This window comes from Vibrio sp. 10N.222.51.C5, from assembly GCF_041474575.1.
Lineage (GTDB): Bacteria > Pseudomonadota > Gammaproteobacteria > Enterobacterales > Vibrionaceae > Vibrio > Vibrio crassostreae_C.
The window spans coordinates 1-47,122 of sequence record NZ_JBFRUJ010000057.1 but is presented as its reverse complement, the minus strand read 5'-3'; the positions used below and the strand labels follow the sequence as shown (position 1 = coordinate 47,122).

Below are 47,122 nucleotides of genomic sequence, written 5' to 3'. Positions count from 1 at the left end.
GATTTATATAATAATAAAATTATTTTGACTGATTTGTTGTTTTTGGTGTTGATGAATCTATGGATTAAAAAAAACGATTGCGGGTAATTCTTCACATAGTTATTCACAGAAAAGGTGAATAAATGTGGTCTATGTCTCACTATTGTGTGGGTAACTAGAATTTGAGCAAAACTTATCCATATTCCTAGTTATTATTCATAAATATAGCGCTTATCACGTCACTAAGTTTGCTCCGATTGGGGATATGTGGAAAAATCAGAGTAATTAAAAATTTAGATAGAGGTTGGCCAGTGATAGATGGCGATGGTTACCGATTAAATGTTGGTATTGTAATCTGTAACAACCATGGTCAGGTCTTCTGGGCTAAACGATACGGGCAACATTCATGGCAATTCCCTCAAGGGGGAATAGATGAAGGTGAGACTCCGGAACAGGCAATGTACCGCGAGTTGTATGAAGAGGTTGGCCTTACTAAAAAGGATGTAAAGATCGTCGCGACAAGTCGTCATTGGTTACGCTACAAGCTACCCAAACGACTGGTTCGGTGGGATTCTAAACCTGTCTGTATTGGACAAAAACAGAAGTGGTTCCTTTTGCGCTTAGATTGCGATGAATCGCATATCAATATGCAGCGTGGAAGTACACCTGAGTTTGATGGTTGGCGTTGGGTGAGTTACTGGTACCCAGTTCGACAAGTTGTTTCTTTCAAGCGAGATGTTTACCGTCGAGCGATGAAAGAGTTCGCATCTTTAGCAATGCCGTTTAAAGAGCGAAAAATAAAAGGAAAGCGCAAATTGCGTAGAGGTTAAGCATGCTCAGTCAACTAAGGGAAATAGTTGAACACGTATCAAGAGTTGAAGATGTGTCGACGGCTCTTGATATTTTGGTTAAAGAGACATGCAGTGCGATGCAGACGGAATGTTGCACCGTGTATTTGGCAAATAATGATATGCAGCGCCTTGAGTTGATGGCAACTCAAGGCCTGATCTTCAAAGGCAATAGCATTCACATTGGTTTTGACGAAGGTCTGGTTGGCCTTGTTAAAAGAAGTGCTGAACCTATCAACCTTGCACAAGCGTCTGCTCACCCTGCTTATAAGTTTTTTCCAGAGCTTGGAGAAAACGTCTATCACTCTTTTCTCGGTACTCCGATTATCCACCGCAAGCAAGTGCTCGGTGTATTGGTCATTCAACAGAAGACCCCACGTTTATTTAGTGAGATGGAAGAATCCTTCCTTGTCACGCTCTCTGCACAACTTGCCGTTATTGTGGCGCACGCCCAAACTCAAGGCCATTGGCTGTTAGAGCAACAGAAGCTACCGGCTACTAAAGGTATTGCAGCTTCATCGGGCGTGGCGATTGGTGACTTATGGTGGGACAACACTCAGCCTGAACTCACCGATGTTTATCCTGCTTCGACGCTCAATATAGAGAGAGAGCATGAGTTGTTGGCGGTAGCGGTTGAAAACGCCCTCAATGACTTTAAGCGCATGCGAAAGCGCTTAGATAGCGAAATCAATAAAGATGCGTTGGCGATCTTTGACCTGTTTACTCACTTACTCAACGATCCTATGCTGCGTAAGGATCTAAAAAGCCAAATCCAGAAAGGCGATAAAGCCGATTGGGCACTAAGACAGGTTGTAGAGAGTTATTCTAATCGCTTTGCTCGTATGTCGGACGTGTATCTTCGTGAGAGAGCACAAGACATCCGAGAGCTCGGACAAAGGCTGCTCTATTTCCTCCACAACTCTGAACATGAACTTCGCACGTTAGATAAGCCGATTATCCTAGTGGTTCGTGAGTTAACCGCTTCGGTATTAGCGTCTATTCCCAAAGAAAAGCTCTTAGCGGTGATTTCCTTGGAAGGGGCGGCGAACTCGCACGCAGCGATTTTATCTCGAGCGCTTGGCATACCTTCCGTCATGGGGGTAAACCTCAACCTAGCTCAAGCTAATGGCAAGCGAGCGATTGTTGATGGGTATAGCGGTGAGATCTTTATTGAGCCGACTAAAAGCCTGCTCAAAGAGTATCGAGGGCTGATTCTAGAAGAGAGTGAGCTCTCCTCTATGGTCAATCGCGAGCTGTACCTACCGGCAAAAACGCAAGACAACAAGCAAGTCGAGATTCTGCTTAATGCGGGTTTAAGTGCAGACACTAACATCGCTATCAACCAAGGCGTTGATGGCGTAGGGCTGTATCGAACTGAAATTTCTTTCTTGTTGCAGCAAAGATTCCCGTCAGAGGATGAACAATTCAAGCAGTATCGTTCTGTACTGGCAAGCTACCCAGAGAAACAAGTGGTGATGCGTACACTCGATATCGGTGGTGATAAGGCCTTACCGTATTTTCCTATCGAAGAGGACAATCCATTCCTTGGTTGGCGTGGTATTCGGTTTACGCTCGATCATCCTGACATCTTTATTATTCAGTTACGTGCCATGCTACGTGCGAGCTGTGAAAGCCATAACTTGAGTATTTTGCTGCCGATGATCTCTGGTGCACAGGAGTTGGATGACGCGCTACAGTTGATTGAACAAGCGTATGATGAAGTGCATGAGCTTGATAACCGAGTGCGTATGCCTCGCGTTGGTATCATGATTGAAGTGCCATCCATGCTGTACATACTGCCGCTGATTGCGCATAAGGTCGACTTTGTTTCAGTCGGTACCAACGACTTAACCCAATATTTATTAGCGGTTGATCGGAACAATTCACGAGTATCCGATGTCTATGAATCAATGCACCCTGCGGTGATCATGGCATTAAAACAAATTCATGATACTTGTAAGCAATATCAATTACCTGTTTGTATTTGTGGCGAGTTAGCCGGTGACCCGATGGGCGCGCTGCTATTGATTGGATTGGGGTATGAGACGTTAAGTATGAATACCTCGAATGTCGCAAGAACCAAATATTTGATTCGTCAATCGAACTTGGCTGAATTACAGGATTTGGCAAATAAGGCACTTTCAAAACCGTATGGTAGTGACATCTATAGTATGATGCTGAACTATTTCGAAGAGCGTGAATTTACAGGCTTCATTCGAGCAGGTAAAAAATAGGATTTAACGTGTCATATGAACTGATAGGCTTGTTAGCGGGCCTTGGTGCTATTGTTGGTGTTTTAGCAGGCTTGCTAGGCATTGGTGGTGGTTTGCTGGTTGTTCCTGCCTTACTGTTTTTGCTTCCTAAAGCGGGTATCCCCCAAGAGTTTGCGATGCAAATGGCATTGGCTACTTCGCTATCAACCATCATCGTTACGTCGGGATCGTCTGCGATTAACCATCTAAAGTTGGGTAACGTAGAGATGTTTGTCGTTAAATGGTTGATGCCAGGTGTGGTGATAGGTGGCTTCCTCGGCTCTTTCGTGGCCGATGTAATTCCAGCTCAATACTTACCAAAAGTCTTTGGTGTGATTGTTTTGGTGTTGGCGTTGCAAATGCTATTGTCGATTCGCTCCAAGAGCCAAAAATCGATGCCGGGTTCAGCTAAAACCGTGTTGTGTGGCGGCGGGATTGGTTTGGTATCAAGCTTAGCGGGCATTGGCGGTGGGTCTTTATCGGTACCTTTCCTTAACCATCACGGTGTGGAAATGCGTAAAGCCGTCGGCTCATCTTCGGTATGCGGTTGTGTTATCGCGATTTCGGGAATGCTAGGTTTCATTTGGCATGGATCTTCTGTCGATGATCTTCCTGCGTATAGCTTGGGTTATGTTTATCTACCGGCTTTGATCGCGATATCTTGTACCTCAGTTTTGACCACTCGAGTGGGTGCGAAACTGGCCACTCAATTGCCAACCCCTGTGCTGAAGAAATTCTTTGCGGTATTTTTAATGTTTATAGCAGCCACAATGCTGCTGTAGTGTCTTTTCTGTTAGTCATTGAGCTAACCGTTAATCAATTTAGATAGAGAGCCAAGTATGTCTCAGGGTTTTATCGAATTCCCAAATATCGATCCTGTTCTTATTGAACTAGGACCAATCTCAGTTCGTTGGTACGGCCTAATGTACCTTGTCGGTTTTATGTTTGCTCTTTGGTTAGCAAATCGCCGAGCTGATCAACCGGGTAGTGGTTGGACTCGAGAGCAAGTATCAGACTTACTGTTTGCTGGCTTTCTAGGTGTGGTGTTGGGTGGTCGTATTGGCTACGTACTTTTCTACAACTTTGACCTTTTCCTAGCAGACCCACTGTACCTATTTAAGGTATGGACTGGCGGTATGTCTTTCCACGGTGGCTTGCTGGGTGTTATCACCGCAATGTTCTGGTATGCGAAAAAGAATGGTCGCACCTTCTTTGGCGTGGCAGACATGATTGCACCACTCGTCCCATTTGGTTTAGGTATGGGCCGTCTAGGTAACTTCATGAACAGCGAGCTTTGGGGCCGTGTGACTGATGTGCCATGGGCGATTGTGTTCCCTAACGGTGGTCCACTTCCTCGTCACCCATCTCAACTTTACGAGATGGCGCTTGAAGGTATCGTGCTGTTCTTCATCTTGAACTGGTTTATCAAAAAGCCGCGTCCTCTTGGTTCTGTATCAGGGTTATTCCTAGCTGGATATGGTACATTCCGCTTCTTAGTAGAATACGTACGTGAACCTGATGCTCACCTAGGTTTGTTCGGTGGGTTTATCTCTATGGGACAAATTTTGTCACTGCCAATGGTTATCATCGGTGTGCTGATGATGGTGTGGGCATACAAGCGTGGTCACTACAAAGACGAATTACCACAACAAACGAAGTAAGGAATTGGTGTGAAACAGTATTTAGATCTCTGTCAGCGTATCGTTGATGACGGTACTTGGATTGAAAATGAACGCACGGGCAAGCGTTGCCTAACCGTGATCAATGCTGACCTTGAATATGATGTTGGTAATAACCAATTCCCACTGGTAACAACGCGTAAGAGTTTTTGGAAAGCCGCAGTTGCTGAGCTGCTTGGCTATATCCGTGGTTACGACAATGCTGAAGATTTTCGTAAGCTAGGGACTAAAACTTGGGATGCGAATTCTAACCTGAATGAAGCATGGCTGAATAACCCTTACCGCAAGGGTGAAGATGACATGGGCCGTGTTTATGGCGTTCAAGGACGTGCATGGGCAAAACCTGACGGCGGTCATATCGACCAACTGAAGAAGATTGTTGATGATCTAACTAACGGTATTGATGACCGCGGCGAGATCTTAAACTTCTACAACCCAGGTGAGTTCCACATGGGATGTTTGCGTCCGTGTATGTACAGCCATCACTTCTCACTACTTGGTGATACTCTGTACCTAAACAGCACTCAGCGCTCTTGCGATGTACCCCTAGGCCTGAACTTCAACATGGTTCAAGTGTATGTCTTCCTAGCTATCATAGCGCAAATCACGGGTAAGAAAGCTGGCGTGGCTTACCATAAGCTAGTAAATGCTCATATTTACGAAGATCAACTTGCACCTATGCGTGATATCCAGTTAAAGCGTGAGCCGTTAGCTGGCCCAACATTCCATATCAATCCTCAGATTAAGTCTCTAGAAGATTTGGAAACATGGGTAACGATGGATGACTTCTGGGTTGAAGGTTACGAATGCCACGAAGCGATTAAGTACCCATTCTCGGTTTAATCTCACTCGCTTTGTTTGATTGAAAGGCTGCCTCTGTGCAGCCTTTTTTGTATCTAAGTTACAGTGACGAGTAATCGAGATTCGAAGAGCAGAGAAATCATATGCTGTGTGATGCTTTATGTTACTCGTATACTCTCAACGCGCATTGGCTCTTTCTCTTCGATACTCGCTTACACGAATCCCGTATCTGCTCTTAAAAAGAAAAAGCCCGCAACCTAGGAGGTAGCGGGCTTTGCTATAAGCGATGTTTATTTTGCTATTAAGCGGTAAGAGCTAACACGCTACCAGGCAGTACAAGGAATACCGCAACAAGGTAACCAGCCACTACAGCTTTGTTCTTCACTGCCATGTCTGAAATCATGTCTGCCGCTTTAACTGGAAGTTCACGTAGGAACGGGATACCGAAGATGAATACCGTTGACATGATGTTGAACACCAAGTGTACTAGAGCAATTTGTAGTGCGAATACTGCGAACTCACCAGACACTGCTGTAGCTGCAAGTAGAGCCGTAATACATGTACCGATGTTTGCACCCAGAGTGAATGGGTAAACGTCACGTACTTTAAGAACACCTGAACCTACTAGTGGAACCATCAAGCTTGTTGTCGTAGAAGAAGACTGAACAAGGATAGTCACGATAGAGCCAGAAGCGATACCGTGGATTGGACCACGACCGATTGCGTTCTTTAGAATCTCACGAGCACGACCAACCATTAGGCTCTTCATCAGCTTACCCATTACAGTAATAGCTACGAATATAGTTGCGATACCTAGAGCGATAAGCATGATGCCGCCAACAGTGTCGCCAAACGTTGATAGTGGTTCTTTAATCGCACTTACAACAGGCTTAGTGATTGGCTTGATGAAGTTAAGACCACCCATGCTCATATCACCTGTTGCTAGCATCGGTGATACTAACCAGTGAGAAATTTTCTCTAGAATTCCAAACGCCATCTCTAGTGGTAGGAAGATAGCAACGGCTAATAGGTTAAAGAAGTCGTGGATTGTCGCACTTGCGAATGCACGTTTGAACTCTTCTTTACAACGAACGTGACCAAGGCTAACTAGCGTATTGGTTACCGTAGTACCAATGTTAGCACCCATGATCATAGGAATTGCTAGCTCAACAGGTAAACCACCTGCCACAAGGCCAACGATAATTGAAGTAACTGTACTTGATGATTGAATAAGCGCTGTTGCTACTAAACCAATCATTAAGCCTGCAACTGGGTGTGAAGCAAATTCGAAAAGAACCTTTGCTTGCTCGCCTGTTGCCCATTTGAAGCCTGTACCAACCATTGAAACTGAAAGTAATAGTAGGTAAAGCATGAATGCCAAGTTAGCCCAGCGTAGCCAACGAGTAGTGCTCGAGATAGGCGCTGCTGCAGTAGTAGCTTGGTTCATAATGTTTTCTCCATTGGACCGTTTAAGTCTGTGTTTGGTCTGTTTGTTTAATCTGAGCGTGATGTTAGAGGGGAAATATTTCAGTAATATTACATTTTGGTTTAGGTGCGACTTTTTTGTGATGATTTACTCTTTAAATATTCCAATTGCTAATGTGGTTGTTTTAAGTTGTTGTTTTAAATTGTTTTTTAATGGAAATTCTATAGGTGATATAGATCTTAAAAGTTAGAAAAAAATTGAAAATAATCGATGAAATATTACATTATGAAATCAGACACTTCGAAAAAATAAGTGGTAAATCTATGTTTGGTTAGGTTTTTTCGAGTTTGTTGAGTGGCGGTGTCATATTTGATATAAAAGGGTATCTACTCTTTTATTACGGCACATCTATGTCGCATCTCAACTACAACCATCTGTATTACTTCTGGATGGTTTGCAAGCAAGGCTCTGTTACTAAAGCTGCAGAAGCCCTATTCCTAACACCACAAACGGTAACGGGGCAGATAAAAGCCTTAGAAGAACGCATGGATGGCAAGTTGACCAAGCGTAATGGCCGAAGTGTTGAGCCTACAGAGCTTGGGCAACTGGTCTTTAAATATGCCGATCGTATGTTTGGCCTGAGTTACGAGATGCTGGACATCGTGAATTACAGCCAGCACTCCAATATTCTGTTTGATGTTGGCGTCGCGGATGCGCTCTCTAAAAGACTCGTCAGTAAGATACTGATGTCGACCATCCCTCCAGATAACAGCATTCACTTGCGCTGTTTTGAATCGACCCATGAAATGCTACTTGAGCAACTCTCTCAACATAAGCTCGATATGATTTTGTCTGACTGTCCGGTGGACTCTAGTCAAAGCCCGGGCCTGTTCAGTAAAAAGCTGGGTGAGAGTGGAATGAGCTTTTTTAGTTCAGGTCAGGTTGAAGGGGTTAATTTCCCTGCTGTATTGGAGCAAAGAAAGCTTTTGATCCCTGGCAGCCGAACCTCAATGGGTCGTAAAGTGCTGCAATGGTTTGATAGACAAGGGCTTAAGCCAGATATTTTAGGTGAGTTTGATGATGCCGCATTGATGAAGGCTTTTGCTCGTTACCATCATGACGTAATATTTTTAGCACCGACGATTTATATGTCTGAAGTGGAAGACGACACATCACTGCAACTATTAGGCGGTATTGAAGAGTTAAAAGAGGAGTACTACGTCATATTTGCTGAGAGGATGATCCAACATCCAGCAGTAAAAAACGTATGTGACGCAGATTTTAGCAAATTGTTCGAGTGAGATAGTTTGTTAATGAATTGATATCGATTATCATAACTCCGCAATATGCCGGAAATACTGATAGCCCGTAGTTGGCGTAAAGGTTGTAGGGAGCCAAACTATGAACTTAAAAGAGATGGAGAAGAACTCAGCACAAGCTGTGATTCTACTCAAAGCCATGGCTAACGAGCGTCGCTTACAGATTTTGTGCCTATTACATGGCACTGAACTGTCGGTTGGGGAGTTGTGTGGCAAGTTGGAACTGAGTCAGTCTGCTTTATCTCAACATCTTGCTTGGTTGAGAAGAGATGGTTTGGTCGAAACTCGCAAAGAAGCTCAAACTGTGTATTACACATTGAGTAGTGAAGAAGTAAAAGCGATGATTAACCTACTGCATGGTATTTATTGCAAGTAGCTTATTGCTGGTGGGAGGGGGATTTCTTATCAGCGATAGAATGACACAAGGAAGTGTTAGCATTTCACATTGAACGTTAGTGTTTACCTATCTACCTATCTACCTATCTATCTATCTATCTATCTACGTACCAATTTGCTTCTCTATTTATTTTTCTTATTGTTTGTTTTATCTATCTGCTTAAATTGTTTATCGGTCAGAAAAACGGCTGTTAGCACGTAAAATAAAAGCGTTACTCAAAATTTAGATATAAAAAAACCGGCCTAGGCCGGTTTTTTTCGTTTTGCGTTGTAATCAAATTTCTATTAAAGAGCTTTGATTGCAGCAGCGAAACGAGACTTATGACGTGCAGCTTTATTCTTATGAATAAGGCCTTTAGTCGCCATACGGTCAAGAAGTGGTGTAACTTCTACAAGAGCAGCAGTTGCAGCTTCTTTATCACCAGCTGCGATAGCTGCGATAGTCTTTTTCATGTAAGTGCGCATCATAGAACGACGGCTAGCATTGTGCTGGCGACGTTTCTCAGCTTGGATAGCGCGCTTCTTAGCAGATTTACTGTTTGCCAAGGGTCTAACTCCCAAAAACTTAGTTCGGTGACAATTTAAGGGCGAGGACTATCCCTCATTAGCGCTTAATTGTCAAATGATTTGTGCAAAAACCAATCGTAGCCAAACAAACTTTGGTATGGAAAGGTCATCGCGGTTAAGATGGCGGGGATTCTAACAGCATTTTTAGACCAATGCTAATAAATATGCTTCTTAGGACAGGATAGTATTTATCCTCGCTTGAAAGTAATCAACCAGTGTCAGAGGTTTCTGTGAGTAAACGACTATTAAAGTCAGGCCTGATTGTCAGCGCAATGACTTTTGTTTCCCGTGTATTGGGGCTAGTACGTGATGTAGTAGTAGCAAATTTGATGGGGGCAGGAGCGAGTGCCGACGTATTTTTCTTCGCTAATAAAATTCCTAATTTCTTACGTCGACTTTTTGCAGAAGGTGCGTTTTCTCAAGCGTTTGTTCCTGTATTAACGGAATATCACGCCGCAGGTGATAAAGATAAGACACGAGATTTAATTGCTAAGGTGTCGGGGACGCTCGGGGTTTTAGTTTCTATTGTCACCGTCATCGGGGTATTGGGCTCTGGCGTGATCACCGCGATGTTTGGTGCGGGTTGGTTTATCGACTGGCTAAATGATGGCCCATCAGCACCCAAATTTGAGCTAGCGAGCTTTATGCTCAAGATTACCTTTCCTTATTTATGGTTTATCACCTTCGTCGCTTTATCTGGTGCCATTCTTAATACATTAGGTAAATTTGCGGTCTCTTCTTTTACTCCTGTGTTCTTGAACGTGATGATCATAGGCGCTGCGTGGTTTATCTCACCTAATTTAGATCAACCAGAAATTGGTTTGGCGATTGGTGTGTTTCTTGGTGGCTTAGTCCAATTCCTTTTCCAAATGCCTTTCTTGATCAAAGCGGGTGTATTGGTTAAGCCGAAGTGGGGCTGGAGAGATCCAGGTGTGGTTAAGATCCGCACATTAATGATCCCTGCTTTGTTCGGTGTGTCGGTCAGCCAAATCAACTTATTGTTTGATACCTTTATTGCCAGCTTCCTCGCAACAGGCTCTATCAGTTGGTTGTACTACTCAGACCGACTGCTTGAATTTCCTCTCGGTTTATTCGGTATCGCGATTGCGACTGTGATTCTTCCTGCTTTGTCTCGTAAACACGTAGATGCTCAAGGGGAAGGGTTCGCGCATACCATGGATTGGGGCGTGCGCATGGTGTTGCTGCTTGGTATTCCTGCGATGTTAGGTCTTATCGTTTTAGCTAAACCCATGTTGATGGTGCTATTTATGCGTGGTGAGTTCTCTCCACACGATGTACAGCAAGCATCGATGTCATTGGTAGCTTACGCATCAGGCTTGCTTAATTTCATGCTGATTAAAGTTTTAGCTCCGGGCTATTACTCTCGCCAAGATACCAAAACACCGGTTAAGTACGGCATTATCGCTATGGTGACCAATATGGTGTTTAACGCGATCTTTGCTTATTTTTATGGCTATGTGGGTTTGGCGATTGCGACGGCACTGTCTGCCTTTGTGAATATGGCCTTGTTATATCGAGGATTGCACCTTGCGGGTGTGTATCAATTAACTAAGACAACCTTGTTGTTCAGTGCCAAATTAATTATCTCAGGTGTGGTGATGGTAGCGGCTATTTTATGGCAGCTGGATAATATGCAACATTGGCTTGAATGGAGCTTTAGCCAGAGAGCGCTGACATTAACTGGCTTGATTGGACTTGGTGGCTTTGTTTATATTGTTTCGGTACTGATTTTAGGTATCCGAGTAAAACATTTAAAAGCAGCGACAGATTAATACTGATTAGTATATAATCCGTCGGTTTCACACAATAAATGATGCAAATAACAGGTTTTAGCTGATCATAATGGAACTGATCCGAGGTATACACAATATTAAAGCGCAGCATCATGGCTGTGTATTAACCATAGGTAACTTCGATGGTGTTCATTTAGGACATCAAGAGGTTTTGAGTCAGGTTTCTAAACAAGCTGCAGCATTAGGGCTACCTTCTGTTGTTATGACGTTTGAACCGCAGCCTATGGAGCTGTTTGCCCGAGATAGAGCGCCAGCACGTTTAACTCGTTTACGAGACAAATACGTGCAACTGAGTAAGCTAGATATCAGTCGCTTATTGTGTGTTAATTTTAATCAGTATTTTGCAAGTTTATCCGCGGAAGCATTCATTAAGGATCTTTTGGTTGATAAGCTTGGTGTGAAGTTCTTGGTGGTTGGTGACGATTTTTGCTTTGGTAAAGGTCGTACCGGTAATTTCGCTATGCTCAAAGAGGCGGGCGAGAAGTACGGTTTTGAGGTGGTCAGCACCCAAAGCTATTGCTTAAACCAATTACGAGTAAGCAGTACTGAGATACGAAATGCATTAGCGGTCGATGACTTGGCTGCAAGTGCTACCATGTTAGGACGTGATTACAGTATTAGTGGTCGAGTGTCCCATGGTCGAAAACTAGGGAGAACTATCGGTTTCCCTACCGCTAACATTCCATTAAAGCGTTGTGTTTCTCCTGTATCGGGAGTGTATGTTGTTGAAGCATTGGATATCGACGGTGTTCCTGTCGGTGGCGTTGCTAATATTGGACAACGACCAACGGTTAATGGTGTAAGGCAGCAATTGGAAGTGCATTTTTTTGACTTTAAAGCCAATTTATATGGTAAACAGTTAGAAGTACGACTTTTGCACAAACTGCGCGACGAGATAAAATTTGAATCGTTCGACGCACTAAAGAATCAAATAGAATTGGATGCTGAAGCCGCAAGGGTGTGGCTGCTTCAGCTAAAGAATTAATCGGATGATTCCACCGATTAACATAATGTCTAACTTCGCCCAATATAACGGAATTAAGAATCGATGAGTGATTATAAAGATACCCTGAACTTACCAGAAACAGGGTTCCCAATGCGCGGCAATCTGGCAAATCGTGAGCCAGAAATGCTGAAGCGTTGGTACAAAGAAGATCTTTACGGCGAAATCCGTAAGGCAAAGAAAGGTAAAAAATCTTTCGTACTGCATGATGGCCCTCCATACGCGAACGGCGATATTCACATTGGCCACGCGCTGAATAAGATTCTTAAAGACATTATTATCAAATCTAAGACCCTTTCTGGTTTTGATGCACCGTACATCCCTGGTTGGGACTGTCACGGTCTTCCAATCGAGCTAATGGTTGAGAAGAAGAAAGGTAAGCCTGGTCAGAAGATTTCGGCGGCTGAATTCCGCGAAGAGTGTCGAAAGTACGCTGCGGGTCAAGTTGAAGGTCAGAAAGAGAGCTTCAAACGTCTTGGCATCATGGGCGAGTGGGACAAACCTTATCGCACTATGGATTTTGGCACAGAAGCGAACATCATTCGTTCTCTTGGCAAAATCGCAGACAAAGGTCACCTTCTTAAAGGTTTCAAACCCGTTCACTGGTGTACTGATTGTGGTTCTGCTCTGGCTGAAGCTGAAGTTGAATACAAAGATAAAGTTTCTCCATCTATCGATGTGAAATTTACAGCAGCTGACGAAGCGGCGCTTCTAGAGAAATTTACTCTAGCTGAAGGTCATGCGGGTCAAGGCGAAATTTCTATCGTTATCTGGACAACAACACCATGGACTCTGCCTGCTAACCGCGCAGTATGTCTACGTGATGATCTTGAATACGTGCTTATCCAAGTTGAAGCGAATGGCGACCAGCCTGCTCAACGTATCGTTGTTGCTTCTGAACTAGCAAAAGACGTAATGGATCGTGCAGGTATCGAGCACTTCCACAACCTTGGTTTTGCTACAGGTGCTGATCTTGAGCTTTCTCAGTTCAACCACCCGTTCTACGACTTTACTGTTCCTGCAGTTCTTGGCGATCACGTAACAACAGATTCAGGTACTGGTGTGGTTCACACTGCGCCTGGTCACGGTCAAGAAGATTTCGTGGTTGGTAAAAAGTACAACCTAGAAATCGCTAACCCAGTTGGTTCTAACGGCGTTTACCTGCCAGATACAGAGCTATTTGCTGGTCAGCACGTATTCAAAGCGAACGACTCTGTTTTAGAAGTTCTAAAAGAGAAAGGTGCACTTCTGCATCACCACGCTTACGAGCACAGCTACCCACACTGTTGGAGACACAAAACTCCAATCATCTTCCGCGCAACACCACAATGGTTCATCTCTATGGATCAAGCTGGCCTACGTGCTAAAGCACTAGAGTCAATCAAGAGTGTTGAGTGGTTGCCTGAATGGGGTCAAAGCCGTATCGAAGGCATGGTTGAAGGTCGTCCTGAGTGGTGTATCTCTCGTCAACGTACTTGGGGTGTGCCAATTGCTTTGTTTGTTCATAAAGAAACAGCAGAACTTCACCCAGAAAGCCCAGCGCTTATTGAAAAAGTTGCGAAGCTAGTTGAAGAGAAAGGCATTCAAGCTTGGTGGGATGTAGACGCTGCTGAACTTATGGGCGCAGAAGACGCTGATAAGTACGAAAAAGTAATGGATACGTTAGACGTATGGTTCGACTCAGGTGTTACGCACTTCTCTGTTGTTGATTCTCGTGAAGAGTACAACTTCCCGAACGAAGAGCGCACTCACAGTGCTGATCTTTACCTTGAAGGTTCAGACCAACACCGTGGTTGGTTCCAGTCTTCTCTAATTTCATCTATCGCGATGAAAGACGAAGCACCGTACAAGCAAGTACTAACGCACGGTTTCGTAGTGGATGGTAACGGCCGTAAGATGTCTAAATCTATCGGTAACGTTGTTGCTCCTAAAGACGTAACCAACAAGCTAGGTGCAGATATCCTGCGTCTATGGGTTGCTTCTACAGACTACACGGGTGAAGTTGCGGTTTCTGATGAAATCCTGAAGCGTTCAGCGGATGCTTACCGTCGTATTCGTAACACGGCTCGTTTCTTCCTAGCGAACTTGAACGGTTTCAACCCTGAAACTGACCTAGTTCCTGCTGAAGAGATGGTTGCACTTGATCGCTGGGCTGTTGGCCGTGCTCAAGCTGCACAAGAAGAGATTGTTAAAGCATACGGCGAGTACAACACTCACGGTGTGACTCAACGTCTAATGCAGTTCTGTTCTATCGAAATGGGTTCTTTCTACCTAGACGTAATCAAAGACCGTCAGTACACAGCGAAGCAGGGCAGCCATGCTCAACGTAGCTGTCAAACGGCGCTTTACTACATCGTAGAAGCTCTAGTTCGTTGGATGGCACCTATCATGTCGTTCACTGCAGATGAAATTTGGAACGAAATGCCAAGCTCTTTACCAACTGGAGAGCAGCGCGACACGTTCGTATTCACAGGTGAGTGGTTCGAAGGTCTATTTGGTCTTGCAGAAGGCGAAGAGCTAAGCAACGAATTCTGGACTGAAATCCAGTCTGTTCGTGGCGCAGTGAACAAGCTTCTTGAAGATGCTCGTAAAGAGAAAACGATCGGTGGTGCACTGCAAGCTGAAGTTACTCTATACGCTGACGATGCACTAGCGGCTAAAATCAACAAGCTAGAAGATGAGCTACGTTTCGTACTTATCACCTCTGCAGCTGTTGTTAAGCCACTGAGCGAGAAGTCTGATGCAGCGCAAGCGACAGACGTTGCTGGTCTATTCGTTGAAGTTGCGGCTACTGAAGCTGAGAAGTGTGACCGTTGCTGGCACCACACTCCAGATGTAGGCACTATCGAAGGTCACGAGAAAGTTTGTGGTCGTTGTGTGTCGAACATCGACGGTGAAGGCGAAGTGCGTAAGTTCGCATAACGACTCAGAGAAAGACTGAACTTTTTGTAAAAATCATAGCCCCAGTATCAACTGGGGTTATTTTTAGTTATAGGAAATGTGTTTAACCAAGTTGGTAATCAAGGTCACGTAAGGTGACTAACAATGAATACCAACTTCGTAAATACTAGGAATAGAAATGAGTGAAGTTTTGTTAAAACAATCTGGTGTACGTTGGTTATGGCTGGCTCTATTGGTCTTCTTGGCTGATATCGGCATTAAACTCTTTGTCATGGACAATATGGGTTATGGTTGGGCAAACCGTATTGAGGTGCTGCCGTTCTTTAACTTTTTGTATGTTCACAACTACGGTGCAGCATTTAGCTTCTTGAGCGACCAAAGTGGTTGGCAGCGTTGGTTATTTACGGGTATCGCATTTGCGGTAACAGGTATGCTGACGTACTGGATGAGCAAACTACCAGCAACAGAGAAGTGGAATAACATTGCTTATGCGATCATCATTGGTGGTGCAGTAGGTAATGTGTTTGACCGAGTCGTACATGGCTTTGTTGTCGATTACTTAGACTTCTACTGGGGCACTTACCACTGGCCTGCATTTAACTTAGCGGATATGGGAATCTGTATCGGTGCTGCGATGATCATCTTAGATGGTTTCCGTAAGAAAGACGAAAGCAAATAGCTTGCTTCAAAGTCAGTCTATGACTCACAGAATAGAATAGCCCTAAGCGCTGTCGGTTGATTCCGACGGCGCTTTTTTTTATGCTTCAGTCAACAAGGAAGCAAAGCACAGCGCATCCTCAAATAATAAAGAAGTCTAAGGAAAGTAACGTGGCAGCAATTAAAAATGATTCAGCAGTAACTCTACATTTTACGATTAAAATGAAGGATGGTTCAGTTGCCGATAGTACGGAGAACATGGGCAAACCAGCGAAGTTCGTCATGGGTGATGGCAGCCTAAGTGAGAACTTTGAAGCGTGCTTACTTGGACTTGAAGCCGGCACTGAAAAGTCTATCGAACTGAAGGCGGAAGACGCGTTTGGTATGCCAAACCCAGATCATATTCACTATATGGATCGTGCTAAGTTTGTTGGCGACTCTGAAGTTGAAGTGGGCACTATCATGGCATTTTCAGGTCCTGACGGTATGGAAATTCCAGGTATTATTACTGAGATCGCAGGTGATTCAGTGACGGTTGATTTTAATCACCCACTCGCTGGTCAAGACGTTACCTTTGACGTCAATATCTTAACGGTAGAATAACTCTCTTAACGTTAGAATAGCTGTCTTCACGCTAGAATAAGATAGCCTTACAGCTGTGATCTCACCCAGAGCTTCACTGTCTAGACGCTTCACTGTAGAATGCGAACCTCGCTGACGGCGAACTCTATAGAAGCAACCTTAGTACCGCGGTAAATGATGAGCAATGAAATGAAAATAATGTTAGCTAACCCTCGTGGCTTTTGTGCCGGTGTCGATCGTGCGATCAGCATCGTAGAGCGTGCACTCGAAATGTATCAGCCACCGATCTATGTTCGCCATGAAGTGGTACACAACCGCTTTGTTGTTGAGGGGCTCAAGCAGCGTGGTGCTATTTTTGTCGAAGAACTGAGTGAGGTGCCAGACGACAACATCGTGATCTTTTCGGCTCACGGTGTTTCTCAAGCGGTTCGTAAAGAAGCGAAAGAGCGTGAGTTAACGGTATTTGATGCAACGTGTCCTTTGGTGACTAAAGTTCATATGGAGGTTGCTCGTGCGAGCCGCAAGCATATGGAAGTGGTACTGATTGGTCACGCAGGTCACCCTGAGGTTGAAGGGACTATGGGTCAGTACGCTAGCCAAGCCGGTGGTATGTACTTGGTTGAAAGGCCAGAAGACGTACAGAACCTAGTGGTGAATGATCCAACTAACCTACACTACGTGAGCCAAACTACACTGTCTGTTGATGAGACGGCAGATGTGATTGAAGAGCTACGCCGTGTGTTCCCTGAGATCCAAGGCCCACGTAAAGACGACATCTGCTACGCAACTCAAAACCGTCAAGACGCAGTGCGTGAGATGGCAAACGACGTCGACGTAGTGATTGTTGTTGGCTCTAAGAACTCATCGAATTCAACACGTTTGAAAGAGCTGGCTGAGAAGCTAGGCACACCTGGCTACCTAACTGATTGCCCTGAAGACATTCAGACTGAGTGGGTTGAAGGCAAGAAGAAAATCGGTGTAACCGCTGGTGCTTCTGCTCCTGAAGAGCTAGTTAACCAAATCTTAGATCGTATCCGCGAGCTAGGTGCTACCGATGTTGAAGAGATTCAAGGTCGTGAAGAGAACATGTTCTTCGAAGTACCAAAAGAGCTACAGATTAAACAAGTCGACTAATTTCTATCGATTCTTAAACAGTAAAAAGCCAACGTTGATGCGTTGGCTTTTTTGATCGTGCTTTGGAACAAGGCGTCTAATTCTAACGCGTTACTGGAGACCGAGTTGCTCTTTTAAAGTCTTTAAATAACGACGACTCACCGGGACTTCAAAGCCAGTCAGGGTAATGATCTCTGCTAATCCATTTTCTAGCAGTTTGATCTCTTGGATCGATTTTATGTTGATCAAATACTGTCGATGACAGCGGATCAAATCGGTCTTTTCTTCCAAGATCTTTAGTGTTAACTGTGAGGTTGCGGTTTGCGATGAGCTACGAACATGCACACCACTGATATCGGAATAGGCGCACTCTACCGTTTGGCTTGCCATGATCACAATGCGGTTATGACCAATACATGGGATTTGCTCTAAGTGACAGGGAGCAATCGCTGAGATGTTCTGTTCTGGTGCTTTCTGATTTTGTTTGATGACCTTATTCAGGCGACAAACGCTCTTGTTTAATCGACAAGGCTCGACTGGCTTAAGTAGGTAATCAAAAGCGTTATCTTCAAAGGCTTGAATCGCATATTGGTCGTAGGCGGTGACGAATACCACGTAGGGCATGGTATCTGGGTCAAGCATGCTTAACAGCTCAATCCCAGTAACCTGCGGCATTTGGATATCCAAATACACGACATCAGGCTTGAGTAGGTTGATCTGTTTCAGTCCTTCGATCGCGTTACTCGCTTGGCCTATGATTTCCACTTCTCCGGTTTCGGTCAGCAGCTCAATCAGCTCTTCGCGAGCAAAAAGCTCATCATCGATAACTAGTGCCTTTAACATCCTACAATCTTCATCTTGGTTCTATCCCTGCTTGGTTCACGCTTATCTTTTAAATGTCTGCTTCTAAATGTTTCAACTCGGAGCGATCCGTCTCCGAAAATACCATTATTTGAGTATAGGTATGATAAAGCTCATTCGAGTAAATTGCTGTGGTTGAGATTCTATTTTTAGTGCTGAATCTTGTCCAAAGAAATTAGTGAGTCGTTTATCAACAATTTCCATCCCTAATCCTACATGATCTTGAGATGGCTTCTGATAATTACCTGCATTGTCTTCAACGGTTAACTTGAACCCACCCTCGAAAGCCTCGCTAGAGATCTTTACTTTACCGCCTTCCAACATATTAGATATCCCATGTTTGATGGCGTTTTCTACCAGCGGTTGCAGGGTAAAGCTCGGCAATTGAGATTCATATAACTGCGGGTCGATATCCCATTCCACTTCTAGTCGATCGGTAAAGCGTGCTTTCTCTATGGTCAGGTAAGCGTTGACGTGTGCCAGTTCGTCTTTGAGCTTCACGGTGTTGATGTTCTGCTTTAGGTTGCTTCTAAAGAAGTGAGACAGGTGTTGAATCAACTCTCGAGCTTTATCTGGGTCACGACGTGTTACTGCGCTGATAGTATTAAGCGCATTGAACAAGAAGTGCGGGTTCACTTGAGCGTGCAGCAGTTTGATTTCTGCTTGTGTCAGTAGCGTTTGCTGCTGCTGGTAGTTGCTAAATAGGATCTGGCTCGATAATAGTTGAGCGATACCTTCACCCATCGACATATTGATAGTTGAGAATAGTTTCAGCTTTGGCTCATAGAGCTTGATGGTGCCGACCACTTCGTTACCCGCGCGCAATGGAATAATCAACGCAGAACCCAATTTACAATCCTGCGACAAGGAGCATTGGTATGGGTTCTCTTTGCCATCAAGGTAGATGATGTCGTTCTGTTCCATCGAAGTGAGCGTGCTTTGCGATGAAATCGGGGTGTTCGGAATATGGTGTTCATCACCAATACCAACGAACGCGAGGATTTTCTCTCGGTCGGTGATCGCTACCGCCCCTACGTTGGTCTCTTCATAAACGATACGTACGATTTTTTGTGCGTTATCGGAAGTGAAGCCACCATGCAAAATACCCACTGAACGCTCGGCGATGGTTAATGCGCGGCGTGAGAAAGTTGCCGAATACTTCTCGAAGATGGTTTTCCGATCTTGGATGATGCTCATGAACAGCGCCGCACCGACCGAGTTAGCAATGATCATTGGCGCGGCAATATCAGAAACCAGAGCATAGGACTGCTCGAATGGTTTCGCGACCGCTAACAGAATTAGCATCTGAATAATCTCTGCAAACAGGGTTACCGAGAAAACCACCAATGGATTAAACAGCTGGCTGGCTTTGTTTTTTCTCACTAGGTAAACGTGTAATAGGCCGCCAATCAAGCCTTCTGCTGTGGTTGAAATCGCGCAAGCTAGATCGGTGAATCCACCCAAAGAGTAACGATGGATACCGCCAGTAAAACCGACGGCAAAGCCAACGACAGGGCCGCCAAATAGACCACCCATTACCGCACCCATCGCACGCGTGTTGGCGATGGCATCATTGATCTGCAGTCCGAAATAGGTACCCATAATGCAGAACAGGGAAAACAGAACGTAGCAGCTGATCTTATGGCTTAAGCGAGATGAGATGCTCAACAAAGGGAGAATCAGTGGGGTTTTACTCAGCATGTAAGCAATCACTAAGTAGACGCAGGTTTGTTGCAGCAGAGAGAGAATGAGTTCCATATTTTCACCTATTGAGACGCTTGTTAAGTGTAAAGCTCATTGCTTGGTAACGGTAGCTTTGCTTGTGTTTTCGTAGGTTATATTCGCTTCCCAGAGTCGAAAGCACTAACGCCTGAAAACACTAAAGCCCATCACAGAGGACGGGCTTTAGTCTTAATTTCCACGAATCACTGGGTGATACGGGAGCAAGCGAAGTGTGTTTGGCTTGTTCTTTTGTCTCTCTATGAAGACGTGTCTCTTGTTCTCAAGAGTCTGAAAGAACTAGGCGGTTTTGGTGACGCCTTTTGCTTCTTTTTCTTCTTCATCAGCAAGGTCGATATCGCCTTTGCCTTTTGAAATTTTGATAACGTAAGCCGCAATTCCGAATGCACTCACCACGCCGATGATGGTTGAAAGCTGCATTGGTAGACCGAAGCCCAGTTGGCTGTTGTTCAGGATGAATGTGATACACACAGATGTCATGAACACAGCTGGAACCGTTGTTACCCAGTGCAGTTTATTGTGACGAAGTAGGTAAGCCGAAGCTGTCCATAGCATCATGACTGCTGTTGATTGGTTAGCAAAACCGAAGTAGCGCCAGATGATACCGAAATCAACTTGAGTCAGGATGCCACCGATAACGAACAGTGGTAACGCCATTAGTAGACGGTTACGCAGTGTTTTCTGTTCCATGTTGAAGTATTCAGCAAGGATAAGACGGCTTGAACGGAACGCTGTGTCACCAGAAGTGATTGGTAGGATAACCACGCCAAGGAAAGCAAGGATACCGCCAAATACACCCAGTAGACCAAATGAAGCGCTGTATACTACGTTACCTGGGCCGCCGTTTGCAATTGCGTCAGACAGAGACTCAACCGAACCGAAGAAAGACAGAGCAAGTGCACACCAGATTAGAGCGATGATGCCTTCACCAATCATTGCGCCGTAGAATACGAAGCGACCGTTCTTCTCGTTTTCCATACAACGCGCCATCAGAGGAGACTGAGTGGCGTGGAAGCCAGAGATAGCACCACATGCGATAGTGATGAAGAGAGCAGGCCAAAGTGGTAGGTCATTCGGGTTCATGTTGGTGAACATGTCGCTGATCTCAAAGCCCCCCATGATTTGGTGTTCGTCAGATAGACCAATCGCAGTGATTAGGCCAACAGACATAAAGATAAGCAGTGCACCGAACAGTGGGTAGAAGCGACCAATGATTTTATCGACAGGGACAATCGTTGCGATGATGTAGTAAGCAAAGATGATAACAACCATCGTAGTTGCAGACATCGCGAAATCAGTTTGGTCGTTCACTAGGTTAGTGATCATACCTGCTGGAGCAGATACGAATACCACACCAACAAGAAGCAGTAGAACAATGGCAAAGATGTTCATAAAGTGTTTTGCGCCATTGCCTAGGTAACGTCCAGTGATGGTTGGAACCGAAGCTCCGCCATTACGGATAGATAACATACCTGAGAAGTAGTCGTGTACTGCACCTGCGAAGATACAACCTAGAACGATCCAAAGCATTGCTGCTGGACCATAAAGGGCACCCATGATAGGGCCGAAGATTGGACCTACACCTGCGATGTTAAGCAGCTGAACTAGGTAAACCTTTGGTGTCGACATTGGAACGTAGTCCACGCCATCTTGCTTAGTGTGAGCTGGTGTTTGGCGTTTTTCATTGATACCGAAAATCTTCTCGATAAAGGTACCGTAAATAAAGTAGCCACCAATGAGTGCTGCGACACAGGTAAGAAACCACATCATAATTTGTTATCCCTGAATGTATTAATTAAGTCAGGGTGTATATTAAAGGAGTCGATGAGAAGAAACTTCCGCTACGAGAGTGAGTGGTCGAATAGCCAATTTAGCGGTGTTATAACTGATTTAGTGGTTTGTTCACTGTGCTGAGTGGCCGATATTTCTATCGAGAGGCCTATTAGCTCTATAGAGAGGTTGTTTGAGTTGGCTTAACGGCGACTATTGATTCTGAGTGGTCGGAATGAACCTAAAGTGGCGAACATTAGACAATAAGTGGACATCGATAGGCGTTCAGCGGAGAATCACCACAAAGGCAGCGCTTCGTCAGAAAGTGGTGAAGTAACAATATAAAGGATTGAAATGAAAAAAATAATCGTACTATTCGCCGTGGCATTTAGCCTTGCAGGATGCAGCGCCAATGTTCAAGATTTAGCAGCTGAAGGCAATTGGCAAGAGATTGGCTATCGTGATGGTATCAAAGGCCACACTCAGCGTTCGTATTCAGAGATGACTGAGCTTGGCGCAGTCGATCAAGCGAGTTACACAGAAGGTTACCACCTAGGTGTGACTGAATATTGTAATCCGAACCATGCTTATCAGATTGGTTTATCTGGTCAGGTGTATGAAGGCGTGTGTTCTGGTACGGAAGACGCTCAACGTTTCCGTATGGAATGGCAACGCGGCTGGGACGAGTTCTCAAACGACTATTAAGCCCAAGCTAGCCATAAAAAATTAAAACTAAAAAAAGACCAGTACCGCGTGTGTGCTGGTCTTTTTGTATGTCGTTGAAGTAGCTGTCTAAATGAGAAGCTACAAGCCAAATTAAGATTACTGATTATTCTCGACGGCTTTTCTCAAGAAGCCATTTTGCTTATCAAGCTGAGCCTTGGCTAACTCTAAATCTAGCCCTGTTAGAATCATCAAAATAGATAACTTCACATCGTAATCAGTCGCTTTAAGTGTCGACACCGCCAGTGCTTTATCGCACTCCGTTGCTTGGATAACGATACGAGCGGCGCGGGCAACCAACTTTTCATTGGTCGCTTTTACGTCGACCATAAGGTTTTGGTAGCTCTTACCAATGCGAATCATGCTGGCAGTGGTCAGCATATTAAGCACCAGCTTTTGTGCTGTACCTGATTTGAGTCGTGTTGAACCAGTCAATGCTTCTGGGCCAACCACCGGGCTAATTGCGATTTGAGCGATTTCAGCAATTGGAGAGTCAGGGTTACAAGATAATGCAACCGTTACTGCGCCAAGCTGATTGGCATAGTTGAGTGCACCAATCACGTAAGGTGTGCGACCGCTCGCAGCAATACCTACCACGACATCATTTTCTGAAAACTGAATCGCTTTCAGATCTTCAATGCCGAGAGTTAGCGAGTCTTCTGCACCTTCTTTGGCTTTTAAAATCGCCTCTGGTCCGCCTGCAATTAAGCCGATAACCATTTTGTCCGAAACACCGAAAGTCGGTGGGCATTCTGAGGCGTCTAACACACCTAATCGACCACTGGTGCCTGCGCCCATATAAATCAGTCGACCACCGTTTTGAAAGACATGAGCAATTTTATCGACCGCTTTCGCGATCTGTGGCAGTTCCGCTTCAATCGCCAGCGGGACTTGCTTGTCTTGTTGGTTAATCTTTTCAACCACTTCGAGAGAGGTGAGTAGATCAATATCCATAGTGTCAGGGTTTCTCCCCTCCGAAACGAGGTGCGAGAGCGCTGATATGAGAGCGTCGTTACTCATAATGATCCTTAAATGGTGATTCTAAAATGATGGTTCTAAAGTTGTTTAGTCAGCACGATAGAGAACGCCTAGAGAGGCCGCTCTGCTTGCGCCAGTCACTTCTGGTAAATTGCTTGGCAGTTGATGAATATGACGTTGAGCAAGCCACGCAAAAGCCATCGCTTCCATGTAATCGGCGTCCACGCCTTTACTGGTGGTTGAGTCAACCTCCCAACTTGGAAGCAGTTCAGACAGCCTCTTCATCAACAATGGATTTCGTGTACCACCGCCACACACATACAGTGCAGGCTGGTCACCCAAGCGATAAGTCTCCACTTCATTGGCTATCGTCAATGTGGTGTATTCGCAAAGTGTGCGCTGAACATCTTCTGCTGCAAGATCTTTAAATTCTGTTAATTGTTGCTCTAGCCACGGTAGATTAAACAGTTCTCTACCAGTACTTTTCGGTGGTATTTGAGATAGATAAGATTCATTTAACAACTGTTCGAGAAAGGCTTGATTGAGCTGACCTTTAAGCGCAAATTGGGCATCACGGTCAAACTTATCGCCCGTGTGTTTATCAACCCAAGCGTCCATCAACATATTGCCCGGGCCAGTATCATAACCAAGTGTTGGCTGATTAGGGCGCAGCACTGAAATATTCGAGATACCACCAATATTCAACACCACAACTGAGCTGTCTTGTGGCTGGAAAATAGTATGGTGGAAGGCAGGGACTAATGGTGCACCTTGTCCGCCTAATGCCATGTCTTTACGCCTGAAATCGGCAACCGTTTGAATCTGTGTTTTAGCGGCAATGATGTTGGCATCACCCAACTGCATGGTAAATGGAGATTCGCCGCTTGGCTGGTGGAATACCGTTTGACCATGATTACCAATCGCAGTCACAGAAGATGCAGGTGTACCTGACTTTTCGAGAAGTTGCAAAACCGCATCGCCAAACAGATGGCCAAGCTGGTGGTCGAGTTCTCCAATGGCAATTAAATCGGTTTTCTGACCAATACAAACTTCAAGCAGACGCACTTTGAGGTCGTCAGGCATTGGGAACTCATCATGAGCAAGCAATGTGATGCGCGTATCTTCAATCGACACTAAGGCCGTATCAACACCGTCCATACTCGTCCCTGACATCACACCGATATACAGTTCTTTATGATCCATTCCTAAGCTCTTGCACCGCATTCTTAAAGTCTTCCACAGATTGGTTTAAAAACATTGTAAAGCAAATTTAAAGAGAATAACCTCGGGAAGTTTATGAAATTAGGTTTAATAAGGGATAAATATGGGACCGTTGTGGGTTGATGTTGCAGGCTACGAACTGACTGCGGAAGACAAAGAAATTTTAGAGCACCCAACTGTTGGTGGTCTCATCTTATTTGCTCGAAACTACCACGATAGCAAACAGTTATCGGCGTTAAACAAAGAAATTCGTAAGGTAGCGAAACGTCCTATTTTGATTGGTGTTGACCAAGAAGGTGGTCGAGTTCAGCGCTTCCGCGATGGCTTTTCAATTATCCCAGCTGCTCAAGAATTCGCGACTAAGAATAACGGTGAACATTTAGCAGAACAGGCTGGCTGGCTGATGGCGGCAGAATTGATTGCCCACGATATCGATCTGAGCTTTGCGCCAGTATTAGACAAAGGCCATGACTGTAAAGCGATTGGTAGCCGAGCGTTTGGCGAAGATATTGATACTATTGTTCGTCATAGCAGCGCTTTCATCAAAGGCATGAAGTCGGTTGGCATGGCGACGACAGGCAAGCACTTCCCTGGACACGGTGGCGTGATTGCTGACTCACACTTAGAGACGCCATATGACCCTAGAGACGACATCTTTGAAACAGACATGGCAATCTTCAAGGCGCAAATTGAAGCTGGAATATTGGATGCCATGATGCCAGCTCACGTGGTTTTCTCTCACTATGATGATCAACCTGCGAGCGGTTCACAGTATTGGCTGCAGAAAGTATTGAAGCAGCAGCTTGGGTTTAAAGGCTTGGTGTTCTCTGATGATTTAACGATGGAAGGCGCTGCCATAATGGGTGGACCAGCCGACAGAGCGAAAGCGGCCTTGAATGCAGGTTGTGACATGGTGTTGATGTGTAATAAACGAGATGCACAAATTGAAGCTCTGGATAACTTAGCGATTCAAGAGGTGCCTTTAGCCAACTCATTGCTTAAAAAACACAGCTTTGATTTGTCGACACTTCACTCGGATGCTAGGTGGAAAGGGACCTCAGAGACGATTAAGCGAATGCTAGGCAGTGAGTGATAAATAAACACATAATAATTTTAGATAAGGCGATATGATAAATATCGCCTTTTTTGTATGTGTGATCCATGGTTTAAACCTATTTATCTCTTAGAGTGAGCTAAATTCAATGTGTAATATAAAATTTACAGTTAATGTTTTTTATTGTTTACACTTGCAATCGTTTTTTTAGCTGTTATTGTGTTTTTAAAGATTGTTAGCCCAAATGGAAATGTTGGGTGTAAAAATAAATATACAGGTTGAGTTATGCAGAAAAGTGAATTAAGCAATGTCAATATCATCGACGAACAGGTACTGATTACTCCTGAGGAGTTAAAAGCAAAACTGCCTTTGAGTGATAATGCTCGTCGTTTCATTCAAGAGTCTCGTCAAACTATCGCAAACATCATTCATAAGAAAGATCATCGCATGCTTGTTGTATGTGGCCCATGTTCTATCCATGACATTGAAGCTGCGAAAGAGTACGCGAAACGCCTAAAAGCCTTATCTGAGCAACTTAGCGATCAACTGTATATTGTTATGCGTGTTTACTTTGAGAAACCTCGTACCACTGTCGGTTGGAAAGGTTTGATCAATGACCCACATCTAGACGGCACTTTCGATATTGAGCATGGTCTGCATGTTGGTCGTGAACTACTTGTTGAACTCGCTGAGATGGAAATCCCACTAGCGACTGAAGCATTAGACCCAATTAGCCCGCAATACCTAGCAGATACCTTCAGCTGGGCGGCTATTGGCGCTCGTACGACTGAATCTCAAACTCACCGTGAGATGGCAAGTGGTCTTTCAATGCCAATCGGTTTTAAAAACGGCACCGATGGCAACCTAGGCACTGCAATCAACGCAATGCAGGCGGCTTCTTCTAGCCACCGTTTCATGGGTATCAGCCGCGAAGGTCAGGTTGCACTACTAACAACGCAAGGTAACCCAAATGGTCACGTGATTTTACGTGGCGGTAAGCAGACGAACTACGATTCAGTATCGGTACACGAATGTGAGCAAGAGCTGGGTAAATCTGGTTTAGAGGCAGCGCTAATGGTCGACTGTAGCCACGCGAACTCTCGTAAAGATTTCCGTCGCCAACCTTTAGTTGCAGAAGATGTGATTCACCAAATTCGTGAGGGCAACAAGTCGATTATCGGCCTGATGATTGAAAGCCATATTAACGAAGGAAACCAATCTTCGGATATACCTCTCAATGAGATGAAATACGGCGTTTCTATTACCGACGCGTGTATCAATTGGGATTCAACTGAGGCACTATTAAAACATGCACATACGGAATTAGTCCCGTTCTTAGAGAACCGCTTGAAAGGTTAGTCAGAGTTTAAATTTAAGTGCCTCATCTAATGAGGCATTTTAATATTCTGTTGCTAGCGAACCTGCATGATTGTGGGCTTATAGATTGGCACGGGCTTATAGATTAGTAAGGAATAAAATGGCCGTTGAACTGAACGAATTACGCGACCAAATCGATGCTGTCGATAAACAAATGTTGGATTTACTGGCTCAACGCCTTGCTCTAGTAGAGAAAGTAGGCGAAGTAAAAAGTGAACATGGTTTACCTATTTATGTACCAGAGCGTGAAGCTGCGATGCTGGCATCTCGTCGTCAAGAAGCTGAGAAAATAGGGGTTCCACCACAGTTAATCGAAGATATTTTGCGTCGTACTATGCGTGAGTCTTATGCCAGCGAGAAAGATTCTGGCTTTAAGTGTCTTAACCCAGAGTTACGTTCAGTGGTTATCGTTGGTGGTAATGGTCAACTTGGTGGCTTGTTTGGTCGTATGTTCAAACTGTCTGGCTACGAAGTAAAAATCCTTGGCAGCCAAGATTGGGATAAGGCCGACGAAATCTTAGATAATGCTGGGCTTGTGGTTGTTACGGTTCCAATTCACCTAACGGAAGGTGTGATTGCGAAGCTAGGTAATCTACCAAGCGATTGTATTCTATGTGATTTGACGTCAATTAAATCTAAACCTCTACAAGCAATGATGAACATGCATCAAGGCCCAGTAGTTGGATTGCACCCAATGTTTGGTCCTGATGTTCCTAGCCTTGCTAAGCAGGTGATTGTTTACAGTGATGGTCGTGGTTCTGAAAGTTACCAATGGCTACTGAATCAATTTGGTATTTGGGGCGCGAGCCTTTGCCAGATGGATGCAGCTGAACACGATCACGGCATGACCTTGATTCAAGCACTTCGTCACTTCACCTCTTTTGCTTACGGCTTGCACCTGAGTAAAGAGAACCCGAACATTGATCAACTTCTGAAACTAAGCTCGCCAATCTACCGACTTGAGATTGCGATGGTTGGTCGTCTGTTTGCTCAAGACCCGAACTTGTACGGCGATATCATTCTTTCTTCGGATGAGAATATTGAGATGATTCGACGCTTCCATAGCTGTTTCGGAGAAGCGTTAGAAATTCTAGATGGCAAAGATAAGGCTAAGTTTGTTGAGAGCTTCAACCAAGTGAGTAATTGGTTTGGTGACTACTCACAACAATTCTTGCAAGAGAGCCAAAGTCTTCTAAAACAAGCACATGACTCGATTCATCGTGGTTAATACTGATTTGAAATCATAAAAAAGAGCGACCATCTGGTCGCTCTTTTTGTTTGTGCTGAACGCTATGAAAGCATTTTGCCTACAGTAGACTAAAAGCAATTAGATCATCATAGGCCAAATCAACAGGTCTTAGCTATTAACAACTAGTTAGCCATTAACAACTAGTTAGTCGTGATAGGTTTTTTGCTATCTTCACTCGATACGGTGTCGATGGTCGAGCTAATGTAAGGCACGTTAGTCAGGTTGATCTGCAAGCGAACCACATTATCAATCAGCTGAACTAGTGGGCCCCACTTAACCTTTTTCTCTTTCTCGAACACGTAGTTGAAGTTTTCCGGTGTCCAATCCATCAAGTATTGAGGGTTCAATGAACGACCAAGGAAGCGTACTTCATAATGCAAGTGTGGGCCGGTTGAGTTACCTGAGTTACCACAGCTCGCAATCACATCGCCTTTACTCACAAACTGACCGCTACGTACCTTGAACTTCTGTAGGTGCGCATAAGAACTCATGAAACCAAACGAGTGACGCATAGTAATAAAGTTGCCGAAGCCTTTTTTACTTGGGCGTACCGTTTCAATGACTCCATCTGCGGGCGCGACAATATCTTCACCACGCTTACACGTTAGATCGATACCAGTATGTACATGGCGTTTCCCTGAAATAGGGTTAGTGCGGCTACCATAAGAAGAAGATATACGTTGATAAGCCATCGGACTGTCGTTTGGAATCAAGCGGAACATTGTGGCTCTTACTGCTGAATCGACTGCAGCCGCATCAATGCGATCTTCTAAAGAAATATCATCGGTAAGCAGATCTTCATCAGCAAGACCCAGTACTGATTCCACATCGAATACACGCTTACCAAGTAGCTGAATCGTGCCTTCTTTCTCGGTCAGTGTTTGCGATAGCGAATGGTTGGTTTCTACTTGCTCAGCATAAAGAAATTCTGTTTGTTCTTTTTCAACAATCAGTGTTTCAATCAACTGTTGGGCATCACCCGCTTGCAGTGCGAGTTCTTGTTTACTCTCGAAGTGCATGTACGCCGCTCCGCCAATCAATAGCGGTACTGAAAAAATGGCAGTAGTGCAAATGAGCACGGCTTTACGGCCGAAGTAAAACGTCTGTTCCCCCTGACTGGAGGGAATAGTAATGGATAGTTTTTTAGACATGGTTCTGTATTAACTAAATGCTTCTAATAGAAAAAGGGTAATGGAGATGTCACTTACTACCTAAGTCGGTAAGGTGTTCAATCTCTCTATAAAGCAGTTCATCGTCGCCAACATTAAGCTCCACAAGTCGCTTAAGGTGGCTGATACTATCAATATCTAAATGCTCTATGCGTAAACGCATTGAGGTATTGATGGTAGAGACTATCGTTGCTTCTAACTGAATATTGATATCACTGTTTTCGAGCTTAAAGCTCACTTGAACAGGGACATCATGGCTAAGTTGTTTTGATTCATTGCATTGAATGAGTAAACCATGGAGTGATAAGTCTTGCACTGAGCCTGATATATTTACTTGTCCTTGTGAGATCTCAGTAGGGACTTGATAAATAACTCGTGAAAATTGACGTCTTTCAACCATAAGTAATCTCTCTATATCGATGCATTACACGTAAGCCAGATATATCAAAGGCCGCTATTATCGCGGCCTTTGTTCAAAATACAAGCTTATTTACTTAGCTATACGCTTGTACTTGATACGGTGCGGTTCTGCCGCTTGTGCGCCTAGAGTCTGCTTAAGCCACTCAGTGTACTCAGTATAGTTACCTTCGTAGAAGTTAACTTGACCTTCATCACGGTAGTCTAAGATATGGGTCGCAATACGGTCAAGGAACCAACGGTCATGCGAGATAACCATTGCACAGCCAGGGAATTCAAGCAGTGCTTCTTCAAGAGCACGTAGCGTTTCAACGTCAAGGTCGTTGGTAGGCTCATCGAGTAGCAGTACGTTACCGCCCGCTTTTAGCAGTTTCGCTAAGTGAACACGGTTACGCTCACCACCAGAAAGCTCACCGATGATCTTCTGTTGGTCGTTGCCTTTAAAGTTGAAACGAGAACAGTAAGCACGCGCAGGGATTTCGAAGTTGTTGATCTTAATGATATCAGCGCCTTCAGAGATCTCTTGGAATACTGTCTTAGTGTCGTCCATGCTGTCACGGAACTGATCAACAGAAGCAAGCTTAACAGTTTCACCTAGTACAACCGAACCTGAATCTGGCTGTTCTGCACCGCTTAGCATCTTGAATAGTGTTGATTTACCTGCACCGTTGGCACCAACGATACCGACGATAGCGCCCTTAGGCATGCTGAACGATAGGTCGTCGATAAGAACGCGATCACCAAACGATTTAGTCAGGTTGTTCACTTCAAGAACTTTATCACCTAGACGCTCACCTGGCGGGATGAACAGTTCGTTAGTTTCGTTACGCTTCTGGTATTGGCCAGTCGTCAGTTCTTCAAAACGAGCCATACGAGCTTTAGACTTAGCTTGACGGCCTTTAGGGTTTTGACGAACCCATTCAAGTTCTTTTTCGATTGTCTTTTGACGTGCGCTTTCGCCCGCTTTTTCTTGCTTAAGACGCTCGTCTTTTTGCTCTAGCCAAGACGTGTAGTTACCTTCCCATGGGATACCTTCACCACGGTCAAGTTCTAGAATCCAGCCAGCTGCGTTGTCTAGGAAGTAACGGTCGTGGGTAATCGCCACAACAGTACCACTGTAATCAACAAGGAAGTGCTCAAGCCATGCTACTGATTCTGCATCCAAGTGGTTGGTTGGTTCATCAAGAAGCAGCATGTCTGGCTTTTCAAGAAGTAGACGACAGATAGCAACACGACGACGCTCACCACCTGATAGGAATTCAATTTTCGCATCCCACTCTGGAAGACGAAGTGCATCAGCAGCACGCTCTAGAGCTGTCTCTAAGTTGTGACCGTCTTTTGCTTGAATCAGTGCTTCTAGTTCGCCTTGCTCTTTAGCAAGTGCATCGAAATCTGCATCTGGTTCTGCGTAAGCTGCGTAAACTGCATCGATACGCTTAAGTGCGTCAGCAACGTCAGAAACCGCTTCTTCTACGATTTCACGAACCGTTTTTGATTCGTCTAGTACAGGTTCTTGCGGTAGGTAACCTACTTTAAGGCCTTGTTGTGCACGTGCTTCACCATCAATATCAGTATCAATACCAGCCATGATACGTAGTAGGGTAGATTTACCTGAACCATTTAGACCCAAAACACCGATTTTAGCGCCAGGAAAAAAGCTAAGAGAAATGTCTTTAAGAATTTGACGCTTAGGTGGAACAGTTTTGCTCACCCGAGACATGGTATATACGTATTCAGCCATTGCCGATCGATCCTAATTATTGTTCAAAATTGTCTGCTATTTTATACCAATATCCTCAAAGATGTTACTCCTAGGGCAGAAAAGCCACTCTTGAACTAATCCTTACCTATTATTGTCACATTGGTCATTAAAACTATATTTAATGGGCTTCTGAGGCGAAGTGTTAAATATTAATAATATTTACACTCAAATCCTTTACATTTGATGTGATGTCGGGCGTAAATAGACTTCACGTATTCATACACGCACTAAGGAAAGAGCGAATGTTTTTCCGCATTGGTAATACGAAAATTGCTGTGGCTGCATCGGCAATTTTGTCTTCGGTTTCACTGGCTCCGGTCGCTATGGCTAGCAATGCATCCGAGCTTGAAATGCAGCGTGACGTTTATGACAAAGCGCAAGAGGTTTTAGACAGCCGTGATCTAAAAGCTTACTCCGCGCTGCGTAACAAAATTCAAACATACCCTTTAACACCTTACACCGATTATCGGGCCTTTCTGATTGGCTTAGGTGATCGCACACCTGCTGAGGTCGATGCTTTCATTGAAGAGAACAAGGCATTGCCTTTCTCCAATCGAATGCGCGCACCTTATTTGGACTCATTGGCTTCTCAAAAACAGTGGAAGACGATCCTTGAGTTTCAAACCAAAGAGCCTGTCGGTGAAAAATACCAATGTATTTATTATCGAGCGCATTACGAGCAAGGTAACCAAGAGCTTGCCTTTAAAGGAGCTAAACAACTTTGGTTGAGTGGTAGTGGTGTTGATGACGCTTGTGACCCTTTATTTAAAAGCTGGGATCAAGCTGGGCTAAGAACTGATGAGCTGATTCTGGATAGAATGCTGCTAGCGTTCGAGGGCCGTAACGGTAAGTTAATGAGCTATCTGATTAAGCAATTGGATCATGATGAGTCAATTGCTCAAGCGAAGCAGATGAAGGCGTTGTACAACAAGCCTGAAAATGTACTCGCGTTTGCTAAAAAACATCCAGCGAATGAATTCTACCAAGCTCAAACCGAGTTTGCTTTCGAGAAGCTAGCAAGGAAATCATCAAGCAGTGCTCAAAAGGTGTTTGATGATGTCATCAAGGCTCAGAAGTTTTCGAAAGAGAAATCTCAAGAGCTCGCTGATTACCTAACGTTTCGTCTGATCAACACCGACTCTGAAGAGTTAATGGTGTGGCGCGACAAAATGCTCGCGAGTTCATCAAAGCAAGTTCTGCTGGAACGACGTGCTCGCTTAGCAATTCAACATGCCGATTGGACGGGTTTGAAAGAGTGGATAGCGCGCTTGGATGATAAACATCAGGCTTCGCTTCGTTGGCAATATTGGCAGGGCAGAGCTGAAATCGCGACGGGCGATACTGACAAAGGCAATAAGCGACTGTCAGATATCTTGGGTCAGCGTAATTTCTACAGTGTGGCTGCGGCTAAGCAGTTAGGTAAGCCAGTTCAATATCCAACATCGACACTTAAATACAATGCTGAAACAGTGAAGCCATTCGACACCTCTTTGGTGCGTATTGGTGAACTGATTGACCGAGACAAAATTGCGGCAGCGAAAAGTGAATGGCGCTGGTTACTGACCAATGCAGATAAAGAGCAAAAAGAGATGCTTGCCGCTTACGCTGCGACACAGCGTTGGAATCACTTTACCGTAACAGCGAGTATCTCTGCGAAGATGTGGGATAACATTGCGCTGCGCTTCCCTGTTGCTCATAAGTGGTGGTTTAACTTCTACGCTGAAAAGCACGATCTCGATCCAATCACTTTGATGTCTTTAGCAAGACAAGAGAGTGCGATGGATTCAGAAGCTCGCTCTCCAGTTGGCGCGCGTGGCATTATGCAAATTATGCCCAAGACGGCGCAATACACAGCGAACAAACATAAGATTAAGTATCAGGGCAGCGATGATCTTTATGATGTCGGCAAAAACATTGAGATTGGCAGTCACTACTTAGATGGTTTACTCGCTCAATATGATGACAACCGTATCTTTGCGTTTGCGGCTTATAATGCTGGACCTAGCCGTGTGAAACAGTGGCGTTCACGCAGCGATGAAAAGCTCGATGCCTTTGCATTTATCGAAATGATCCCATTCAAAGAGACACGTGGCTACGTTCAGAATATCTTGATGTTTGAGACCTACTATCGAGATATCTTGGGTGAGAAAGGGACGTTTTTAGCGCCCCATGAGGCAAAAACGAAATACTAAGCCTTCGGCATTTGGCCCGAAACTGAGTAAGAATAAAGGCAGTGAGTGCTAACCATTTCCACTTACTGCCTTTTTACATTGGATCGCATCAAGTGTTTCGGTATAAAGTGTTAAACGCTTTCAATCGTTAAGCGACTCTTTAAAGTCAGAATTTAAAAGTAAGTGTAGAGATATGGCATCACAACCTGAATATGATAATTGGCAACAACTGATGGACTTGGTAAAGACGGCTGTCGAAAAAGATCAGCACGAGCTGTTGTTGACTATGATGATGACACCAGACGAGCGAGATGCTCTGGTTGCTCGAATTAATATCTTCTGTGAGCTGATGAAAGGCGATATGTCTCAACGACAGGTGAGTCAAATGCTGGGCGTAGGCGTAGCGACGATAACCAGAGGCTCAAATGAGCTAAAGGCCAAATCTGAGCAAGAGAAAATCGTGATCGCCGACCTATTGCTAAAGTAATAATGGAATTAAGCTATCACGCGATAGTATGAATACGAATTCGATAAAAAACGCTAACTGGATGTTAGCGTTTTTTGTTTCTGAAGATTGTTCTTGGAATCTTTTGAAGTTTAAGGAAGCCTCAAATACTAAATAGGAAAGTGTTCAGGATTCACAAATGGGATCAGAGCCAAAATTAAAGCTTGATGATAGACCGAACTGCGTGACAATTGGTTATGTGTCAGTAGGCCAATGGCACCACCTTTCTGTTTGATATTGTCGGTACCAAACACTTCATCCATCACATCCCCTAACTCGTTTGCATGCTCTAGTTTCTCAAGCACGGCTGGTGGCAGCATCAGACTTGCTGAACGAGACTCGCCACGTTGGCCATTCGTTTCGATCACCATCCAGGCAAAGGTGACGTTTGTTTCTATTCCCGCTTCTAGACCAACATAGAAGTCTGCATCAGGCTGAGCTTGAGTTGCGTTGTGAACTCGATTCACGGCACCTTGATAGGTTTCATCATTGCTCATCGGTTGATCGGCGACACCACTAGGGACGCTGATGCCTTTGAAATCAAATTCAGTATCAGGAAAAGCAGATAAGAACGCACTTTTAACGGCGTTGATTTTAGCTGGGTTCAGCGATGCGATGATTACAGATTTCATGTGTCGGATTCTTTTTGTTGTCGATTAGATTGAGTTGATGTTGTCGGTACCAGTCACTCAATTCTTCTAGTGGCATGGGTTTACCAAAGTAATAGCCTTGCAGCATATCGCACTGTGCATCCTGTAACCACTGGTGCATGCCTTGAGTTTCAATCCCTTCGGCGGTGACCTTTTTCCCTTGAGCATGACACAACCCGATAACCGGTTTTACGATGTTCTGGTTATTGGTCTCAATCAAGGTATCCAAAAACGCTTTATCCAATTTAATTTTCTGAGTTGGATACTGCACCAGTTGAGTGATAGAGGTGTAACCGGAACCAAAGTCATCAATCGCCAGTCGATAACCCATGCATGACAGCTCATTCAGCAATGGGAAGCCTTCTGAGTTTGAGTAAAAGGTTTCAGTGATTTCAAAATCGATTAGGCTTGGTGGAATTCGATTTAACTCCGCGTGTTCTTTAATGAAACCCGCAAGGTGAGTGGTTTCAATGCCAGCAGAAGATAAGTTGATCGACAATTGAATCGAGTGATCAAATTGAGTCTGAAGTCGATGGAATGAAGCAAACGCATTCTGTATTACCCAGCGGTCAACATGTTCGAACAGCCCGGTTTGTTCGGCTATTGGAATGAACTCATCCGGTGGAACCAAACCAAGTTGCTTTGAATTCCAACGTAATAACACCTCAACGCCAATAACATCAGTCCCGGTAGAATCCATGTAGGGCATGTAAACGAGCCTGAATTCATCATCAAAATTCTTACCTCTAAGCGCACGTTCAATGTCTGCTTGGCGCTGAATGGCTTTGTCTAAATCCCGTGAATAGTCAGCAAATTGGTTTTTACCGGCACGCTTGGCTTGGTACATCGCAGTATCCGCGTTGGACAGTAGCTTCTCGATTGAGTTGCCATCATTAGGGTAGGTCGCAATACCAATACTGACCGTGATCGGAAAGCTGCCTGATTCGGTGACAAAACCTTTTTGCAGTGGAGTCAGTAAATCATTCGAGAATCGATGCGCGACATTTCCTCGGTGACTAGGAGCGTTAATGTAGACAACGAACTCGTCTCCAGAAAGTCGGGCTGGCATACAATGAGCGTCGAACTCCTCTTTATAGTGACGACAAATATCTGAAATACGCTGAGCAAAAGAGACCAGAATCGAGTCGCCGATTTGATGTCCGTATTTGTCGTTCACAAACTTGAAGTTGTCCAAGTCAAAATAGAGAACCCAGGTTTCGGTATTCGAACTCGGTTTTGGCAACGATTGCTGAACGAAGGTTTGAAACTGATGCCTATTGGCTATTTGGGTTAACTGATCATTTTCGGCCAAGAGCTTGGTCTGTTGGTAGGTGTTATCTAACTCTTGGTACATGTCATAAAAACGCTGTGATAGGCGGCCAAGCTCATCACGAGTGCCTAAGCGTTCGATGTTCTTACGTTGTTTTTTTTCGACTTGCTGTAGCTGTCGATCGAGCCGCGTTATTGGAGTAATCACAGTGCGAGACAGAAGCATGAGTAGAAGAGCGACAGTCACAAACGCAGACAGGGCAAACGACAAACTCAGCTTGTTCCAAATTGAATCGAGCTTGTTTTCCAGCAGGAATTGCGCCGGATCGACCGTGGCGTACAGTTCTGGTGCAAGCTTGACTGAGTGAGTAACATCATTTTCCAAAGAAACCGCTATGGATGTGAAGAACAAGCTGGTTTGGTAGTCGAACTCTATTTGTTTTCGCAGCGCATTAAATTTGTCGAGAGAGACAGAGACAACAACAAAGAACACATCGTCGGGTTGATTGCTTGCGGTTGGGAAAATCGCTTTTCTGTCTACCTTGTCATAGTGAACCAACATCCCTTCGCCTTGGGAGTTTTGAATATAGTTGGTACTCGATGTTGCTAAGGTGTCTTGATAGTGCAGGTCAACATACTCCAATATCTTACTGTCAATCTGAGTGCGTGAGTCATTGCTATTATCCGCGTAATAACGCAGTTTTCGATCACCATTAAGAAGCGCTAAACCTGTATAGCTTTCATCGTCATCTTGCAGGAAATGAATGGCTTCTCGAAGATTACTGACCAGTTCAAGATCGCGAGATAGATTTTGGTCAGTGAGAAAATAACGCTTCACCATATCACTCTGGGTCAAGGTGTAAGAGTAGCTATTGAGGAACGAACGAGATTGGCGAAAGTATCCGGCTAGTTTTTCCATGTTCAGTTGAAGTGCGTTGTCTTCGCGTTTGATGAAACTGCTTTTTTGCGTCGAATAAATAATATAGCTAGAAGCCGCGGTACTGATCAGTATCACAGGGGCTATCAGTAGTAAGATTTTAGTACTTAGCTTCATAGTTAATGACAACACTATTTATAAATTAAGCGCATAAGTTTATGTTACTTAATGCTTACTCGCTATTAATTATACGTAGTTCGATGATTTCCTGTGAAGGGGGTAAGGTTTTGTCTTTATTGATAAAAAAAGCCACTAATGAGTTTTTGTTAGAAAGGCTCAAGTAGTGGAGAGAGTAAGCGTGCCGAATGTGCGAAACAAGTGAATTGTGTTCCAGGCATGCTAGGGTGAGTTTTCTTAGCGAGAATAGTACTCGACTAGAGGGTGATTTAAGTATTTGGCCTGCTGTAGGCCAAATACTTATGTTAGCTAAAAGCTGATACTCACTTTCAGCTATGACAACTTAACTTGAGTCGCTTTGATGTTCTCACTTGGGTAGCAACCCAACACCTTAAGGTGGCGAGTAATGGCTGTTAGTTCCGTTATCGCTTGTTGCATATTATCTGAATCCAGATGCGCCTCTAAATCGACATAGAACATCTCTTCCCAAGGGTTACCCATGATAGGACGAGATTCTAGCTTAGTCATGTTGATGCCTAAGCGTTGCAGGATCAGTAGTGTTTCTACCAAAGAACCCGCCTCTTGAGATGTCGACATGATGAGCGTTGTTTTCGCTGGTATTTGAGTCGATACTTCAACAGGCTTACGCGCCACAACGATGAAACGAGTGTGGTTCTCTGTTTGGTTTGCAATATTGCTCTGGATTGGCTGTAGTCCATAAAGCTTACCGCTCGATGCATTACCAATAGCAGCTACGTCATTACCACCCAATTCTTTAACTTTTTTCATTGCATCAGCGGTGCTTGCGCAAGACTCAAGGTTGACACCCTTAAGGCGGCTCAAGAACTCACTGCATTGTTGATGAGGTTGTGGGTGCGAGTAGAGTGTTTTGATGTCTTCTAAACGGATATCACTTTTAGCAACAAGGCAGTGCTCAATCGGTTGAGAAAGTTCGCCAACAATGTATAGAGTCGTATGCTGTAACAGGTCGTAGACCTCGTTAATTGACCCTGAACTGGTGTTCTCAATCGGCAGGACACCGTAGTCGGCATGGCCAGACTCTACTGTTGATGCGACTTCTTTGAAGTGATTACAGTTCAGCTCAATCAATTCCATATTCTTGCGGCTGAAGTATTCGCGGCTCGCAAGGTGAGAATACGATCCCTTAGAACCTAAGAATGCAACGCGAGCCAATGGTTTACGGCTTTGCGGGTTCGCTAGGTTTTGTAAGTATGACTGTTGTAGTAAAACGGAATCTTCGATGATGGTGTGAAACAGCTTGGTAATGTACTGCGCATCAAGTTCGTATTTATCTTTGCCGTTGTTGATCAGCTTAACTAATAGTTGTTGTTCTCGTACTGCATCACGAACTGGTTTTGATGTCTCTACTTTGCTTTTAGCGACTTCGATACTTAGCTTGCGACGCTCTGAAAGTAACTTCAGGAGTTCGTCGTCTAAATCATTAAGACGAAGGCGGATATCATCCAGTGAAATTGAGCGGTCAGTCATAAATGTGTCCTTATAAAAAAGCCTCCCTAGTGTGGGAGGCTTCTTGTTCGTTTTTGACTTGTTTTTCTAAAACGACTTAGCCTCCGATTTACGGAAGAAAAAAGAAGTCAAAAATAAACAAAGATTGAGTGTGCATAAAAAGTGATTGTTTTATGAATGTTTAAACACAATAAGCAAGCGAGCTACGAGCGTCAAGCAAAAAAATAGCGCCCTGAGGCGCTATTTTTTAATCTGTTCTCTTTCCTTATTCTACTTCAGCTTCTAGCTCTTCGATTTCAGGCTTTTCAGCGCGGCGCGCTTCTGGTTTATGGCGTAGCTTGTTGAGTTGACGCTCTAGTTTTTGTTCTACTTCGTTGATCGCTACGTAGAGGTCGTCATGGATTGATGAAGCAACAAGTTGGCCTTTTGGTACGGTTAGTACCGCTTCAAATTTCTTCTTCTTGTTTGGTTCTTCGCTAAAGCTCGCTTGGCAGCCAATGATGTCTACTTGCCATTTATCTAGCTTTTTAAATTTGCTTTCTATGTGATCACGGATTGCAGAGGTAATGTCGATGTTTTTACCAGTGATGTTCATTTTCATAGAAGTTTTCCTCTGTTGTATCCCTCATGGGTTAACTTCAGATTACGACTTTTAGGAATAAAGAATGTGATCTAGATCTTGTTTTGGTTGGGTGGGATAAGCATTAAAATCAAATGTGATCTTACGCAAGTCTTAGTATCTTTTTGGCGAAAAATGCTTGTTATCCTTATGAAAAACGATAACTTGGAGGCAAGGCTTCGCTAAAAATTAAATCAGTTTTTAGGGGCGTCCTACAGCCTATGGAAAGTGCTTGATTGAAATTTACTCAATAGTGTTTTGTGATATAGGTCTTGTAATATAGGTCGCTACATAAGCTTCTTCAGAATTAGATAAACAAAAGCCGCATAAGTATTCTTATGCGGCTTTTGTGTTTTTTAGCTTTACCTAATACCTTTGGCTCCCCAGCTCTGGGATGGAGGCGATCCTAGTCGTTAGTGTTCAGTAATCTCGCTGTGCCGTCCTCTCGGATAGCATTGATAGCTTGTAATTGTTTATAGATTACGAAGTAACGATTGATGTTGGCAACATAGGTTACAGGTTCTTTACTCACGTATTTGCGAGTGATGATTTCTACGTTTTTAAACCAGATGTTTGGGTTGTAACCTTTCTGCTTGGCAATGCTCCTCATCTTTCTGATCTTAGCAGGACCAGCGTTGTAAGAAGCCAAGGTAAAGTAGATTTGATTGTCGGGTGATATTGCCGGGTCGTCAAAATACCGGTCTTTGATAAAGCGCATATACTTCACACCCGCATGGATGTTGTTATCCACCTTATGGATGTTCTTGATGTTGACGTTTTTATCTTTGGCGGTACTCGGTAATACCTGCATCACACCAATAGCCCCGCGATGAGAAATCCGGCTCTGATCCAGTCCTGATTCTTGGAAACCTTGAGCTGACATCATCAAAGGATCAAATTCATACTTGCTCGAATACTTTTCAAAGACATCTGAGAGTTTAGCCACTCGGTCTACTTTATTGGGGTTGAGTGCTCGGCCTAACCAGCGAGTATTGTCGATGTATTTCTGGTAGATGACATTCCCAAGCAGGGTGCCTGTTCGTGCGGTCTTGACGTATTTGTTTATCTCTTTCTTCAGTTGAGGGCTGTCTTTTCTTAAAGCCCAAGCAATACGACCATTTTCTCGTAAAGGTAAGTCGTTATGGACTTGAATGTTTTCCATTACATCGATCCAGAGCTTGGCTTTATGGTTATCCAGAATTGTGCCTTGTATATAACCTTGGTTAACCAGTTCTATCAGCTCGTAGTCTTGTAATGACTCCTCGATAAAGTGGACATGCAGTGGTGGTAAACCTAGCTCGTTAAGCTCCTTATTGACTCTTTGTACACTCTCGAAGTAACTCGAGCTTGCTCGTATCCACACCTCTTTGCCACTCAATTGCTTGATTTCGGTGATAGGTTCGGCCTTTTTCCCTGTGATAATGAGTTCTTTACCATCTTTAATCATCGGATCCGAAAAATCGATGGTTCGTAATCGTTTATCGGTGATCGTTAGGTTAGCGACAGCGACATCACCATAGCCAGACTCTAAAGAGGGAAGTAGATCATCTCGTTGCACGGGGATGACTTGAACATTGAGGTAGGGATGTTTCTTACGAAGGCTTTTCTCAAAGTGGTAGAGCATTTCTGCCACGATGCCTTTTGGCTTGCCATCCTCGATGTAATAGAAACCAAGATCGGCAGACACTAGCACTCTAACCGTTCCTTTGGTTTTGAGCTCATCCAAGTCACCCATGTAAGGCTTATTGCTTAATGGAGACAGTTCTAATGCGTAGGATAAGTGGCTAAATAGCGATATCCAGATAAATAATAACAACCTACTCACATCCACACTCCATGTTGATGTTTTGTTAAAAGTTATCTTTTGAAGATACCGTGTATTATGCGATCCATCAAGTTTGCGATATGTAGATGAAAAAAAGCGCGCTAGTAAATTAGCGCGCTTTTAGGATTGAGATGTAAGAGGTTTGATTAAGGTAGTGGGTTTAACTCAATCAACTTTTCTGTTCTTAACACAGCGTCATCTAGGCCGAGTTGTTGATAAGCTTTTAGCTGGATATCTAAAGACTTACGCGCAGCAATGGTGTCTGGGTAAGTTTTTTGCAGCTCTTGCGTTCTGTTGATCGCAGCAATCCAAGCTTCGCGGCGTAGGTAGAAATCAGCGGTTGCTAAGTCATACTCTGCTAGGCGGTTCTTAAGTGCGAACATGCGTTTTTGTGCATCTTCAGCATAAGGGCTACTAGGGAAACGTTCGAGTAGTCGCTTGAAGTCAGCAAACGCAAGTTTCACTGGTTCAGGATCTCGGTCACTACGGTCGATATTAAAAATATCGTGCATGAAGTTTCGGTCTTGCGCCATGTGCGTTAAGCCGCGCATGTAAAGAACCCAGTCTTGTTTCTCATGCGTTGGGTTCAAACGTAGGAAACGTGAAATGGTAGCGAGGCCAAGTGCCAAGTCATCATTTTTGTAGTAAGCGTAAATCAGATCGAGCTGTACTTGCTCAGAATAGGCGCCGAATGGGTAACGTGAGTCTAGGGCTTCTAGCTTTTCTATTGCTGAAAGCCAGCTACCGCTCTGCAGTGATTCTTGAGCGTCAGAGTAGAGAACCGATGGTGGTACATCTGGCACTATCTCTTCACTACTTGAACAACCAACCAAGAGTGATACGGCTAATAGACCCGATAAAGTAAGGTGTTTCATGTCAGGCGTCGATTCCTTGAATTAAATATTTCGTAAGCTTCCGTTACTTTCTAACCAGTAACAGATACAATGATGCAATTATTCTATTTTATCCATACTAATGGGTATTAGTCTCACGGTTTTTAAAAAAGTTCGATATGGCTCAGCAGATCACATTAACAGACACAGTAAAAAGCAGCCAGTTAGGTCAACGTTTAGACCAAGCTGTCGCTGAACTATTTACCGATTTTTCTCGCTCTCGCATTAAAGAGTGGCTTCTTGATGGCAAAATCCAAGTGGATGGCGAAGTTATTACAAAGCCGCGCGTTAAGGTTTTGGGCGGTGAAGAGATCATCTTGCAAGCTGAACTTGCAGATGAAGAGCGCTGGGAAGCACAAGATATTCCTCTAAACATTGTCTACGAAGATGATGACTTATTGGTTATCAATAAGCCTCGCGATCTGGTTGTACACCCAGGCGCAGGCACACCGGATGGAACCATACTAAACGCATTGCTTTTCCATTACCCACAGATTGCAGAAGTGCCTCGTGCAGGTATTGTGCACCGTCTTGATAAAGACACAACAGGTCTTATGGTTGTGGCTAAAACGGTTCCAGCTCAAACTCGTCTTGTGCGTGCTCTTGCTAAGCGTCGTATTACTCGTGAATATGAAGCAATTGCAATTGGCAAAATGACCGCTGGTGGTGTGGTAGAGAAAGGCATTAGCCGTCATGCAACTAAGCGTACCTTGATGGATGTAAATGAATTAGGAAAGCCAGCGGTAACTCACTACCGTGTTGCTGAGCACTTCCGCGAGCATACTCGTATTCGTCTACGCCTAGAAACGGGTCGTACTCACCAAATTCGTGTTCACATGTCATACCTTCAGCATCCGCTGCTAGGTGACGTTGCATACGGTGGTCGTGCTCGTATTCCAAAAGGTGCATCTGAAGAACTAACAACAATGATTCGTTCTTTTGATCGCCAAGCACTGCACGCCGTTATGCTTAAATTTGTTCACCCAATTACAGGTGAAGAAGTTGAGTTCCACGCTCCTGTGCCAAATGACATGGTCGTGATGGCTGAAGCGTTACGTGTTGATGCGCGCGAAAACTTGGAAGACGACATTTAATCATGTCGATGATCATCCCTAACTGGAATGCACCAAAAAACGTGAAAGCATTTGTTTCGACACGTTTTGATGGTTTTTCTACTGGTGCGTATCAAGGATTAAACCTAGGTACGCATGTTGGGGATGATGCTTCGCTTGTTGAAAACAACAGAGCCTGGCTCAAGCAACACGCTAATATGCCTGCCGCTCCGGTATGGCTACATCAAACTCACTCAACAGATGTCGTTACGGTTTTACACCCTACGGCAGATATTCTTGATGCTGACGGTGCATTTACCACAGCTAAAGATGTTGTTTGTTCTGCGATGACAGCCGATTGCTTACCTGTAATCCTTACTGATACCAAAGGCACTCAAGTTGCTGCAGTTCATGCTGGTTGGCGTGGTCTTGCTGGTGGCATTCTTGAAAATGCCGTCGCAAAGTTTTCAAACTTAGGTTCAGAGAATAAGATCATTGCTTGGCTTGGTCCTGCAATAGGCAAACAAGCTTTTGAAGTAGGCGATGATGTGTTGGAAGCTTTCGTTAGTTTTGACTCTCAAGCTAAGCTCGCATTTGAAGCCAAAGCTGAACCAGGCAAATGGCTAGCGAATATGTCTCAGCTTGCAACGCAACGACTGAACAAAGTTGGTGTAACTTCTGTGACAGACTCTAATCTATGTACCTTCGCTGATGCCGATGCGTTCTATTCTTATCGTCGTGATGGTATTACTGGACGCCAAGCTACTTTTATTTGGTTAGAGTAACCTTTAACTAGTGCAACCAGTCATCCAGCTCATTTATATTTTTATAACAGCTCTATTCTTCATTCTTATCCCTTGAAAATCCGCGTTACCGTATCCATCTTCTAACCATAAGATAAACATATCTAAGAGTAGGAAGGTTGGCATGCGTCTCGATCGATTCACTAGTAAATTCCAAATTGCGATATCTGATGCTCAGTCGCTCGCATTAGGTCGTGATCACCAATATATAGAGCCTGTGCACCTAATGGTGTCTTTGCTTAATCAAGATGGTAGTGCAATTCGTCCATTGCTCACCATGCTGAATATTGATGTGGTTCAATTGCGTTCAAAGCTAAGCGAAATATTAGACCGTGTACCGAAAGTAAGTGGTATCGGTGGTGATGTTCAACTGTCGAATGCAATGGGTACTTTGTTCAACCTATGTGACAAGGTCGCACAAAAGCGTCAAGACACATACATTTCTTCGGAAGTCTTCCTACTTGCCGCAATTGAAGATAAAGGCCCTTTAGGTAACCTGCTTAAAGAGCTAGGTCTTACTGAGCAAAAATTATCTCAAGCTATCGAGCAGGTTCGTGGCGGTCAAAAAGTTGATGACCCAAATGCCGAAGACCGACGCCAAGCGTTAGAGAAGTTCACCATCGATCTGACTGAAAGAGCGGAGCAAGGCAAGCTGGATCCGGTAATTGGCCGAGATGACGAAATCCGCCGTACTATCCAAGTACTTCAGCGTCGTACTAAGAACAACCCAGTCATTATCGGTGAACCTGGTGTTGGTAAGACAGCTATCGTTGAAGGTTTGGCTCAGCGCATTATTAACAATGAAGTGCCAGAAGGTTTAAGAGGCCGACGCGTACTTTCATTAGACATGGGTGCTTTGGTAGCTGGCGCTAAATATCGTGGTGAGTTTGAAGAGCGTTTGAAGTCAGTCCTCAATGAATTGTCTAAAGAAGAGGGCAATATCATTCTCTTCATCGATGAAATTCATACTATGGTCGGCGCTGGTAAAGGTGAAGGCTCTATGGATGCCGGTAACATGCTAAAACCAGCGTTGGCTCGTGGTGAACTCCACTGTGTTGGCGCAACGACTCTTGATGAATACCGTCAATACATAGAGAAAGATCCAGCGTTAGAGCGCCGCTTCCAAAAAGTGCTTGTCGATGAACCAACGGTTGAAGACACGGTGGCGATTCTTCGTGGTTTGAAAGAGCGCTATGAACTTCATCATCATGTAGAAATTACCGACCCAGCAATCGTGGCTGCAGCAACACTATCTCATCGATACGTTTCTGATCGTCAACTGCCGGATAAAGCGATTGATCTGATTGATGAAGCGGCTTCGAGTATCCGTATGCAGATCGACTCAAAACCTGAGTCGCTAGATAAGCTCGAGCGTAAAATCATTCAATTGAAGATCGAGCAGCAAGCTCTTACCAATGAAAATGATGAAGCCAGTGAAAAACGCCTTCGAACATTACAAGAAGAGCTTTCTGACAAAGAACGAGATTTCGCAGAGCTTGAAGAAGTGTGGAATGCAGAGAAAGCCGCGCTTTCTGGCACGCAACACATCAAGTCAGAGCTAGAACAAGCTCGTATGGATATGGATTTTGCGAGACGTGCTGGTGATCTTAACCGAATGTCTGAATTGCAATACGGTCGAATCCCAGAATTAGAGAAGCAGTTAGATCTTGCGACTCAAGCTGAAATGCAAGAAATGACGCTGCTGCGTAATAAGGTCACTGATGCAGAAATTGCAGACGTGCTATCGAAGCAAACAGGCATACCTGTTTCTAAAATGCTAGAAGCCGAGAAAGAGAAGCTTCTTAACATGGAAGGTGTTCTACATAAGCGAGTTATTGGCCAAGCGGAAGCAGTCGAAGTGGTATCGAATGCGATTCGTCGTAGCCGTGCAGGTTTATCTGATCCAAACAAGCCGATTGGATCTTTCTTATTCCTTGGTCCAACTGGCGTTGGTAAAACGGAGTTGTGTAAAACACTCGCGAACTTCATGTTTGATAGTGACGATGCAATGGTGCGTATCGACATGTCTGAGTTTATGGAGAAACACTCTGTTGCTCGTTTGGTTGGTGCTCCTCCGGGTTACGTTGGATATGAAGAAGGTGGTTACTTAACAGAAGCAGTGCGTCGCAAGCCTTATTCAGTGATTTTGCTAGATGAAGTAGAGAAAGCGCATCCTGATGTTTTCAATATCTTATTGCAGGTGCTTGATGATGGACGCTTAACTGATGGACAAGGTCGTACAGTCGATTTTAGAAACACGGTAGTGATCATGACATCCAACCTTGGCTCTTCGAGAATTCAAGAGAACTTCAATACGCTCGACTACCAAGGAATAAAGAATGAAGTGATGGAAGTGGTAGGTAAACATTTCCGTCCTGAGTTTTTGAACCGAGTTGATGAAAGCGTGGTGTTCCATCCATTGGGTCAAGAGCACATTCAGTCGATAGCCGCTATTCAGCTTGAGCACCTTAAGAAGAGAATGGAAGACAATGGTTATGAGCTTGAAGTTTCGGATAAAGCACTCAAGTTAATTTCTCAAGTTGGTTTTGATCCAGTATATGGTGCACGACCTTTGAAAAGAGCGATTCAACAAAGTGTCGAGAACCCGTTAGCGAAAGCGATACTGGCAGGAAAAATTAATCCAGATAAGAAAGTGCAGCTATTAGTAAACAACGACCGCATTATTGCTCACCAATAGTTGAAGTAAGAACGGTAGGTACGATTGGCCGAAATTAAGGCTTAATCGTACCTATTTTAAACGCTTTGTGTGAATAGTGTTCGAACGGTCGCCGGTGGCGGCTTTTTTTCGTTTTTAGCCTTGTACAAAGGATTATTCTCTCTATAATGCGCCTCCGTTGCCAAGGATAACCAAGCGGTTTGAACTGAGTAACAAGACGGTGATAAGCATTTAAGATGCTTTGAAAAATTAGCTGGAAAAAGTGTTTGACACTGGAATCTAATCCGCTAGAATGGCCGTCCACTTCGAGAGGCTCCTTACTAAAAGGAAGGCTCAACAAGTAAAGCTCTTTAACAATTTAAACCTATCAATCTGTGTGGGCACTCGTTGATGAATATCAAAACGTTTTATCGTTAGATAAAACAGATTCTTCGGAATCAAAATTGATTTCAATGAAC

At 44.2% G+C, this 47,122-nt stretch carries 38 protein-coding genes and 1 other annotated feature; of the genes, 22 read left to right on the top strand and 16 right to left on the bottom strand.

What is annotated here, in order from left to right; translation table 11 throughout:
• Positions 1 to 290 precede the first annotated feature (290 nt).
• From rppH to AB4558_RS17960, 5 genes are read left to right on the top strand one after another with little or no spacing between them, the layout of a single operon-like run.
• Positions 291 to 809 (top strand): RNA pyrophosphohydrolase, encoded by a 519-nt coding sequence (rppH, locus tag AB4558_RS17980; RefSeq protein WP_017059335.1) that lies wholly within the window; start codon positions 291 to 293, stop codon positions 807 to 809.
• Between the two features lie 2 nt (positions 810 to 811).
• Entirely contained in the window at positions 812 to 3,061 is a 2,250-nt protein-coding gene (gene ptsP / locus AB4558_RS17975; protein ID WP_017059336.1) for a phosphoenolpyruvate--protein phosphotransferase, read from the top strand.
• Between the two features lie 8 nt (positions 3,062 to 3,069).
• Positions 3,070 to 3,861, top strand: a complete 792-nt coding sequence (locus tag AB4558_RS17970) for a sulfite exporter TauE/SafE family protein (RefSeq protein WP_017059337.1) — start codon at positions 3,070 to 3,072, stop codon at positions 3,859 to 3,861.
• Between the two features lie 57 nt (positions 3,862 to 3,918).
• Positions 3,919 to 4,740 carry a prolipoprotein diacylglyceryl transferase gene (gene lgt, locus AB4558_RS17965; protein ID WP_017059338.1) on the top strand — a complete coding sequence of 274 codons (822 nt, stop codon included), beginning with the start codon at positions 3,919 to 3,921 and terminating at the stop codon, positions 4,738 to 4,740.
• Between the two features lie 9 nt (positions 4,741 to 4,749).
• Complete coding sequence (locus tag AB4558_RS17960; protein ID WP_372074517.1) at positions 4,750 to 5,601, top strand: thymidylate synthase; 852 nt, start codon at positions 4,750 to 4,752, stop codon at positions 5,599 to 5,601.
• Positions 5,602 to 5,860: 259 nt separating this feature from the next.
• Here the strand turns inward: AB4558_RS17960 and AB4558_RS17955 are convergent, their stop codons facing one another.
• Positions 5,861 to 7,006 (bottom strand): Na/Pi symporter, encoded by a 1,146-nt coding sequence (locus tag AB4558_RS17955; protein ID WP_017059340.1) that lies wholly within the window; start codon positions 7,004 to 7,006, stop codon positions 5,861 to 5,863.
• 389 nt (positions 7,007 to 7,395) lie between these two features.
• Between AB4558_RS17955 and nhaR the strand changes: the two genes are divergently transcribed.
• Both nhaR and AB4558_RS17945 read left to right on the top strand, forming a co-directional pair.
• Complete coding sequence (nhaR, locus tag AB4558_RS17950) at positions 7,396 to 8,286, top strand: transcriptional activator NhaR (protein ID WP_017059341.1); 891 nt, start codon at positions 7,396 to 7,398, stop codon at positions 8,284 to 8,286.
• Positions 8,287 to 8,386: 100 nt separating this feature from the next.
• A complete protein-coding gene (locus tag AB4558_RS17945; protein ID WP_004735028.1) occupies positions 8,387 to 8,680 on the top strand; it encodes a metalloregulator ArsR/SmtB family transcription factor in 294 nt (97 codons plus the stop codon).
• A 305-nt stretch (positions 8,681 to 8,985) separates the two neighbouring features.
• Here the strand turns inward: AB4558_RS17945 and rpsT are convergent, their stop codons facing one another.
• Positions 8,986 to 9,246, bottom strand: coding sequence for a 30S ribosomal protein S20 (gene rpsT, locus AB4558_RS17940; protein WP_004739529.1), 261 nt, complete (start codon positions 9,244 to 9,246; stop codon positions 8,986 to 8,988).
• 251 nt (positions 9,247 to 9,497) lie between these two features.
• On the opposite strand from rpsT, the gene murJ reads away from it, so the two are divergent.
• The 6 genes from murJ to ispH all read left to right on the top strand — a co-directional run bounded on the left by murJ (position 9,498) and on the right by ispH (position 17,358).
• Positions 9,498 to 11,060, top strand: a complete 1,563-nt coding sequence (gene murJ / locus AB4558_RS17935) for a murein biosynthesis integral membrane protein MurJ (RefSeq protein WP_048606849.1) — start codon at positions 9,498 to 9,500, stop codon at positions 11,058 to 11,060.
• A 70-nt stretch (positions 11,061 to 11,130) separates the two neighbouring features.
• Positions 11,131 to 12,066, top strand: a complete 936-nt coding sequence (gene ribF, locus AB4558_RS17930) for a bifunctional riboflavin kinase/FAD synthetase (RefSeq protein WP_017062867.1) — start codon at positions 11,131 to 11,133, stop codon at positions 12,064 to 12,066.
• A gap of 63 nt (positions 12,067 to 12,129) precedes the next feature.
• Positions 12,130 to 15,006 (top strand): isoleucine--tRNA ligase, encoded by a 2,877-nt coding sequence (gene ileS / locus AB4558_RS17925; protein WP_017059344.1) that lies wholly within the window; start codon positions 12,130 to 12,132, stop codon positions 15,004 to 15,006.
• A gap of 157 nt (positions 15,007 to 15,163) precedes the next feature.
• The gene (gene lspA, locus AB4558_RS17920) at positions 15,164 to 15,664 is read left to right on the top strand and encodes a signal peptidase II (protein ID WP_372074519.1); all 501 of its coding nucleotides are present in this window, start codon (positions 15,164 to 15,166) and stop codon (positions 15,662 to 15,664) included.
• A 149-nt stretch (positions 15,665 to 15,813) separates the two neighbouring features.
• The gene (gene fkpB / locus AB4558_RS17915; protein WP_017062866.1) at positions 15,814 to 16,245 is read left to right on the top strand and encodes an FKBP-type peptidyl-prolyl cis-trans isomerase; all 432 of its coding nucleotides are present in this window, start codon (positions 15,814 to 15,816) and stop codon (positions 16,243 to 16,245) included.
• Positions 16,246 to 16,401: 156 nt separating this feature from the next.
• Entirely contained in the window at positions 16,402 to 17,358 is a 957-nt protein-coding gene (ispH, locus tag AB4558_RS17910) for a 4-hydroxy-3-methylbut-2-enyl diphosphate reductase (protein ID WP_029235677.1), read from the top strand.
• 90 nt (positions 17,359 to 17,448) lie between these two features.
• Here ispH and btsR read toward each other — a convergent pair whose 3' ends face one another.
• From btsR to AB4558_RS17895, 3 genes are all read right to left on the bottom strand, one after another.
• Entirely contained in the window at positions 17,449 to 18,180 is a 732-nt protein-coding gene (gene btsR, locus AB4558_RS17905) for a two-component system response regulator BtsR (protein WP_017070063.1), read from the bottom strand.
• 105 nt (positions 18,181 to 18,285) lie between these two features.
• Positions 18,286 to 19,956: a LytS/YhcK type 5TM receptor domain-containing protein gene (locus AB4558_RS17900; protein WP_372074521.1), complete on the bottom strand. Its 1,671-nt coding sequence runs from the start codon at positions 19,954 to 19,956 to the stop codon at positions 18,286 to 18,288.
• Between the two features lie 261 nt (positions 19,957 to 20,217).
• The gene (locus AB4558_RS17895; RefSeq protein ID WP_372074523.1) at positions 20,218 to 21,708 is read right to left on the bottom strand and encodes a carbon starvation protein A; all 1,491 of its coding nucleotides are present in this window, start codon (positions 21,706 to 21,708) and stop codon (positions 20,218 to 20,220) included.
• 354 nt (positions 21,709 to 22,062) lie between these two features.
• Here AB4558_RS17895 and AB4558_RS17890 point away from each other — a divergent pair, with 354 nt between their 5' ends.
• Positions 22,063 to 22,413 carry a DUF2799 domain-containing protein gene (locus tag AB4558_RS17890; RefSeq protein WP_017059350.1) on the top strand — a complete coding sequence of 117 codons (351 nt, stop codon included), beginning with the start codon at positions 22,063 to 22,065 and terminating at the stop codon, positions 22,411 to 22,413.
• A gap of 117 nt (positions 22,414 to 22,530) precedes the next feature.
• Here the strand turns inward: AB4558_RS17890 and murQ are convergent, their stop codons facing one another.
• Both murQ and AB4558_RS17880 read right to left on the bottom strand, forming a co-directional pair.
• Positions 22,531 to 23,451, bottom strand: coding sequence for an N-acetylmuramic acid 6-phosphate etherase (murQ, locus tag AB4558_RS17885; protein WP_032545650.1), 921 nt, complete (start codon positions 23,449 to 23,451; stop codon positions 22,531 to 22,533).
• Between the two features lie 45 nt (positions 23,452 to 23,496).
• Complete coding sequence (locus AB4558_RS17880; protein WP_372074525.1) at positions 23,497 to 24,612, bottom strand: anhydro-N-acetylmuramic acid kinase; 1,116 nt, start codon at positions 24,610 to 24,612, stop codon at positions 23,497 to 23,499.
• A gap of 121 nt (positions 24,613 to 24,733) precedes the next feature.
• Here AB4558_RS17880 and nagZ point away from each other — a divergent pair, with 121 nt between their 5' ends.
• The 3 genes from nagZ (at position 24,734) to tyrA (ending at position 28,289) form a co-directional block, all read left to right on the top strand.
• Complete coding sequence (gene nagZ, locus AB4558_RS17875; protein WP_372074527.1) at positions 24,734 to 25,723, top strand: beta-N-acetylhexosaminidase; 990 nt, start codon at positions 24,734 to 24,736, stop codon at positions 25,721 to 25,723.
• Between the two features lie 246 nt (positions 25,724 to 25,969).
• The gene (locus tag AB4558_RS17870; protein ID WP_017059354.1) at positions 25,970 to 27,043 is read left to right on the top strand and encodes a 3-deoxy-7-phosphoheptulonate synthase; all 1,074 of its coding nucleotides are present in this window, start codon (positions 25,970 to 25,972) and stop codon (positions 27,041 to 27,043) included.
• A 118-nt stretch (positions 27,044 to 27,161) separates the two neighbouring features.
• Positions 27,162 to 28,289: a bifunctional chorismate mutase/prephenate dehydrogenase gene (gene tyrA, locus AB4558_RS17865; protein WP_372074529.1), complete on the top strand. Its 1,128-nt coding sequence runs from the start codon at positions 27,162 to 27,164 to the stop codon at positions 28,287 to 28,289.
• Between the two features lie 161 nt (positions 28,290 to 28,450).
• Here the strand turns inward: tyrA and AB4558_RS17860 are convergent, their stop codons facing one another.
• The 3 genes from AB4558_RS17860 to ettA form a co-directional block, all read right to left on the bottom strand.
• Positions 28,451 to 29,461 (bottom strand): M23 family metallopeptidase, encoded by a 1,011-nt coding sequence (locus AB4558_RS17860; RefSeq protein WP_029235086.1) that lies wholly within the window; start codon positions 29,459 to 29,461, stop codon positions 28,451 to 28,453.
• Between the two features lie 49 nt (positions 29,462 to 29,510).
• Positions 29,511 to 29,879, bottom strand: a complete 369-nt coding sequence (locus tag AB4558_RS17855; RefSeq protein WP_017062857.1) for a PilZ domain-containing protein — start codon at positions 29,877 to 29,879, stop codon at positions 29,511 to 29,513.
• Between the two features lie 90 nt (positions 29,880 to 29,969).
• Complete coding sequence (gene ettA, locus AB4558_RS17850) at positions 29,970 to 31,637, bottom strand: energy-dependent translational throttle protein EttA (RefSeq protein ID WP_017071393.1); 1,668 nt, start codon at positions 31,635 to 31,637, stop codon at positions 29,970 to 29,972.
• A gap of 263 nt (positions 31,638 to 31,900) precedes the next feature.
• Here ettA and sltY point away from each other — a divergent pair, with 263 nt between their 5' ends.
• Both sltY and trpR read left to right on the top strand, forming a co-directional pair.
• Positions 31,901 to 33,850: a murein transglycosylase gene (gene sltY / locus AB4558_RS17845; RefSeq protein WP_102321444.1), complete on the top strand. Its 1,950-nt coding sequence runs from the start codon at positions 31,901 to 31,903 to the stop codon at positions 33,848 to 33,850.
• 172 nt (positions 33,851 to 34,022) lie between these two features.
• Positions 34,023 to 34,316, top strand: a complete 294-nt coding sequence (gene trpR, locus AB4558_RS17840; RefSeq protein WP_102394033.1) for a trp operon repressor — start codon at positions 34,023 to 34,025, stop codon at positions 34,314 to 34,316.
• A 128-nt stretch (positions 34,317 to 34,444) separates the two neighbouring features.
• Here the strand turns inward: trpR and yjjX are convergent, their stop codons facing one another.
• The 6 genes from yjjX to AB4558_RS17810 form a co-directional block, all read right to left on the bottom strand.
• The gene (gene yjjX / locus AB4558_RS17835) at positions 34,445 to 34,966 is read right to left on the bottom strand and encodes an inosine/xanthosine triphosphatase (protein WP_017059359.1); all 522 of its coding nucleotides are present in this window, start codon (positions 34,964 to 34,966) and stop codon (positions 34,445 to 34,447) included.
• The gene (locus AB4558_RS17830) at positions 34,929 to 37,307 is read right to left on the bottom strand and encodes a putative bifunctional diguanylate cyclase/phosphodiesterase (RefSeq protein ID WP_372074532.1); all 2,379 of its coding nucleotides are present in this window, start codon (positions 37,305 to 37,307) and stop codon (positions 34,929 to 34,931) included. Before AB4558_RS17830 ends, yjjX begins: the two co-directional genes overlap by 38 nt.
• Before the next feature lie 333 nt (positions 37,308 to 37,640).
• Positions 37,641 to 38,816 (bottom strand): prephenate dehydratase, encoded by a 1,176-nt coding sequence (gene pheA, locus AB4558_RS17825; RefSeq protein WP_017059361.1) that lies wholly within the window; start codon positions 38,814 to 38,816, stop codon positions 37,641 to 37,643.
• Between the two features lie 12 nt (positions 38,817 to 38,828).
• Positions 38,829 to 38,950 (bottom strand) — a sequence feature (Phe leader region).
• 110 nt (positions 38,951 to 39,060) lie between these two features.
• The gene (gene hpf, locus AB4558_RS17820; RefSeq protein ID WP_004735034.1) at positions 39,061 to 39,396 is read right to left on the bottom strand and encodes a ribosome hibernation-promoting factor, HPF/YfiA family; all 336 of its coding nucleotides are present in this window, start codon (positions 39,394 to 39,396) and stop codon (positions 39,061 to 39,063) included.
• Between the two features lie 424 nt (positions 39,397 to 39,820).
• On the bottom strand, positions 39,821 to 41,245 hold the full coding sequence (locus AB4558_RS17815; protein WP_347230392.1) for a lytic transglycosylase F: 1,425 nt from the start codon (positions 41,243 to 41,245) through the stop codon (positions 39,821 to 39,823).
• 140 nt (positions 41,246 to 41,385) lie between these two features.
• Positions 41,386 to 42,114 carry an outer membrane protein assembly factor BamD gene (locus AB4558_RS17810; protein WP_017059363.1) on the bottom strand — a complete coding sequence of 243 codons (729 nt, stop codon included), beginning with the start codon at positions 42,112 to 42,114 and terminating at the stop codon, positions 41,386 to 41,388.
• A gap of 137 nt (positions 42,115 to 42,251) precedes the next feature.
• Between AB4558_RS17810 and rluD the strand changes: the two genes are divergently transcribed.
• The 3 genes from rluD (at position 42,252) to clpB (ending at position 46,685) form a co-directional block, all read left to right on the top strand.
• Positions 42,252 to 43,226 (top strand): 23S rRNA pseudouridine(1911/1915/1917) synthase RluD, encoded by a 975-nt coding sequence (rluD, locus tag AB4558_RS17805; RefSeq protein WP_017059364.1) that lies wholly within the window; start codon positions 42,252 to 42,254, stop codon positions 43,224 to 43,226.
• 2 nt (positions 43,227 to 43,228) lie between these two features.
• Positions 43,229 to 43,969 carry a peptidoglycan editing factor PgeF gene (gene pgeF, locus AB4558_RS17800; protein WP_372074534.1) on the top strand — a complete coding sequence of 247 codons (741 nt, stop codon included), beginning with the start codon at positions 43,229 to 43,231 and terminating at the stop codon, positions 43,967 to 43,969.
• Between the two features lie 142 nt (positions 43,970 to 44,111).
• On the top strand, positions 44,112 to 46,685 hold the full coding sequence (gene clpB, locus AB4558_RS17795) for an ATP-dependent chaperone ClpB (RefSeq protein WP_017062851.1): 2,574 nt from the start codon (positions 44,112 to 44,114) through the stop codon (positions 46,683 to 46,685).
• Positions 46,686 to 47,122: the final 437 nt, after the last annotated feature.

Bases quoted from the DNA above. Each gene is read 5' to 3' on its own strand.
- AB4558_RS17895 (WP_372074523.1), bottom strand. From the start codon at position 21,708: ATGATGTGGTTTCTTACCTGTGTCGCAGCACTCATTGGTGGCTACTTT.
- ettA (WP_017071393.1), bottom strand. From the start codon at position 31,637: ATGGCTGAATACGTATATACCATGTCTCGGGTGAGCAAAACTGTTCCA.
- AB4558_RS17890 (WP_017059350.1), top strand. From the start codon at position 22,063: ATGAAAAAAATAATCGTACTATTCGCCGTGGCATTTAGCCTTGCAGGA.
- AB4558_RS17855 (WP_017062857.1), bottom strand. From the start codon at position 29,879: ATGGTTGAAAGACGTCAATTTTCACGAGTTATTTATCAAGTCCCTACT.
- murQ (WP_032545650.1), bottom strand. From the start codon at position 23,451: ATGAGTAACGACGCTCTCATATCAGCGCTCTCGCACCTCGTTTCGGAG.
- tyrA (WP_372074529.1), top strand. From the start codon at position 27,162: ATGGCCGTTGAACTGAACGAATTACGCGACCAAATCGATGCTGTCGAT.
- AB4558_RS17830 (WP_372074532.1), bottom strand. From the start codon at position 37,307: ATGAAGCTAAGTACTAAAATCTTACTACTGATAGCCCCTGTGATACTG.
- nhaR (WP_017059341.1), top strand. From the start codon at position 7,396: ATGTCGCATCTCAACTACAACCATCTGTATTACTTCTGGATGGTTTGC.
- pheA (WP_017059361.1), bottom strand. From the start codon at position 38,816: ATGACTGACCGCTCAATTTCACTGGATGATATCCGCCTTCGTCTTAAT.
- lspA (WP_372074519.1), top strand. From the start codon at position 15,164: ATGAGTGAAGTTTTGTTAAAACAATCTGGTGTACGTTGGTTATGGCTG.
- sltY (WP_102321444.1), top strand. From the start codon at position 31,901: ATGTTTTTCCGCATTGGTAATACGAAAATTGCTGTGGCTGCATCGGCA.
- btsR (WP_017070063.1), bottom strand. From the start codon at position 18,180: ATGTTAAAGGCACTAGTTATCGATGATGAGCTTTTTGCTCGCGAAGAG.
- hpf (WP_004735034.1), bottom strand. From the start codon at position 39,396: ATGAAAATGAACATCACTGGTAAAAACATCGACATTACCTCTGCAATC.
- AB4558_RS17860 (WP_029235086.1), bottom strand. From the start codon at position 29,461: ATGTCTAAAAAACTATCCATTACTATTCCCTCCAGTCAGGGGGAACAG.
- lgt (WP_017059338.1), top strand. From the start codon at position 3,919: ATGTCTCAGGGTTTTATCGAATTCCCAAATATCGATCCTGTTCTTATT.
- ribF (WP_017062867.1), top strand. From the start codon at position 11,131: ATGGAACTGATCCGAGGTATACACAATATTAAAGCGCAGCATCATGGC.
- nagZ (WP_372074527.1), top strand. From the start codon at position 24,734: ATGGGACCGTTGTGGGTTGATGTTGCAGGCTACGAACTGACTGCGGAA.
- rluD (WP_017059364.1), top strand. From the start codon at position 42,252: ATGGCTCAGCAGATCACATTAACAGACACAGTAAAAAGCAGCCAGTTA.
- AB4558_RS17945 (WP_004735028.1), top strand. From the start codon at position 8,387: ATGAACTTAAAAGAGATGGAGAAGAACTCAGCACAAGCTGTGATTCTA.
- AB4558_RS17955 (WP_017059340.1), bottom strand. From the start codon at position 7,006: ATGAACCAAGCTACTACTGCAGCAGCGCCTATCTCGAGCACTACTCGT.
- ileS (WP_017059344.1), top strand. From the start codon at position 12,130: ATGAGTGATTATAAAGATACCCTGAACTTACCAGAAACAGGGTTCCCA.
- yjjX (WP_017059359.1), bottom strand. From the start codon at position 34,966: ATGAAATCTGTAATCATCGCATCGCTGAACCCAGCTAAAATCAACGCC.
- clpB (WP_017062851.1), top strand. From the start codon at position 44,112: ATGCGTCTCGATCGATTCACTAGTAAATTCCAAATTGCGATATCTGAT.
- AB4558_RS17810 (WP_017059363.1), bottom strand. From the start codon at position 42,114: ATGAAACACCTTACTTTATCGGGTCTATTAGCCGTATCACTCTTGGTT.
- ispH (WP_029235677.1), top strand. From the start codon at position 16,402: ATGAGCAATGAAATGAAAATAATGTTAGCTAACCCTCGTGGCTTTTGT.
- ptsP (WP_017059336.1), top strand. From the start codon at position 812: ATGCTCAGTCAACTAAGGGAAATAGTTGAACACGTATCAAGAGTTGAA.
- AB4558_RS17880 (WP_372074525.1), bottom strand. From the start codon at position 24,612: ATGGATCATAAAGAACTGTATATCGGTGTGATGTCAGGGACGAGTATG.
- AB4558_RS17900 (WP_372074521.1), bottom strand. From the start codon at position 19,956: ATGGAACTCATTCTCTCTCTGCTGCAACAAACCTGCGTCTACTTAGTG.
- pgeF (WP_372074534.1), top strand. From the start codon at position 43,229: ATGTCGATGATCATCCCTAACTGGAATGCACCAAAAAACGTGAAAGCA.
- AB4558_RS17870 (WP_017059354.1), top strand. From the start codon at position 25,970: ATGCAGAAAAGTGAATTAAGCAATGTCAATATCATCGACGAACAGGTA.
- trpR (WP_102394033.1), top strand. From the start codon at position 34,023: ATGGCATCACAACCTGAATATGATAATTGGCAACAACTGATGGACTTG.